Raw genomic sequence first — 47,961 nt, forward strand, 5'->3', positions numbered from 1 at the left:
TACATAATTCAATCTGATAACGCTCTGAGCTTTTGATAGAAGCATAAAAAAGATAAAACATCACGAAAGCCTATACAAAACAAAGAGGGCGCCTCAATTCGAATTTGAGACGCCCTCTTCTCCTGAGTTTTCAAAACCTGACTTCTCTGACACCCGTCAAACTTTCACAGAGAAACTGCGAAACGTCTACAAATTTTTTGCCTTCATTTGTTTCACAGCATAATCCACCGAACGGGCAGAAAATGCCATATAAGTTAAGGACGGGTTTTGCGTAGACGTAGAGGTCATGGAAGCACCATCCGTTACGAATACGTTTTTGGCCGCATGCATCTGGTTCCATTTATTCAGGATTGATGTTTTAGGATCTTTACCCATACGCACACCACCCATTTCATGAATGTCATTACCGGGATTTCTATGTCCGTCATGTGACCGAACGTTTTTGAAACCCGCGTTGGTAAACATTTCACTCACTTGCTCGATATAATCCTTCACCATTTTCTCATCATTATCATCGTATCCGACCGATATTTTGAGCAATGGCATGCCATAAGCGTCTTTCAGCTCTTTGTCCAAAGCCACATAATTGCTTTCCTTAGGAATCGTTTCTCCCATCATGTGAGACCCAACACTCCAGTTGCCATATTTTGTATCCAGCAAGCTTGATTTTAATGATTCACCAATATCACTACGATCTGAATATGTCATACGGTTGGCGCCAAAACCGGCTGCATACCCTCTTAAGAAATCTGTTTCTTGTTTGTAAACATTTCTGAAACGGGGGATATAACCGCTGTTCGGGCGTTTCCCGTCTGTTGTTGAATCAAGGAAACCTTCATATTCTCCTGATACAGAGGCACGGTAATTGTGGAAAGCTATATATTTTCCAAGTACGCCGCTATCATTTCCCAATCCATTCTGGAAGCGCGAGGAGACAGAATTCATCAGGATCAGGTTTGTGTTTAACGCGGCAGCATTGACGAAAATAATTTTGGCATAAAACTCCATCATTTCCTTCGTGTTGGCATCGATCACGCGTACACCGGTTACTTTTTGCTTTTTGTCATCGTAAATCACGGAATGAACCACCGAATGAGGACGAAGTGTCATATTTCCGGTTTTCATTGCCCAGGGTAACGTGGAAGCATTGCTGCTGAAATATCCGCCAAAAGGGCATCCCCGCTCACAAATTACCCGATGCTGGCATTGTGCACGTCCCTGATCCAAATGGATTTGCTTTGGATCCGTTAAATGCGCAGCACGCCCTATGATGATATGGCGGTCTTTATATTGTTTGGCAACCTGCTCTTTAAAATATTTTTCAACACAGTTCAAATCATGCGGTTTCAAAAATTCGCCGTCCGGCAAAGTATCGATGCCGTCCTTATTTCCTGTAATGCCCGCAAACTTTTCAACATGGCTGTACCAGGGTGCTATGTCGTTATAACCGATCGGCCACTCCACGGCAAATTTATCTCTGGCTGGCCCTTCAAAATCAAACTGACTCCAGCGCTGTGTTTGTCTCGCCCAAAGCAGCGACTTTCCACCCACCTGATATCCGCGAAGCCAGTCAAATGGCTTATCCTGAACGTAAGGGTGCTCGTTATCCTTGACAAAAAAATGCTGGGACGATTCCTTGAAATTGTAACATCTGCTGGCAATCGGGTTGGCATCGGTTACTGCCTTTGGCAGTTTTTCCCGGTGATCAAACTCCCAGGGCTGCATGTTCGTCGTTGGATAATCTTTAATATGCTGAACGTCACGTCCGCGTTCCAAAACAAGAGTTTTCAAACCCCTCTCAGTCAGTTCCTTTGCTGACCATCCGCCGCTGATTCCCGAACCAATAACGATGGCATCATAGGTACGGGCTTTTTCACTGTCTATATTAAAATTCGCCATTTTGGGTATTTTCTATTTCAATTTTTCTTACTCACCCGGTCCAGGGAGTTAATATTTACCGGTTTTCATCCCTTTTTAATAGGAACACAGCCGTGATATCTTGCTGGTATAAACTCGAAATGTGTCAGGTTCGTCATCACGTATTCCGACGACATATACCCCTGGATTGTCAGATTTTTCACCATGCCAAAAAACGCCTTTTGATCTGCATCTGTACTTTTTTCGACTTCCTTCAAAAGTTGCAGCTGTTGTGCCTTCGTCGCATCCGCAAATGATTTTCCAAAACTTTTTGTGCTTTGTGCTTCCACGGCGTCAATACCTTTTGAAAAATTATCCTGTGCTTTTTTGTCATAACAATCGGTAACCATTCTTTGCACAAAAGTCGCCACGCCTAATTCTCCCGCACCCGGTGTATCGGTTTTAGGAATAATAGCTTCTACAATTGCTTTTAACACTTCTGCCTGGCCGGCCATCGTGTACTTTACCTCTCCGAGCGACGAATTACTCCATCCGGAAGCCCATACAGGCAAACTTACCACCGCCCCCATAGCTGCTGCCATGTTTTTAAGCGCTACCCGTCTTTCCATTTTATTATTTTTCAACGATTAATATACATCTTCCAATTTTCCGTTCTCGCCTTCTATTCTTCCAGAAAATCCAGGTCCCTGCCATGGGTTTCAGGAATTGTCATGATCGAATAAAAACCAATGATAAAACAAATAAGCCCAACCAGCGCGCCTGAATCAATGACTGAAAATGACCCTTTAAAGCCCGCAAACAAAGTTGTCATCGCCACCACCGTTCCGCGTACCATATTCGGCACCGTGGTGGCAGCCGTTGCCCGTAGATTGGTCCCAAACTGCTCGGCTCCGATGGTCACAAACATCGCCCAATAACCAATCCCGAAACCCAGTAATGTTGCTACGGTGTATAAACTGCTCGCCGTCTTAATGCCCGTGTACAAATAAACACCGGTACATATCAACGTAAAAGTCATCATAAGAAATACCGCTTTTTTTCTCGATTCCAGCCAATGGCTGAGGAAGCCGCTCAAAAAATCACCCATCGACAATCCGACATAGCACCACATGATGGAAAGCCCCGGCTTAATCGGTTCATCTATGCCAAGCGCCTCTCCAAATTCATTACTAAAAGTCGCCAAAATCCCGATCACAAACCAGGTTGGCAGCCCTATTCCAATACATTTTAAATATCTGAAAAACCTGTCCTTGTTTGTAAACAAGGCGAAAAAGTTACCCTTTACCACATGTTTCTGTTCTTTAAGACCTTCAAAAATGCCAGATTCAAAAACTCCGATACGAAGCACAAGCAAGGAAATTCCTAGTCCTCCCCCGATGAAATAAGCATTACGCCAGTCGAAAAACTCAACCGTAAAATAACCCACAATAGCCCCTAAAAGTCCAATCCCTGCCACCAGTGAAGTCCCGATTGCGCGCAAATGTTTTGGCAAAATTTCTGACACTAAAGTAATCCCGGCTCCCAGTTCGCCTGCCAGTCCTACACCGGCTATGAAGCGTAGCACTTTGTAGGTATCTGCATCCTGGACAAAACCGCAGGCGATATTAGCCAAAGAATAGGTGATAATGGATCCAAAAAGTACGGATAACCTTCCTTTTTTATCTCCCAAAACGCCCCATAAAATTCCTCCCAGCAATAACCCTGTCATTTGCCAGTTCAGGATACTGGCACCGATTAAGGATATTTCGGCTTCTGAAAGTCCCAGCGAAGCGAGGCTTGGCAGCCTCACGATGCCAAAAAGCAATAAATCATATATATCAACAAAATATCCAAGTGCGGCAACAATTACGGGTGCGCTGAAAAGATGTGAAAAAGTTGAACGAGGTGTAACCAGGGTATCCATTCTGTTAATTAAAATTTTTCAGGATTTTATGCAATATTATATAAAATAGCCGGACTATTATCCGGCTATACTGACTAAAATTGGTATAAAAGTAATCTTTGAATCAGGTTTTGATAAATAAGCATCACTTTTTTTTATTCTACCCGGGTTCTCAGCCCGCTTTGAATAAATCTTACAGATCGAGACGTTGTTTGTCTTTCAACAATTGTTCTTTGAGTTTTTCATAATCCACATCCTGTACGCTCACTTTACGGTCAATCGCCTGCACGGCCGCCGAAGCTGCACTTTGCCCCAGGATCATAAAGACCGGTTCCATCCGGATTGAACCATAAGCAATGTGGGAGCTGGACAAGCATACCGGCACAAACAAATTCTGGCAATCCTCCTTTTTGGGAATGATGGAAGCGTAAGAAATACTGTAAGGCGTTTTTGGATGGACACCAATATCACCCTCATTTTGCACGAAACCATCCGCTTTCACATAACGCTGGGCATTGTGCGCATCCAGAGAATAGGATCCCATCCCAACAGACTGCGAAACAGCCTTTTTACCAAGCGTTTCATTTTCAGTCATTACACCCTGCCCGATCATCCGGCGCGCCTCACGCACGTAGATCTGATGCGGCCAGCCACCGTTATCTTTAAATTCGTCTTTTGGCAATCCCCATTTATTCATTTCAGTTCTCACAGCTTCCGGCACATTGCTGTCATTTGAAAGATAGTACATCAACCCTTTCTGATACAGCTCGTGATCTTTAATAATCTGTTTTCTCCTTTCGTAAGTCGCCTCCGGGTAATCATAGTTCATGCCGATAAAATCGGTGCTGAACGGTCCATGGTTATTTGTGTCGGTCTTTTTGTTCGGAATCGGATCATATTTATCAAAAGTTTCTGTCCAGCCTGCTTTGTAAACCCGTGTCAGCAATTCGTATTTGGCAGGATCATAACCCGCCGGTTTCACAAACGGAATGCGGTTATCAGGATTTGCAGAAAGACACATACGGAAGCAATAAGCCTGAATTTTGTTATCACCATCGCCATTCTTTCCAATTTTTTCGTCCGAAACATAAGGCAGCAAACCACTTTTCGGATCACCTTCCACTTTGTACGGACTTACATTTTTCTTAAAATAATGTCCGTGCTGGAAAACTTCTGCCTGAATACCATTCCATTCTTCATTGTACACGCTGTTGGCTTCGCGTCCCACATGATATTTCACGCCAGCCGCAGCCATTAAATCACCTTCGTACGTGGCATCAATAAACATTTTACCCGTAAAAGTCTTTCCCGAAAGAGTTTTGATCGACACGATTCTACCGTCTTTTTTCACAAGCCCTTTTTCACGGTCCAGCCACTCTTCGCGGTAAATTTTTATATTATTTTCCTTTACGAAATCTTCAAAAACTTTTTCCGCCACATTTGGTTCGAAAATCCACATCGTTCTGTCTGCTCCGTCCATGGCAGGTGTCCCCTGGCCTTTGTTGCCATACTCTTCTTTTTTCTGCCACCGCCAGGCTTCCGGTTTGTCGTAATGCATGTACACCCGGTGATAAAACTCACGCGCCAGACCACCGATCACCGACTTATTTCCCGTGTCCGTAAAACCCAGCCCGCCAGACGAAAGTCCGCCCAGGTGCTTATCCGGCGATACAACCAAAACCGTCTTACCGGATTTAACAACCTGAACAGCAGCCGTTATCGCCCCGGAAGTTCCTCCGTAAACAATCACATCTGCGTTATAGGCATTTCTCTTCTGGGCTTCTGCAACCGTTATCCCCAGCACACAAACTGCGAGAAAACTGAACAATAAAGCCCGCTTTGTCAAATATTTAAACGACATATTACTTTATCTAAATTAAGGTAGTGAAATAGTTTTCATTTCGCGATCAAACAAATATAAATCATTGACAATTAGGTATTAATACCCCAGTAGTTTTTTCAGATAACCTGGATAACTGTTCCCTTCCACGCCGCCCCCGCCATTGGTTATACTATCGCCAAAACACACAAGCCGGTTGTAGGAAACGCCGGTGCGGATCAAAGCTTCGTACACGGCAACAGCCATGGTCCGGTATCCCTCCGGCGTCGGGTGAACGCCGTCTGTTTTCTCACTATTTAAAGTGTTCTGAAGCAAACTGCTGCGCTCCTCACTGATATTTCCGACTTTGTCAAACACCCGGTGCATATCCAGAAAATGGAGTTTGTAATCGTCCGCCGCCTTTTTAATCGTTTCATTTACCTTTTCCTTACGTCCTTTATGTCCCGCGTCACCATAAAAACTTCTTTCATGACGCGTGTATAAATGCGGCTCATAAACCGGCAGGATCGTCATCAGCATGATCTGACTTTTCACACCCAGAATCATTTCAACGATTTTTCTGAGATTTTTCTCATACTCCGGCAGCGGAATGTACTTTTTGCTGTTCATATCATTCGTGCCAATCATCAATATCGTAAAGTCCGGCTTGTGGCTCAAACAATCCTTATCAATTCTGGCCAGCAAATCGACCGTATTATTGCCTCCGATCCCTGCATTGATGATAAATGGTTTTTCGTCAACCTGTTTTCCGGAAACAGTCGTTTCCGGAAAAGCAAGTGAAGTTGCGGCTAACGTTGTCTGCAAAAATTGCCTTCTTTGCATCTGTCTGATTATGTTTAAGTCTGAAATATAAAATCAGAATCCGGGGTTTTGCGTAAGGTTTGCATTTGCATCCCGTTCGGTTTGTGGAACGGGGAGTAAATAGTTTTTCTCTCCCACAATGATGGTCGGATTCTGTGCCTTTAAGGCGCTGATAAGTTTTTTAGTTCGTACCAGATCATACCAGCGGTGTCCTTCAAAAGCCAGTTCCAGCCGTCTTTCCAGCAAAATGGCATCCCTGAAATCGGCCTGACTTAATGATGCCGGTAACTCTTCCAAGCCTGCCCGCATTCTGATTCGGTTCACGACCTTGAAAGCCTCGGCATTTCCAGCGCCCTGCTCATTTAAAGCCTCGGCATACATCAGCAACACATCGGCATATCGAATGATTGGGAAATTATTGCTTCCCTCCGCATTGGCCGTAGCCGACAGGTCGAGGTACTTATAAACATAACCGGGGAAATCTATGCTGACGGGTGCAGCAGGCGTACTTGTCGCGGAATAAAGTTTGATGTTAACATTCCTGCGCTTGTCAGTGGCAGCATACGTATCGTACAAATTTTTAGTAACCGGATCATCGCCAAAACCTGCAATGTTATTGACACGGTCAAAATTGGGCCGCATATACCCCTGCATCCAACTTCCCTCTCCAAAGCCTCCGCCCAAAGCCTGCATCTCGAAAACGGCTTCCTTTCCATTTTTATTGGCAATTAAAAATGCCTCTGAATAATTGGCCCATAAATCGTAAACACCTGAGTCAATTACTTCCTTCGCTTTTTGAGAAGCCTTTGCCCAATCCTGTCTCGTTAAATACACCTTAGCCAAAAAAGCGGTGGCGGCTCCTTTTGTCGCGCGTCCTTTGTCCGCTCCCGTATAAGTAGCCGGAAGAACCGCTTCCGCTTCCGAAAAATCCTTGATCACCTGCGCGTAAACCTCATCTGTCGACGCCCTTGAAACCTGCAAATTATTTAACGACGTCGTTTCCGTTAACATAAGCGGTACGCCGCCAAACAACCTGACCAGAGTAAAATAATAAAAACCCCGCATAAACCTGGCTTCGGCCAATAATCTTGCCTGAAGAGTGGCATCCATTGAAATGGCCGGAACCCGTTCCAATACCGCGTTGGCTCTGTTGATAGCTTTAAATGACGTGGACCAGACCGATTGAAAAGTGCTGGTGGCTGGCGTGAATGTATACTTATCCAGATCATTTTTTGCCTGGTTCGCGGTAGAACGGCCTCCACCCCACTCGGAGTCGTCGGTTGCCTGGTCCTGGATGATCCACATCACCTGGCTGTACATGTCAGGCGAATTCATGGCATCATACACGGCGTTCACGGCTGCTTTGGCGTCATCCGTATTTTTATAGAAATTGTCGGGCGTAAAACTGGACTGCGGAACCTGATCCAGCACGTCACAGGAACTTGCCCAGAATAAGACGAAGAAGAAAGGTATTATCTTTTTCATTATCTAAATATTTTATAACGATCTTATTAAAAGCTATTTACTCAAAACAAAATCATATTGATATATTAAAATTAAGGTTATCTGATCAATTGCATGTTTCAAGAAACAGCCTTAGAAACTTACATTTAAACCAAAAATCAGTGTTTTAGCTGCCGGGTAACTTGCATAATCAAAACCCTGGCTGCGGCTATCCTGGCCAAAACGATTCACCTCCGGATCATATCCCGAATATTTTGTCCAGGTAATATAATTCTGTGCGGTCACATAAAACCTGATCCCCTGCACATGCATTGATTTCGTCACGGAGGCAGGCAGGTTATACGCAAGCTGCACATTTTTCAGCCTCAGATAAGATCCGTCTTCGATCTGACGCGTCGAAATTCTGTTGGCAGGACGGGTCGTGGAGGCACGCGGGACATCCGTATTGGTATTGGTCGGCGTCCAGCGATTCAGCATATCGCGGTCCTGGTTTGTCGTTCCATTCAGATATTCCAGCTCAAACCGGTTTGCGTTCAGGATTTTATTGCCATAAACACCTTGAAAGAAAACGGTCAGATCCAGCCCTTTATAAGAAAAAGTGTTGCTGATACCCCCAATAAATTTAGGCTGGGCGCGTCCGATAATCGTCCGGTCGTTATCATCAATTTTCTTATCCCCGTTTAAATCCTTATAGCGGCGATCACCCGGTTTTCTGGCACTGGCATCCACCAAAGCAGCCAGTTCATCCGTCGACTGGTAAAGTCCGTCTGTTACATATCCGTAAAATGAACCCAAAGGCTCGCCAACGCGGATAATTCCCGAGTTTACATTTTGCGCAATGTTGGCAACATCACCGGCAAATATTTGCGGGGCACCACCGATATCCAGCACTTTGTTGCGGTTAATCGCGTAATTAAAATCGGTGTTCCATTTGAACGCCCCATCAAGATTGTGGGACGAAATACTTAATTCAAATCCTTTATTTTCTACCCTGCCCAGATTTTTGATCGCGCTTGAAAAGCCGGACGTGCTTGGAATCGTAACGTTAAGCAAAAGATTTTTTGTGCGTTTCAGATAAGCATCAGCCGTCACAGTGATACGGTTTCCAAATAATCCCAGGTCAACGCCAACATCCGACTGGGTAGTTGTTTCCCAGGATAGATCCGGGTTCGCAATCTGATCGGGACCAATGCCGGTTGAAACGACATTTCCAAAAACGTAATTCTGCGTACCGAGTAATGAATATGCGGGATAATTACCGATTCCATCCTGATTTCCTGTTGAACCGATCGTTGCCCTTAACTTCAGGTCGCTGATTGACTTTACGTTTCTGATAAAATTCTCTTCGGATGCACGCCATGCCAACGCCATAGACGGGAAAAATCCATAACGTTTGTTTGCACCAAAACGTGAAGAACCATCGGCACGGAAGGATGCTGTCAGGAGATACTTTTCGTTAAATCCATAGTTAATGCGTCCCAGATATGATTCAAGTCCCCACGACCCGATCCCTGACCTCGGAAGCAAAGCCACCGAACCCGAACCGAGATTACCCGATCCCAGATTGTCATTTACAAAATTACGGGATGCGGCATAGCTGCTTTCTGAGCGGTTTACCTGCTGGGTATAACCCACCAGCGCCGTCAGATTGTGAACTTTACTGAAGGTTTTGGTATAAGTCAAAAGATTTTCGTTCAGCCAGGTTATTGATTGTCCGTTATTGATACTCCCAAAACCGCCTTGCGACAAACCACTGGAAACACTTCTCGGCAGATAACTGTCCTGTTTCTGAATAATACCGTCAATACCCATCACGACTTTGAAACTAAGGCCGTCCATGATCTGATATTCTCCAAAAACATTACCAAAAACACGGTAAGCCGTATTCTTATTTTTGCTTTCTTTTGCCAATGCAGCCGGATTATCAGCCGTGAAGGTTAACGCCGGATTATTCATCAGATAAGTCCCATCCGGATTATAAACCGGTAAAATCGAAGGAAATTGCAGCGCTGCGATCGTAACCAAACCCGCGCTTCCCAAGCTTCCATCCGTACGCGACTGGTTCGAAAGCGTGCGGTTTACCGTAAGACTATTACCAATTTTGATTTTGTTTGTCAGCTTTCTATCCAGATTGACGCGAAACGAATAACGGTCAAAATCCGAATTGGTGACAATTCCTTTTTGTTTGTAATAACCTCCGGAAATTGCGTACTGCGTTTTCTCATCGCCCCCGCTCATCGACAGCTGATAATTGTACATAGGCGCCGTGCGGAAAATTTCGTCCTGCCAGTCCGTACCCTTTCCGAAAGCTTCTACCTGCTGTGGTGTGTAAACCGGATTTCTGCCTTCATTCGTATTGGCATCATTGACGAAGGCTGCATATTCGCGGGCATTCATCACCGGATATTTACGGCGAACCTGCTGTACGCCATAATATGCATCCAAATTGATCGTAGATTTTCCCGCTTTACCACGTTTTGTCGTAATGATCACGACACCATTTGCACCTCTTGAACCATAAATAGCCGTCGAAGATGCATCTTTTAAAATCGCCATGGATTCGATATCACTTGGATTAAGCGTACTCAAAACATTGAAGCTTGAACCGCTGTTTGACGACTCATTTTTAAAAGGGATTCCGTCAATTACATACAAGGGTTCGTTATCGCCCTGGATCGAATTCCCTCCACGTATACGTATAGTCGTCGCTCCGCCGGGCGCGCCTGAATTTTGAGTAATCTGTACACCCGCCGCACGCCCCTGCAAGGCCTGGTCCATGGAAGTTACAGCCACTTTTTTAATTTCGTCCACCGGAATAGTCGTAACCGAACCTGTTAAATCTGACTTTCTAACCTGGCCATAACCTACGACAACAATCTCCTGCAAAGACTTGTCCTCAGGAACCATATTGACTGTCAAGATATTTTGCTTCCCAACTGGAACTTCCTTGGTTGTGTACCCGACAAAGCTGAATATCAGAACCTGTGCCGCATTCTCAGGCACATCAAGCTTAAAATCACCGCCCGTATCCGTAGTCGTTCCCATCTGCGTGCCTTTTACAACCACGCTCACACCAGGTAGTCCAATACCGGCTTCATCCAAAACCTTTCCCGAAACATTCTTTTTAGGCGCATCACTTTTCCCTGGAATGACCGGTTCTGGTAAATTTTCCAGACGTTTCAGAATAATTATCTTTCCGGATATTTCGTATTGCAAGCCCAAAGGCGTCAAAACATCATCCAAAACTTCGTAGAGCGGTTTATTTTGCGCAGAAACATTAACCTTTCTGCCCGATTGAATCAGTTTGGAGCTGAACACAAAGCGCACGTCCACTTGTTTTTCTAGCTGATTCAAAACCTTTTTCACTTCGCTTCCATTGGCATTAATGGAAATTTTCTGGCTCAGCAGCGACTGCCCATAACTTTCGTGGGCATAACCATAGCCAATAAACATGAGCGCAAAGAGAAGTTGTGTAGCCGTTATTCGCATAGTCCAAAGTAATACCTGCTGGTATTGTACTGGTTTTTTCATAGATTTGATTGTTTTGTTAAGCTGGAAAATTTGGCAAAACGATCCCGGCCTCCGTTTTCGGAGGTTTTCTGGCGACAACCTGAGGGGATACATTCGGGAGTCGGTAATGCGGGAACATTGCCGGCTCTTTTTGTTAAGTAACTCGTTTAAATACTTTCAAATAATATAAAGTTTAGGGTTAATTTGAGTGATAAATGTAGAATGGTTAATTAGTTCTTGCATCCTTTGCCATGCACTACAATCTGGCCGTCCAGAATTTCATAATTTGCTTCGATGGCCTTGCAAATGATCGTCAGTTTTTCATGCAGCGTCTGGTTTTCCAGAATCGCCGTTAAAGGGCAATCTTTCAAGAGTTCTTCGTCATATAAAATATCGATTCCGTAAGCCTTTCCGATCGAGTCAAAAACCTCGCTAACGGGCATATCTTCAAAAATGAATTGAGGCGTTTTTGCTTTTGAAATGATTATTTCAGGCTTTTCAACCAAGGTCTTCACCATGCGGATCTGATCTCTGGCATAAATGATTTTCTGGTTGGGCGACAGAACGACGCCTTCCAGCTCGTGGTTACTTATTTTTTCCTTAGCATCGGGATCCAACTGGGTAAAAACGGAAACCCGCCCGGTTTTTACTTCCACCGTTACTTCCTTTGATGTTTTGTAGGCTTTTATCGTAAAACTTGTACCCAGTACCTTGGTCACCAATTCGTTGGCATACACAAAAAACGGGCGTGAGGGATCTTTATGAATGTCAAAAAAGGCCTCCCCGGTTAAGAAAACCTCCCGTTTACTGCCAACGAATTTACGTGCATAACGAATCCGGCTTTCCGGTGCCAACGTCACCTGACTGCCATCATCCAAACGTACCAGCAAAGGCGCTTTCCCGCTGTTTATTTTTTCAATCAATAGCCCATGATCAGCTGTCAGATTTTCCTTAACCCCGGACAGACCATGTTCAGTCAAACGTGATTTGGCCAACCATGCGAAAAACATAACAATCGTCAGCGATGCTGCAATCTTAAACCAGAATTTTTTATGGAAAGGAACAATTGTATAAACTTCCGGTTCAGATGTTACAGCATTTCCCGGAGTTGTTTTAGCGATGGTTTCTTTAACAATCTTTGAAATTTCAGCCGTTGAAATTTCCGGCTCGGCTACCCGCAAAGACAACACAACTTCCCGGGCTTTGTTTATATTAGCCACCATTTCAGGATTTTCAGCCTGCCACTGCTTCCAGACTATATCCGTTTCGCGTGTGGGTGAGAGCACCCATTGGCGAAAGAATGTGTCCCAGACAAGGTCTTCTATTCCGTATTTTTTATAATGGTTCATATCAGCTTCATGCATCTCTATCATACGATAGACAAAACCGCTAGCCGTATACCAATAAATTTTAAATTATTTCTGAAAAAATTGATAGAAAAATATTTCGGGTAGGATAATATCGCTTAAAATTGATTTTAAGCGAATAAAACAGGCTTCGGTTAAACCATTTTAGCAATGCAGATGTAAAAATTGAAGGTAAGATTTGGCAATTAAGGCTGTAGGTATTCAGGAATTCAGCTATGCCCGAACCTTCCGGACAAAATCAAGCTTAACATCGGCCACAGAGGCTATTTGCTCGTCACTTAACGCCGAGGATTTAATAAGGTTGCTGATGATTTCCGAATCTTTCTAACTCAATATTGAAAGATTCTCCTGGTATTCATGCTTAACACCACTATATAAAAAAGTGCACCATCAATAAAGTAAAAAGCTCTGCTTTCCAGTGCTTTTTCAATTGCTTGATCGCGATCTGAAGGAGATTGGAAACCGTTTGCGGAGAAATACTCATTACTACGGAAATCTGACCGCGATCCATTTCCTGAAAGAATTTCAAATAAACCACCTCTTTTTGCCTTTGTGGAAGCTCATCCAGTAACTTTTTAAGTTTCTGGGTGATAACCAATGTAGATTCATTTTCGATATACTCTTCTTCCACCGAAAATTCAATATCAAAATCCCCATTGATTTCTTCGATCGATGAATCCGACAGTAACGGCTTTGACATTGCGCTTCTATGCATCAACCGTCGCAATGAAGCCATCAAATACGGTTTCACAGCAATATCACGGCTCAAATTCTGGCGACGCTCCCATAGAATAAGGAACAGATCCTGGATATTATCTTTGACAAATTCCTTGTCTTTCGAAAACTTACTTCCATAATGAAACAGCATACGAAAGTGGAGTTTCATCAGATAATCAAATGCTTCCACTTCACCGGCAAGAAACCTTTGCCAAATGATCCGGTCATCGGGAATTTCCTGTAAGTGGGGAACTGAATGCATGAGTTTTTAAAATCTAGACTTCAAATTAACACATTGCACCCTACAAATCACAATAGATTTTATGAATTTATTTCTACTAACTACCGACTACTCAACCAAAAAGCGTAAATATTTGACGATACTATTCCTGGAAAATGAAAGAATGTAGACACCAGAGGTGATTTTATTACGCGGACGTATTTCAATCACACCGTCTTCGCTTGTTTTAAAATCAAAAGCCAACGCGCTTCCGTTTAAATCATAGATTTTCATCAGTTCAGGTTTCGCACCAAAACTATTGACCCGGATTAATTCAGCAGAAACAGGATTGGGACTGAGATAAAATTCCATATTCTCCCCGAACGAAAGCTCCGTCTCCCGCGCGTCTATGACCTGACCAGATTTATCGATCTGCTCGACACGATAATAGTTAACACCAGCACCCGGCACATCGTCCACCAGAGCATACGCTTCTCCTATTCGCCCCTTCGCTTTAACATCGCCGATCACGTTGTATAAATGCTTATCTCCGCGTTTACTAATCATAAAACGATCTGAATCCCGGTCGATGGCCGTTTCCCAGTACAGTCTTACCTTCCCATTACCCTTTTCCGCTTTAAACAAAACAATGTGCAGCGGAAGAACACCTGTTACATCACGTATTCGCAAACTTGTAAAACGGACTTTCCCGACGCCATTGCGAAAGCGAATTTCAAAGTTGGAAAGTTTTGACACCGAGTAAGCCGACGCTCCCGGATAGGCATCGGCATCATTTACCTGTAAGATTTCGTTCACCCAAAGGTCATATTTGCCAGGCATCACTTTGTAATCCGGCTTGGCCGCATTCTCGGGCTTCCGGTATATTTGCCCATCGGGCGAGTTATTAAGTACCCACGTAAGTGTTACGGGCGCATGAAGCGGTAAGGGACTGCTATTTTTCCCCGTTTCAATATCATGCACGACAAAAGATGAGGCAAGAAAATTCAGTGAGAACCGGCTAAATAAAAGTGCATTCGCGGGAATCTTGTTATTGGTCGGGGAGAAATTTTCTCCTAAATAAAAGTACAGGGCATTGGTCGCCGCCGCACCAATTTCCTCGACGCTGAACGTCAACTGTATATAAAGCGTTTCAGGATTTGGAAAAAACGGCACTGCCCGTAAAGCCCTCACAATACCGCCAGTAGTCGAATCCTCCTGCAAACGTATGAGATCCATATACCCGGGTCCAAATTCATATTTTGACAAGGCCGCATTTGTGGTGATCAAATGACTGAATTGTCCTATACCCGGGTTTGGGCTGACAAACGGACCACCGCCCGAAAAGTTTTGCTCCATGTAATTGGTTTGTGCTGAAACAACTTTTGCCATGCAAAGCAACAACACACAACAGATGGCTGGAAAAAGACGATATGTAGTCATAATCAGCTTTTGTTAGAATAAAACTTTTCTGATAGGACGCACAATACATTGTTTGTCACACCATTAGTCAAAAATCGATTAAAATAAAAAATCCCTTCCCGGAACAAAGGCCGAAAAGGAATTAAGTAACACCAGGTATCTCTCACATTTTATTGATGAGCAATTTTAAAAACGCGTACCGCGCCATCTTCCTGTTCAAGATGAATAAAATAGATGCCATGCGCGTAAGATTTCATGTCAAGCTTTATCATGGCAGAAGTGATTTGTCCGTCGTACATTACGTGTCCAAAAGAATCGATCAGGCGGATTTTACGGACTCGCTTGTTGCTGATCACAATTTGCAGCACATCGCTAACCGGGTTCGGAAATAATTTCGCCCAGGCAAATTCAGGAAAATTGACCGACTTGATGCGACTGTACGCAAAAGTGCCATCCAGATCAATTATTTTTAACCTGTAATAATTCGTCCCTGATTCGGGAGTTTCGTCGGTAAAATCGTAGTGCATCTTTGCATTGCTATTGACGGCCGCAGCTACTTCTCCCAGTTTGTTCCACGTTTTTGCATCGGGGCTCCGCGCTATTTCAAACCGGTCGCTATTCATTTCCGCCGACGTCGTCCAGGTAAGCAACGAGGTCAATCCTTCCTTGACGGCATCAAAACCAATCAGTGTAACCGGTAAAGGAGTGCTAAGATCTACGGTGACGCTCGCCGTGTTACTTTCCTGTCCTGTCGCATCTTTTACCGAATAGGTAAAGGTATCAATTCCCGTAAAACCCGGGTTCCCTTTAAACGTGAATTTTCCACGACTCCGAAAGACTGCCCCGTTTACGGGCGCGCGTTTCATTGTGAGGGTGGTTGTATCCCAGGCAGCGCATAACGACTGGTCATTATTCAGCACATCCAGCAGCAACTCCACATCACTTTTCCCGGAAGTAATATCGTCTGCCGCAACCGGCCGGTTAAAGATCAGATGGATTGCTACGGAAGCATCGGAACTGCACCCGTTAACATTTAAGGCATAAGCAGTATAATCCCCTTCCTCAGATATGATCAGGTCACTTCCGGAAACATCCGGAATGACCTGATCATTTTTATGCCATTCATACAGCGTGGCACCGGCAGACGCTGCTTTAAGCCGGATGGAAGTACCCTTGCAGATCGCCACCTCTCTCACCCCGCTCTGCGCAAAGGCAGAGGCGGGTAAAAAGAGGATAGCAGCTATGAAGAGTATGTTTTTCATATTTTGATTCAATGAAAATCCTTCTTGTTTCCTCAAAACATCATGAATGGAAAAATCCCAGATTAGTTAAGCGTAATACTTGGTAAAACAGGAAGCGGCAGATCGTTTCTAATCTGTTTAGCCGTACTATTGATGGCATTAAGCAACTTGGAAGCCGTATGAGTCGGCCCAACTGCTGGCAGAATGTAGCTAACCAAAGCTTTGTAAGTACCAGTCGAAGTAATCGCCAGGGTACTGCCTGTTTGTGTCTCCAGACCTGTACCACTATTATCCTTCGTCCAGGCAAAAGGAGAAAGCGATACATTAACGTCAGCCAGTCCTGTTACAGCGGTCACGTTCGCGGTTAATGTTGTACTCACCGGAATACCCAAACAGTAATTATCTTTCCCATCCGCGGTTGTCAACGTAATTGTTATTTTGGGCAGTACAATAATCGTATGCTCAATCACATCGGATAAACAGCCTCCAAGGGTCTCCAAAACGCCGAGGGTCAATTTATTGCTTACCACACCCAGCTCTGAACCTGTCCCGAATGTCTTTGTATAAACGCCGCCCGAAGTCGCATCCAGAAGCGTTTCAATCTGTCCGGCTCCCGGATTCAGCAGCCATTTATATTGGTACAAACTGGTCAAAGAAGGCGTAAGCGAGAATGACTCCCCACTGATTACATAATAGGTCCCACCAGGAATCACAGCTGCTTTTGAAGAGAAAGCAATAACGAAAAGCATAAAGCCAAGGCACAATGAGGTAAGGGTCTTTTTCATAACAATTACGTTGATTAAAAATGTTTTGATGTTTAATTTTCTAATTATCCCCCGGTGGCTAACCGTTGATCAGGCACTTCAAAGGATAACCTGGTTAAATACGATCATTGCTTTGCATAGAAATGCCTCCGGGAAGCCGGGAAAATTGATCAAACAATCCGGGCATAAACGAATCACTGCTACTTTTTATAAAAATAACGTTGAGTAAATGGTGTAATACCGACTTTTCAGCGTAACAAATATTCGTTCGGGAGATCGTTCGCCCTTAGAATTCAAATATCTATCTGTGCACGATTAACTATAAACGTATGGGCAATATAATTCTGTTTCAGCCATGAAAATAATCCGGCATCCAAAGTACAGACATACCATTCCTATATCTCTTTTACTAAAATCACGTTCATTTTAGCACAAGACACAAGTAGTCCCGATCAATTGACCGAATCTTTAAATTCAGATTGTCAACCCGAGTATTGGATTAATGAAAATATCGGGGATACTGTCGCACGTTTCAATGCTGAGAAACGGCTAAAAAAAACCGAGAGGTACATCTTTTTCATGAAGATTAATTTAAACTGATGAGAAATATTTAGTAAATATTTAAAAGGGTTTTATTTTTTATTATCTTAAAATCAAGGCGTTAAAGCAATTCCTGGCAAAACAGGCGGGTTCACAATACTTACCTCCACCTTTTTCCTGCCGGATGGCGTGACGCATCCTGATTTCTGAATATCTACATAATAGTTTTTTACCTGACTAGGTGTTGTCAAACCGCTTAGCGAATAGGTTTTACCGGTATTCAGCAGAGACCCGTCCCGAAGGGCATCGTACCATTTATAAACAAATGTTCCTATCCCACTCAGGCTTTCCTGAACGGTAAGTGCCGACAAAGCCGCAGTACCGATATTGGAGCAAACAGTCAGATTCGGTGAAGCGGGCGCATCAGGAACTCTTCGTACATCAAAGATACTGAGCCCATTACTCCCCAACGCCACACCCAGCAAGCCCAGGTCAAGGTCCACAGTAACTCTGTCAAAAACAACCGAATTATTTGACGCATCTTTGGGTGCAAAATAGGCTGTCACTTTGTTATTATCCGTACTTAAAAGGTTCAGCAAATCGACATCCAGCAATGCGCTGAACAGCTGGGAGGTACCCACGGCGGTCGTACCGTTATAACCCTGAACCTTAATGCTTCCCGCCAGTGAAACCGCCGTAAATGCACCATTTTTTGCCAGAACAATCCTTACTGCGTCAGCGGAATTTGAGGTTCCGTTAAAAAAGAAAGTCTGAACAATGTGCCCTGACAACAGCGAGAGGCCGGTGGCGTAAAATGAAGAGGCTGTTGTTCCGGCATCACCATCAATGGCATTTCCCGGACTACTGACCCCATACGATCCTACCGTTATACCCGAACTTCCAAAGGTACTGACATTGGGCAAACCGCAATCCGCTACATTGAACGGAAATGGGTTGGAATCATTACCTGCCGTTGGGCCATAAAAGGCATAAAAAACATCGAAAGTATTGGTTCCCAGTGCCACTGGCGATGATAATGTAATACGGATCGATTGAAAACTTCCCGTCGGCGTAACAGCCATATACACATTCCCATCGCCTGTATAATAGGTTTTAGGCGCTGTATAAGCCTGCGTCACGGAGGTACCCGTACCCGTTGCCGTAGTGTAGGCTATTATTGTAACGCCTCCCCCCAGCAATGCTGTCGCAGTAGCCGTGGTTTTGATATATACCGTTGAATTGGCCGGTACAGATGCCGGAAACGCCAGCTGCTGCCAGACAGAAGTCACCCCAAGGGTACTTAAAGCCTTCAAGTGTGTAAAGTTACCATTCGGCTTCACATTGGTAGCCGAATTGATTGCATTCAAAGGATTATTCACATCAAAATCGCCAAGTCCTCCAACCGAACCACCACTAGTTTGTGAATTTGCATAGACAGCATTCGCAGGCTGACATATCGCAACCTCCTTTAAACCAAGTATTAGACTAATAAAAAAAATCAGGTAAACCGCTCTTTTCATAGGCAGAATCTACTATGCGTAGAATTATTACTAACACAGTACAATATCATAGAATCTTTTCTACATAGCAAATTATTTTACAATAATTATAAAAAATATTTTCAATCCAGGATATTTTGTCTTCAAACCTTGTGATCTGACTAAAAAAAGCGTTAAAAATCTGAACCTATAATTTGTAATTACCGGCTTCCACCCTGTTCTTTAATCTTCGCTAATTCTTCTGCCATCTGTTTAACCTTATTCGGATTCTGATCGGCCAGGTTATTTTTTTCTCCGATGTCTTTACTTAAATCATACAGCTGATGCTTCGGATCGTTACCAAGCTCGGTTCCGGTGAGTTTGTTGTATGCCTGATTCGTATTGGGCTCAATGTATTTCCAATTTCCCTTTGTTAAAGACAACGCGCCGCCCTGCTTCACAAGGCTCTCCCGGCCTATTTTAGTTTTCCCGATCAGGGCATCCATCATGGCAAAACTATCCGTCGCTTCGGTATCTGCTATCTTTTGCTGAAAAAACTGGGCAAAGGAAGACAACAAATCAACCTGACATATCAATGCATTGGAAACCGTACCCGGTTTGATAGAACCCGTCCAGCGAACCAGCCAGGGCACACGGCTACCACCTTCAAAAGCACTGTATTTTCCACCCCTTAGTGCGCCCGCAGGTTTATGTCCTGCTGCCATTTCCACGGCTTTGTCCGCATAACCGTCGTCCAGAACCGGACCGTTATCACTGGAAAAAATGACGATTGTATTTTCGTCCAAATGTAAAGCTTCCAGTTTTTTTAGGATTTCGCCGACAGTCCAGTCCATTTGCAAAATCACATCACCGCGAAGTCCCATTTTACTCTTTCCTTTGAACTCCGTACTCGGCATGCGCGGCACGTGGATATCATTCAAAGAAAAATAAAGGAAAAACGGATTTTTCTGGTTGTTTTCGATAAACTGTTCTGCCTTACTTAAAAAGACATGCGCAATTTCTTCGTCCGTCCAGCGGGCCTGCTTTCCACCACTCATATAACCAATCCGGCCGATACCATTCACGATGGTATTGTTATGCCCATGGTCCGGCGAAGCCTGTAATTTCAATAACTCCGGGTTATCTTTTCCCGTAGGCTCTTTCCCTACCTTTTCCACGTAGTTCACTTCAATCGGATCTTCCTTTTCATATCCGACGATGTCATGGTTTTCAATAAAAACAGTCGGTACGCGGTCGGAGGTAGCCGGAAAGAAATAGGCATAATCAAATCCGACCTCGTTTGGCCCCACCTTGATCGGCTTATTCCAGTTGATATCCTTCCCCGGCGTGCCCAGCCCCAAATGCCATTTTCCAACCGCTCCCGTTTTATAACCGGCATTTTGAAAAACAAGCGGCAAAGTAATCTTGTCCGTCGGAATAATTAACGAAGCATTTCCCGGCAAAACACCGGTACCTTTTTTCCGCCAGGGATAATTACCGGTCATTAGAGCATATCTGGAAGGCGTACAAGTTCCCGAAGTCGTGTGTGCATTGGTCAACTTCAAACCTTCATTGGCCAGCCTGTCAATGTTTGGCGTACTTATTTTAGTAGCACCGTAAGCGCTCAAATCTCCGTAACCAAGATCATCCGCATAGATAAAAATGACGTTTGGCTTTTGGGGTTTTCTTTGAGCGATACTTTCCGAAATGGATAAAAATGATGTTAGAACCATAAGAAAATAGGCTCCAAAATTGTGAATTTTCATAAAATATTAAATCTGAAAGTGGGTTAGGGATTTTCCAGTTATATAATTCAAAGTTCAGCACCCGGATAAATTACCTGTTTAATATCGGGCCAAGCTGCAAAAGAACATCTTTCATTTTTAATTATAATAAAATAATCATAATTTGTACCAATAGATTTAGACCAAAAATGTTGCCTGCCAATAGGATGGCCTAATTAAAATTGATATTATACAACAAGCAAAACCAATCCAGATTCTGGTAAACCGGTTTTGTTTAAATTTGAGAAAAAGAAAGTATGCAAGTTCTTGTGAACATTCCTGATAACGATATTTCATTTTTCAGGGAACTTCTAAAAAAATTCAAGTACCAGGAAATTGAATCTGGTCACAAGCTTACTTTAAGCCCGGAGCAAGACGAATTTGTTCAGGATTTGAAAGGTGGCATGACCGAGATTGCATTACATCAATCCGGAAAAAAGAAGTTAAAAACGGCAAAAGAACTCTGGAATGAGTTATGAAGTTGTCGTTGTTGAATCTTTCGAGAAACAAATAAAAAGGCTCGCTAAAAAATATAAATCCCTAAAAAAAGATACTAAGCCACTCATAGAATCGCTGGAAACCGATCCGTCGCAGGGAGATTATTTGGAAATGATTGTTACAAAATTCGACTGGGTATTTCTTCGAAGGGGAAAGGAAAGAGAGGCGGAGCCCGAATAATCACCTGTGTTAAAGTTGTAAACAAAAGTGTTTATTTGCTTTCCATCTATGATAAATCTGAAAGAGAGAATCTTGATGACCTGGAACTATATCGGCTATTAAAGCTTGCCGAGATTATATAATTTAAATTTAGAAAAGTCCATTTGAATGATCTCAAATGGACTTTTCAGGTTATCAGCTTAGCGTGACGCCGTCAGTTTCTTAATTAAATCAACCTCAGCCTGTTTGTACGGTGTTCCGTCCTTTCTGAAAATATCGTGAAACCAAAGCGGAGGTTCGCTGGTGTACGTTTTTTTCCAGCTGTCCCAGGGATAAATGGTTTGGGATTTTCCGTCAACCAATCCCCAGTTAATCGCGCCGACGTTGTATTTTTTCGCAATCGGGAGAGAACCTTCGAAGAAACTGCCATTGCCGCGCGACATGTATTCCGTACAGATCATCGGGCGGTCATACTGCTGCAATTGCTTGATGCGTTTTTCAAATTCCTGCGCGCTGTCGTAGTTATGGAAAGTGATCACATCGGACTCGTCGATACTCGCTTTCTCAATCGGCTTCAAGGTTTCATATGAAGTCCAGTCTCCGGCCCAGACACCGGCCGTTAATGGCTGTACCGGATTCACAGATCTCGCCCAGGCAAAAGATTTTGTCATCAATGGCAATACATAATCCACTTTGTTAGGAAGCTCAATTTTGCCATAAGAACTGTTGTTGGTGTTATCCGGCTCGTTCCAGATATCCCAGGCCAGTACGCGTTCGTCGTCAGCAAATTTGCCTACCACACCTTTTACATACTGCTCCAAACGTGGATATTGCGTACTGTCTTTCAACGCATTGAACCCCGGACTTTGTACCCAGCCAGAATTGTGTACACCCGGTTTAGGCGCGCGCTGCGCTCCCAACGCCGGAAAAGGATCCCAGCAGGAATCGAAAAGAACCAAAACAGGCTTGATCTTATGTTTCGCTGCAATGTTCAAAAATACATCCAGTCGCTTTAAAAAACCCGTTGAATCCTGCTGATAAAGCAAATCATGGAGATATACCCGCATCGTATTCATACCAATTCCCTGCGCCCAGCCTAGTTCTTTGTCGATGGTAGCCGTATCAAAAGATGCTTCCTGGAACATTTCAAGCTGGTTGATAGCCGTACTCGGTAAAAAGTCTGCACCAACAATCCATTCCTGCTTGGCATACCAGTCTTTTGCCTGCTCTTTCGTCCAGATTTCCCGGCCGGATGTTTTTGTTTCAGCTATATTTTCTTCCTTTTTCTCTTCTGCTTTTTTTGCGCAGTTTTGGAAAGAAAGGCAAACCAGTAATGCCCAGACTGTCGTTTTTAAAAATTTCATTTGTAAAGATTTAGAGTTTTAAGTTTTTCACACAAGGCCGGAAAGACAAATGCAACGTGTACTTTAGTCTTCTTCCGGAAAGCGTACTTTATTTAAAAAAAGGCGCGTTTTGTTCATCCATACTTGGTTCAGCATTCAGAATTTCCGGCCAGCCATTTTTCCAGTGCACCGGATCAAGCATTAAAAACCTGCGGTTCGCACCAGTCGATACATGCGGATTCTTAACGTCGATGGCATGATACAACATCCAGTCCTGCCCTTTGGAATCGGTTATTAAACTGGAATTGTGTCCCGGACCAGCGATGTTTTTCGTGCGTTTAATTAAAACGGTACCGGCGCCTCTTTCCCGCAGATCTTTTCCATCCTGATCAGTATAAGGCCCGAACAAGGTTTTAGACCTGCCAACACGCACATGGTATTTGCTTGCCGCACCTTCACAGCAGCTTTCCTTCGAACCGAAAAAGTAGTAATATCCGCCCCGCTTATGAATCATAATTGCTTCAAAATCCCCGGCAGCTATTTTTATTTTCTTCGTCAGATCCGGAATTGATTTCCCATCGGCGGCCATTTCCACGCCATAGGTTCCCTGGGTCGGCGCATCGCTGAAACTTCCCCAGAAAAGATATTTTTTGCCCTTATCCTCCATAAAAAAGGGATCTATGGAATTCGGCACCTTAACCTCGGCACTCAGCAGCAATTTACCCTGGTCGGTAAAGGGTCCCGCAGGTGCATCGGCAATAGCCAACCCAATACCCGGATTAGGATCTCCCCAGGTTGAATACGCATAATAAAGGTGATACTTCCCATTTACCTTTGCCACATCGGGTGCCCAAATACCACCCTTTTCTTTCCAGACAGGTTTTGTCAAAAAAGCATCCTTGACAAAAGTCCAGTCCTTGAGGTTTTTTGAACGTACAACGGCAACCAGGTGCGCGGGGTTTCCATCGCCCCAGTCATCCTGCGTTCCATAGGCATAAAACCATCCGTCATCCGCTTTGATCACCGACGGATCGGCCAGGATCGGTTCAAAAACCGGGTTTTTATATTTGGGAATCGTTGTTTTAACTGCATTCTGGCCGAAAACACTGCCTGAAAATGCGGTTAGTAAAGACAATACTATCTGTACTTTTTTCATATAACGCGTTGTTTGATAAATCATTTATTCCAGCCAGATCATCTGTGTAAATCCACCGTTCGCCGCAACATCCCACACTTCAATTCTCACCCATTTTCTGTTTTTAAGGTTGGGAGAAAAATGAAATGTCTTTTTACCAAAAGCCTGGGTATCATGCAGGTTAATCACCTCGCGATAAATTTCTTTACCATCGCCTGAAATAATTTCAGCTTTGTTCAACGGAAATGTCCAGCTGGTTTCCAAAACGATATCTGCGGTGCCTTTGGCATCGAGTTTCACCGTTTCCCCGGACTGCTTGTTGTTTACTGTAAAGGTGGGTAATAAAATCTCACCGGTTGTCGAGAAAAACTCTCCTTTTTCCATCGCGTCCAGAACCGGCTGCCAGCCATCTCTAAATTCAGGCATTTCGTCCAGCTGGAGATAATTCACGTTCAAATGACCGTATAGCTCATACTGGGGTTCTATCCTGAACAGATCTGCTTCCGCGATGATGTGTTTTTTCAATCCCCAATTGGCCATATCATCCATCAGGTCCAGCGCACGTTTTCCTAGCTTATCCTGCGACAAGTCAGCCGGGAGTGCTTTCCAGGCTGCCCCCAGAAAACGGTCGGATTTAAAAAATGCTTCGTCTTTATACTTATCGGGAAAACCGGTAGAACCTTTGGTTCTGGCGTGCGCCGTCCAGGCGAGCCCCTTTTCAACTTCCAGCAATTTCAGCATATCTTCCTTGTTGCCGATCCGGTACAGTTTTCCGTACTCCGGATGATCTTCCACGAACGGCTCGTTTTTATCCCTTGCCATCACCCAATAAACAGGCTTTGGAAAAATATTCATCCAGTGGCCGCCGAAGAAATTGTTGGGCTCTTCGCCCGGCAGCAGCAGGAAATTCCCGCCGGACAACCGGGTACATTCTTCAAATAGAGTTTTTTGTTCCAGCCATCTTTTCACTTCCGGGCCCCGGGGACTTCCCGGGCCGTGAAATTCTCCGAGGTGTACGATGTTGACGCCCGTATTTCTGAAAGCTTTTACAAATCCCGGGACTTCGGGAAGCGGTTTATGGGTCAAAACATCATCGACGTGTTCCTGATGAAAATGACTCGCCATCGTGTAATATCCTTCCTGCGGCTGATACGTATCATTGTGTGTAAAAGCTTTCACTTTTTCCAAAACTTTGCCATCTTTCTCCGCACTGATCAGACAGAAAAAATTAAGACGCTGCTCCGTTCCCGGAGGCGCATTGAACCAGGGAACCCAGCGCCGGTCGCCAAGCATATCGTTTCGGATTCCCAATCCAAAACCGGGAATCAGCTTTCTGTAATTATTCCCAAACCAGGTATGGTTTAAGTTGTAACAGTTGTCCAACGGATAAAAATACTGGTGCGGCGACGGAAAAACCGCCAGACTGCCTTCCTTACTTTGCCCGATGATGGTCCTGTATTTAACTTCCAACGCTTGGCCGGCTTCCTTTCCATCCAGCTTTTTGTGCTGCACATACTGCTCCGTGTCCGACCAGAATATTTTCTCCCATGGCGAGCGTTGGCTTACCAGTCCCGCGTCATAAATAATAGCCACAGAATCACGTTGGGTGGTTAATGCAGCAGCAATATTCAACAGTGGAGAGCCATTATACAAAGTAATATCGATCGAGCCGGAAAACGGTCCCGCGTTGGCCCCATCTACTTTGATCTGCGTGTGTGATCCTGACGAAATGACTTTAACGCCGGTTTTTGCCAGTTTTACCGTATAAGCTTCATAAGGCAGGTAGGCGGTTTTGTCGAAAAAAATATTCCAGCCATTTTGTGATACCAAATCCCTTTTTCCAACATTGATAATAAACGCCGGGTCCAGATCTCTGGCCACGGTATGCGAACCACTGCTTCCGGCAAGCTGGATGCTACTGACCAATGGCTTTTCAGTGCTCAGGTCAATAGCAAGTTTTCCAGTCTCCGATTCTCCCGTCGGCCAGCCGATATGCAGGATCGTTCCGCTGACCTCAACCTGGACTTTACTTTTTTTATCAAAACCTTTAAGATCAACCGGTACCTGAGCCAATGCACCGGTACCGATCGTGAGCAAAAAAAACAGGATCGTATTTTTCATGGTTATAGATTTTGAAATAACACAGGTAAAACTCTAAGCCGCTCGACCCAATTCATAAGACTATTTCACGCCAAACATGCGCTTGTAGAAATCCAGTCCTTCCGAAGCCAGCTCGTCGGCACTATTGGCAAGCGGGCGCCAGATACAGGCTGCTCTTGCCAGTTCCTTGGATGGTTGCCCGAACGTTTCGATTACCACAGCGCCTTCGTAGCCGATTTCAATTAATGCTTCACGAATACCCTGCCATTCCAGATGCCCCGTTCCCGGTGTCCCGCGATCACTTTCATTACCCTGAACGTGACATAATAAATCTTTACCAATTTTTCTGATGGACGCCGGAATATCTTTCTCTTCAATGTTGGAATGAAACGTATCCAGTACGATTTTGAGGTTCGGGCTTGCCACTTCATGTACAATGGATAATGCCTGATCCACGGTGTTGACCATATCCGTTTCAAAGCGGTTCAAGGGTTCCAGCCCAACGACCACGCCATGGTCGCCGGCGATTTTTCCAATTTCCTGCAATGTTTCCACGCACCAGGCTCTTTCCTGTTTTTTCTGTTCGTCAGAAACCAAGCGGGTTTTGCCAACCGCCGAATAAACCGGTCCGCCAAAAATCGGACTGCCTATATTTTCCGCGATTTTGATACAGTCTATAATATATTGTTTCCCCAATTTCCGAAACTCAGGTTCGTTGCTGGAAATATCCCGCTCCATTCCAAATGCTCCGCTGATGGTAATTTTTAAATCCAGGTCGCGTGCTATATCCTTGATTAAATTCCAGTCGATAATACTGGTATCTTCTACGGCTATTTCAAGAATATCATAACCCATATTTTTTACCTTGGTAAGTAAATCGATGTTCTCCGTAGAAAAGGGAGAGACCCAGATAAATGTACTAGCTCCGAATAACATGGTTTTGGTTTTAGGGGTGAAAAGGACGACAGCTACGTTCAGAAGGTTTTCGCAAGCACATCTGAATACGCGAATAACCATGGGCAATGCCCATGGTTAAGGTATGAGAGCCCTTAGGCTCATGGTTTAAAAAACATTAATCGAAGGTTGGCACGTTGACACGGATACCACCGTTCATGGCAGATTCGTGTGCACAAATGCCTGCACAGGTATAGTTTGCAGCCAATGCCGCATCTACTGCCGAGTCTCTTCCTTCAATAATAGCCGCCACAAATTCCTGCACCAGGTGCGGGTGTGAGCCACCGTGACCAGCGCCCTGCAAGAAAGAAACGTGGTTTGGGTCGTCAATTTTTTCGCGTTTCGTAAAATGTTTGATCGGTTCGATCAATAATTCATCCGTATCCGGCACATCAATACGCACTGCATTTTCACCACCGTCAAAAATCACGTGGCTTTCATCCTGCAATTGCTCCCATTCGAATGACATTTTTGTGCCATAGACGTCATAGCTTTCGCGGTACTGACGAACCACATCAAACAATGAACGTGTAGCCTCAGCCACAACATCCGAATTTTTCAAGGTAAAAGTTGCCGTTTCTACTGCAAAAGGAGAACCGTAACGGCTGGCAAGATCTTCTGAAAGACGGCCGGATCCGTGGCATACCACTGTTTCGGCTTTGGTATTATTAATTTTCAAAAGCGGTGAAATTGCGTGGGTTCCGTTTAGCATCGGCGGATAACCTTTCCAGTATTCTCCCCATCCTTCCATGCTCATGTCCTGAATATGAGAACCACGAACAAATTGGATTCTTCCTAATTCTCCGTTTTGAGCAAGTTTCAGTCCGTAAAGGAATTCACGTGTGTACAACGCCGTTTCCATCATCATATACACTTTATTCACCCTGCGTTTTGCTTCAACAATAGCGGTGCAATCCTCCACAGTCATGGCCATTGGGATCGTACAAGCCGTATGTTTGCCCGCGTTAAGGGACGCAAGGGTCATTTTGGCATGCTCAGGAACCGGCGTCACGATATGGATCGCATCTACATCCGCTCTTTTTGGAATGTCTTCGAAATGTTCAAAAACTAAATCTTTGTCCAGATTAAATTTAGCCGTTAGCTCATCACGGGTTTCTTTGCTGCGTGTACAAATACCGACAGCTTTAATATTCGGGTGACTTTGATAAATCGGGATAAATTCTTTTCCAAAACCCATGCCCACGATAACGACTGTGATTTGTTTCTGACTCATAATGCTATGCTTTTTTTGGTTTGATAATCCGCGGGCGATGCCCGCTGCTGAGATATGGCGCCCTTTCAGGGCTTTGTGTTAAGAGAATTTTACTTGCCTGCTGCCCACTTTACGGCGTTGCGCAGCATGGTTTTATATGGTTCGATGGTATGTGACTCGGCGTCATGGCCTAAGGCAATGCCTACGATTTTTCCCTTTGGGTATTTTACGATGAAAATGCTTGGGAATACCTTGTCTGAGTCCGCTGCTTTGGCTGTTGCCAATACTTCAATCGGGGTTGCCGATGGTGCTGCGATATAATAGTATAGCTCATCTTTCAGGCCGAATGTTGCCGGAACGCCTTTGGTTACCGGATGTTTCGTATTGGTCAGCGTCACGTCAAACGGGCCATACTTATTGTGTCCCTTTGAGCCACCGCCTACGAGTTTTTGGTTATACTCAGGCCAGTCGTTCCAGTTGTACCAAAGCGCGGGATGGGCAAGAACCAATCCTTTCCCCGAATCGACAAATGCGAAAATTGCTTTGCGGGTTGCATCATCACTGATGGGCTGGTTATTGGCTAGATAAAGCACATCAATGCCGGCAAGTTTCGAGAAAATAGTTGTCGGATCGCTGGTATATTCTACCGATGCGAAACCATCTTTCTGAAGCGTAGCCACGTCTTCCTGCTTGTACCAGCGATCGAAATCATGTGAAGAACCACCGCCTACCAGCAGCACACGGATCGCTTTCTTTTTTTCCGGGTTGGCGGCATTGCTTTTTGCATATCCGATGCCCAATACCATCAGGAGCAAAAAAGTCAGGCCGGTTTTAAAAAGTGAATTGGTCATTTTTGATCTATTGAATTGAAAATTAGGTAGCAATAATTATTTGGTCACACGCATAATCCCATTCATACCGCGCCAGTGGCCAGGGAATGTACACACATACGGATAGTCGCCCGGCTCGTTGGGCACTGTAAATTCAAGCGTCACGGTATCGCCTGAATTCACCAGTTTTGTCGCGAATAAAACTTCAGGAATTCCTGGCACATATTGTTTTTCCGCAGCCTTAGGATTCGACAACATGTCATCCGCCGCTTTACCCACTTTCTGTAAAGTACCCGGTTTTAGAATTAACATGTTATGCTGCATGCCATCCGGGTTTTCAAGGTTAATAATTACCTTTTGCCCCGCTTTTACCTGAATCAGTTTTTTGTCATACTGCATAATTTCCTTTTCCACTTTCAGGTCAATCACCAGCGCATTCCCGGATTTTGAGGCTGAAACCGCCGTTCTGGTTTTAACTTCGTCCGTCCGGTTATTATCCGGTCTGTTCAATTCCAGAGACGCTTTTTGGAAATTCCCTTCGAAACCGAACCGGCCATTGTATGACCCCAGCTTATCGTCGCCATCCACATCTTCTCCGGTACGAACCGTATTGGTCAGTGGAGCCGCAAACAACATATGCGCTTTACCTTCCGCAGCCAGTTTGCCGTCAATTTCAATACTGATTTTTCCTCCCTGCGTTAAACTTGCAACGACATCAAACTTTTCAGGAAGCGGTTCCGTTGTCGCAGCCTGGCTGATCATACCATGCTGTTTAACGGCCATAATCAGTTTTCCATCCTGAATATACAAAGCATAACCACCTTCTTTTCCTCCCTGTCCGGCGATGAAACCTTTCAATTCTCTGTCCTTCGATTTGGTTACACTGGCTTTGATCGTGATCTCCTTCCCGGTCACATCAGGCGGGAATTGTAAGGTATTTCTTCTTCCCAACGGGTAAACTTCTTTACTTAATGCCGAGACAATCTGATCAGAAAACTTAGATCCGCCTTTTTTCTTCTCAGCAGCGGCCAGAAAACCTTTTTCATGCGTAACGGCAGCCGCCAGCAATGCCTTCGATAACCAGCTGTCTTTCGCATTTTGGTCATCCAAAGACGCTTCGTAAACGGCCACACCAATTTTATCCGAAGCAGGATATTCAACCAATGCGGCAAATGTTGCAAGACGGGTATTCAGATTCGGGTCTTTCATTAACTTCTGGATCGACTCGAAACTTTGCTCATTTCTTGGCAAAACACTCACGGCGGCTTTTCTTACGCCAGCAGCCGGATGCGCAAGTGCGTTGTTTACTGCTTGCAATGCTTCTGCATTCGAACCATTCAGGAGGCCCAATCCGTGTAAAGTCCAAAGTGCGTGTACCGCCGGACTGTTCAGCCCTACTTCATCTACTTTCGGATTGCTTATAATTTTATACAAACCCGGCGCTACCGAAACATTTTTAGATTCTACCAATAAGCGCTGGGCGGTCATACGCCAGAACATATTGTCATTTTCCAAAGCCGCAACCAGGCCTGGCAAATCATTTTTAGAAAGTTTCAATGCGGGTGCTTTTTTACCATTTTTATACACAACCCGGTAAACACGGCCATGATTTAAATCACGCATAGGACTGCTGAATGCATTTCCAGATCCGTGAGGCTGCTCTTTAAACGGCAGAATAAACTCCGCAGGCGACTGTGCCGGAACGAAAACATTGTGCTGGATGATGAAGTTATACCAGTCGGCAATCCATACCGCACCATCAGGACCTACTTCCGCCTGCACCGGACCAAACCATTCGTCGGAGCTCGCCATAAAATTCCATCCGTCCTTTTCTTTAAAACCAGCACCATCCGGTTCGATAATGGCGTTGTGTACCAAACGAATGGTTGGCTCGGTTACAAAGGCAACCCGGTTCCAGTATTCCTTTGGATAATTTCTTGCCGTGTAAAAGTGGTGTCCGGCAGCGGATGTAAACCCGCCAACCACGTCTACCTGTCTTAAATTCGGCGTCATTGCGTGTGCGTCATAGTGTCCGTCAATTTTCTGAACCGCCTGGATCGTCGATTCTTCTCCGCCCAGCGAACGCTGAAGATATTTGGCCGGCATCGAATAGAAAGCGCTGTGGGTATTGTTCGCCGTAGAAAGGAAAACGTTCGCATCCTCGGAAAAACCTAATCCCCAGGTATTGTTGCTGCTTGTTCCCAGATACGCGAAGTCTTTTCCATCCGGTTTGAAATGATAAACACCCTGCGAAAAACTGAGTTTTTCGCCATTGATCGTTCCCTTGAAACCCGAGTAACCGTTAACCCCCCAGATCTTGTTGTCAAAACCATATTGTAAATTGGAAGGTCCGGCGTGGGTATCGTTTTTCCCCCAACCCGTCATGATCACTTCCCGAACATCTGCCACGTCGTCACCATTGGTGTCTTTCATGAAAACAAAATCAGGTGCCATCGAGACGATAATTCCCCCATTGGAGAAAACCATGCTCGTTGGAATGTTCAGCTTATCGGCAAAAACAGTGAACTTATCCGCCTTGCCATCGCCGTTGGTGTCTTCACAAATTTTGATGCGGTCATTTGCCGCGCCATCCGTTTCTTTGAACGTGTTCGGATAATCCACCGATTCCACAACCCATAAGCGGCCACGCTCATCCCAGGCCATCGCGATCGGGTTGGTAATATCGGGCTCCTGCGCGAAAAGCTGTATTTCAAAATCAGCAGGAACCTGTGTCAGTTTGTTGGATTCGGCAGGCGATAAAGCATCCTGCATTTTAGGCACCACATGACGTTTTGTGTACTTCGAAATCGTATCGGCATTGTAAATATCAGGATTCGGTATATTCAGCGCGGCAATGTCCTTATTCACCGCGTCGCCGATTGACCATAACACACCGTTTCTTACAAGATCGAGAAAGCCAGCGTTAGTCCAGGTTGCGTCGTCATGACCATATGCGGTATAAAAAACCCGGCCTTTACCCTGATTTCTTACCCAGGTATACGGTTCGTGGTGATCACCTTCCACGCGCTCTCCCAACACCGTTTTATCGGGATTAAGATTTTTATGAACGTATGTTTCGTCAAAGGTTTCAAAATCGGTTATACCCTTCATTACCGGATGATCAGGTTTCAGCATGATATTTTTAAAAGTGCCGGTTTTATGAGAGGCAAATTGTCCGCCAACTGTTTTAATGTACCACGGTGAGTTTTTGAAACAACCGGTTGCGGAGTGCAGCGGGATCAATCCTTTGCCGCCTTCCACGAAAGCCTTCATGGCACTTTCCTGAGCGGGAGATAATGAGTCGTGGTTTGCGTAAATGATCAAACCGTCGTATTTACTTAAATTTTCAGGATTCAGATCCTTGAGATCAACGGTATAAGTCAGGTTAATACCACTGCGAAAAAGCTTGATGGCAAGCCAGGGCGCATATTTACCCGAATCATGGTGCTTGCTGTTGTGTCCGAGAAAAAGCACCTCGCCCCTTCTTCCTTTGCTTTTCAGACTTCCGGTTTGCGCTCCGGATGAACCCATTTTGTTATGGGCACACCCTAACGCAAACAATCCAATAAATAATACGCTGATGTACTTCCTCATTACTCCATTCATTTAATACAACTTTTGACAAAAAATTTGGTTACCTCTCTATTCTTACCCTTCCTTTTTAGACTGATACGTCAGGACATCTGGTATGAAATCCTTTTTTACTGGTGCAGAAAAAATTTCTTCTGCACCAGTAAAATCTATAACCGGACCTTTTCTACCTGTGAAAAGATCATATCTTCAACCCCGGCAATTTTAATGCCGATGCGCGCAAACACATAATCTTGCGTTGGCGCAATGGCAGGGACATTTACGGTCATCGACACGGCCGCCGGGTCAGTAACTTGTTCAGCCGTCAACTGGCTGCTGGCAATGTTATAATCCCCCGTCGAAACGAACTCTGTTTTGTTAATATACAGATTGACCCTTTCAATGTTTTTCGCATCAGCATCCTTGATAATCTTCTCAATACTGAATGTTCCTGTAACCTTATTGGCAGCGGCAGAGAATTTGGCAGCGCGTATCATGAAATACGGCATCACTTCAATATCCAGGTCCTGATTTCCGTTCATCGTAACGGATAAAGAATCCTGTCCGCCACTGGCTGCCTTTTTCCAGAGAAAAGGACCCTGATTCGCAGGAATCGTTAATTTATAGTTCCCGTCAAACAATAACGCCGAAAACCTTCCGTCCTGATCGACCGTGCTTGAGATGGCCCCTACCTTTCCAAAACCAAACTGAAAAAGCTGGAACGGAACCTGATTATACTCGACATTAACCTGCTCGCCTTTGTAAAGCAATCTGCCCGTCAGCAATGACTGAGGCGGATCGTAGTTGTCTTTTTTACATGACATGAATGATGCAGCACACATTACTGCCATCACGAGATATGCTAAGCTATTTTTCATAATTTCTGATAAATAATGATTAGTCCTGATTCGGCTGTCTGACAATTTTCGGGTTACGGCTCCTGATATCATCATTAATGAAACTGTAATAATTACCCAGTCTGAATCTGTTAGCACCCGTGACCAGATTTGATAAAGCGACCTTGTAAATCCACTGATTATGATTAGGCTGCCCCGGATTATAAATCTTGTAGGGAAGTAAAGAATAAGGCTGTGTGCTTTTCTTATTTGCCTTTCCAATATTGCTTAGCAATTCCGATTCGGCAAGGCGTTCACCATCCCAGATCTGATGCGCCAGACGCCAACGTTTCATGTCGTACAAAAGATGTCCTTCAAAAGCCAGTTCTACCCGACGTTCATGCACAATCCGGTCAAATGTAATATCACCGGCTGTAAGCGGGATGATTAAACCAGCCCTGGTACGCACCCGATTCATGTACTCCGCCGCATCCGCTGTCTTCCCTAATTCAAATGAAGCTTCTGCTGCATTTAATAACACTTCTGCATAGCGGTAACGAATGAAAGGAATCTCGCTTTGCGTTCCGCGGGAACCTGATCCGATGGCAGGGTCCAAATATTTTCTGATGTAAAAACCTGTTTGTGCCGTATGTTCCTTGCCAACAATCGGGCCGTCGAATCCTACAACCTGGGCTGTCGAACCATCTGGTAAAGGGCGCTGTGATCCTCTATCATCTCCCGATAAAATGCTTCCGTTTGGCAACTGATATCCTGCCCAGATATCAACCGGCCGCAACTTAAAAGCTGTTCCGGGTAAAATCACCGTACCTCCCAGGCGTGCATCACGTCCTGCAAAAGCATCCGCCTGTTTAGCATAATAAATAGGATTACCCGAACCGTCTTTTACCGGAATTGGCGCAAAAGTGTTGTCCAGCTTTTCGAATGCCTGCACAAGATTAAGTGACGGGTTGATCCGCCCTCCTTCTTCTTCCTCTGCACCGAAACGAGGCTGATTGGAAACGCTAAAACCATGTACTTTGACCGTTTTCAGCTGAAAATCCTCGATCCAGATACTCTCCGGATTATTGCCTTTATCATAAAAGATGCTGGCGAAATTATCCTGAAGATCGTTTGGCTTCTTGTTATACAGCGCATAAGCACCGGCAGTTCCACTGATAATTTCCTTTGCAGCAGCCAATGCTTTGGTATAATAACCGGAAGCCATCGTTGCGGGTATGCCCACTTCCCCGCCCGGTAAATTTACCAGCGGCGTGTTCGATCCATACTTCGCAATGGAGGCTGCATACAATGCCGCCCGGGCTTCCATCGCCAGCGCAGCCGCCTTGGTTGCTCTGCCCTTTTGGTTCGCATCCGTTGGCAACAGATTTTTGATTGCCTCCGCTTCGCTTATCACAAAATCATACACCTCGTGTTCTTTTGCTCTTGGAAATTGCAGCGCCTCTGTATTACCACTGTTATCATACACGAGTGCTTTGGTAATAATCGGAACACCTCCCATGCGTTTTACGAGCTCGAAATAATAGTTGGCCCGTAAAAACCGGGCTTCGGCTAAAAATCTCTTTTTATCCGCTTCGGAAAGGACGGTGGCACTTTCTGCCCTTTCAAGAAAAAGGTTGATATCCCGGATGTAAGCATAGTCCCAGTTATTCCAGGCATCATAATTCCATGAATTCCTGCGTAAAACAGCTACCTGATCGCCTCCATTATCTGATATAAAACTCTCGCTAAAATCGGCCATCGACATCCAGCTTTTCACCGAAGAAAAATCCGGTTGCCGGTTGTACAGGTTAGCCAGGATAGAAAATACCTGTGGACTGCTTGAAAATACCTCTTCCGTGGTAAGGTCACTGAGAGGCTCTGTATTTAAAAATTTATCGTCATTACAACCCGATGCACCTGCGAGGAACATGAAAAGGGTTATCTGAAATATTTTCTTCATTCCTGTGAAAATTAAAGGCTATACATTAAAATGAAAGATTTGCACCAATGTTAAAAACTCTGCTTTGTGGATACTGGCGACCGCGTCCATCCGAAATTTCCGGATCGATGTTGTAATCTTTCATGTTGTCAATTGAAAACAGGTTATATGCATTGATATATAAACGCGCCTTCTGTAATTTCACTTTGCCGATCAGTTCCTTGGGAAGAGAATAACCCAGCTCAATGGTACGTGCCCTGAAATAAGTTACGTCATGCGCCCAGAAAGTGGACGGACGGCTGGTGTTGCTATGGTTACCGTCGTTGAACCGGAGCGCAGGGAACTTGCCCGGGATCCACGCGCTGTTTTTATCAAAAATATCAGCCCGGTGCCAGCGGTCTTCAAATATTTTATTCAAATTACCATCATAGGCAAAAGGAACACGGTTGGGTTCTGTTAGAAAAACAGTATAGCCGGTCGCGCCTGAGAAGTCAGCATTGAAGTCGAAACTTTTGTAGTGCGCGCCAAATGTGAAACCCATATTGACATTGGGTAATGCGTTGGCATATCCTATTGGCCGGCGATCGTAGTCCGTGATTTTCCCATCGCTGTCCAAATCTTTAAAAATCAAATCTCCCGGAAGCAATGTACGATTGCCCTGTCCGTCGATATTCACCGGATAATTGTTGATTTGCTCCTGACTCTGGAACTGTCCGATATTTTCAAAACCCCAGACATATCCCTGGTAGCGGTTTACTCCCGAACTGAAATACTGGTCGACAGAATTAAAAAACTGTGGATTGTATTGCTGAAGGTTTTTACCCCGGGAAAGAGACAGGTTCCCGGAAACATTAAATTTCACGTCCCTTATCTGTCCGGTATAACCCAAAGCGAAATCATAGCCAAAACGCAAATCGCTGTTCAAATTTTCCAAAGGTAAGGAATAGCCAATTTCCTGCGGTAAAAGTACGTTGGTTCTTGCGGCCGGCAAGCCCGTACGTTTCCGTCTGAAGTATTCCAGCGATCCGCTCAACTGACCATTGAAAAGACTGAAATCAGCACCAATGTTGGTCATGTGACTTCTGATCCAGCTCAATTCCGTAACGGGAACACCTTTATTTCTCGATCCAAGAACAGGTTTTCCATCAAGAATAACAGTTCCTTCACGATATTTATACCCTTCCAGGTATGCAAATTCATCCACAATGGGCAGATTGGCATCATTTGGATTTCTATCGTCTCCAAGTACGCCATACGATCCTCTGAATTTCAAGTCTGTAAGTATGGAATTCTCAGGCAACAATTTTTTCATAAACTCTTCCTGCGTAATCCTCCATCCGACAGACCCGCCAGGGAAATATCCAACCCTTTTGTTTGGAGCGAAAAGATAGGAGGCATCCCGTCGTCCGGATAATTCCAGAAAGTATTTATTGCCATAACTGTAATTCAAACGGGCAAAATATCCTGCACGGGCACGGTTTACTTCTGAGTCATCATAGCGGTCAGATGTTTCGAAATACATCAGTTTTTGCACATTCGAGCTTGGTACCGAGTGTATCCAGTTTCTAAGACTGTTTTCTGTAAGACGCTCCGTACCCAATATGACGGCTACGGTATTCTGGCCAAAATTCTTTTCGTAGTTAATTCTCGCCTGAGCAGTCGTTTTTACTTCCTTCGCCTGCTCTCTTTCACGCCATGGATTGATACTCCCGCCCGTTCTGCTATACGATTTTTTCTCCGTATCAAAAGTATAGGTATCGTAAGTATATTCATGATTATTAAGCAGTTTATCGGCAAAATAGTATGAGTAAATACCATAAACGGACAGCCCCGGAACACCGGAAACCTGATATTCACCATCAAAATTGATCTGAATTTGTCTCCAGTCGCTTCTGAACTTCCCTGCCTTGTTCTTATTCAAATATCCCCAGTTTGTTTCATTATGCTTGATATCGTTCAAAAAAGCAGGATTATCATTTGCATAAGGCCTTTCCAATGGCGTATTACGAATGGTTGAAAACAAAGCCACTTCATAATCATCACCTCCGGGTACACCCGGGTTTGACGTTGTTTCAATGCGGCCATTGATACTACTCCCGATTTTAAGACCGTTCGCGATCCGCGCCGTGATATTTGACTGTATGTTGGTTCTTTGAAACTGATACTCCCTTCCCAAAACAGAGTTCTGGAACAAGTGCGTACCGGAAACGTAATAGGTTATTTTATCAGATCCTCCCGTAAAATTCAAATTGTAGGTATTGATCGGAGCGTTCTTTTTAATGACAAAATCTCTCCAGTTAAAGCTGCGGTAATTGTATTCCGTACCGGCTTTATAACGTTCAAGCTCAGCCGGCGTAATCGCAGTCGAGCCGTTTCTGTTAATTTCAGCTTCCGCACGATATTGCATATACGCATGTGAATCATCAACCCCCTCAAAGTAACGCGTCCAGCTTTGAAAACCGAAGTTAACATCTGCATTGATCGTATTTCTTGCATTCAGTTTACCCTTTTTGGTTGTAACCACCACGACACCATTTGCCGCACGGACACCATAAATGGCCGCAGCTGCATCTTTAAGTACGGTGATGCTCTCGATGTCATTGGAAGCAAGCTGGTTAAATTGTCCCTGATCCTGTTGTACCCCGTCAATAACGAACAAAGGCCTTCCAAGATTTCGGATATTGACATTTGCTGATGCACCCGGCCTCGCATTATCCATACGAAACGAAACACCCGGAATTTTCCCAGCCAAGGCAGAACTTACGGTTGAACCCGCTTTTACCCTGCCTAATTCTTCATTTGTAATGGCCGATACCGAGCCGGTTATACTGGCTTTTTTCTGTGTACCGTACCCCACCACAACGACATCATTCAACTGTGACGCCTCTTCTTTCATCGAGATATCCAGGACGGTTCGTGATCCAACGGGAACTTCCTGTGAAACATATCCGATATAGGAAAAGACAATAATTTCGTCATTTGTCTCAATATCAATACTATACTTCCCATTCACATCGGTCGATGTACCCTTTGTCGTTCCTTTCAATACAACATTCACACCTGGCAAACCTGCGCCTGTTGTATCTTTCACAACTCCGGTTATTGTTCTCAACTGGGAAACGGAGCTCGTCTTCAATTCAACATTCTGGTTAACTGAATCTGACGCTTTCAAAGGCCGGATGACAACAAGATCATCGGTCACGGTATAGGTCAGCTGCAAAGGTTTAAGCAGCTGGTCGAGCACGGAAGACAAGGCTGTTTCCTGCACTTTGATGTTAACTTTTCTGTCTGACTGAATCACTTTGGAGCTAAATACAAATTTGACATTTGTACGTTTTTCCAATTGCAGCAAAACATTTTTAATATCCTGATTTTGAACATTCAGGGTTATTTTTTGATTTAATTCAGACTGCACATTCCCGCGGTAGGCCCATGACGGACTTATCGATAGAAATGCCAGAAAACAGAGAATACACGCGAAACCTGTGAACGTATCCGACATGTTATTCATTCTTAGAGTTTTTTTCATACTTTTGACAAGATTTGTTGTTTAGCATATTCAACAATCGCCCCATTTATCCGTTGAAAAACAGATAAGTAGTAATACCACTCACTTTGGGGATTTCGGGTTCAGTCATGCTGGAACATGGCTGGCCCTTTTTTATTTTCAATCAGTAATTCTTCAGGTCATATATTTTGGGTTTAACGGTTGAAACAAGATATTGAGCATTGTATTGACTAACAGATCGTTAATACTATTTTTTTGCTATTGATCTGACATTAAGACAATCGTAATCCGATTGCCCGATATTTCAAATGCTGCGTCAAGTGCGCTGCAAATTACCTCCAGCTTTCCCTTGAACGGTTGTCCTGTCAAAGTTGCATTTAAAGGAAAATCCCCCAGCCTATCCCGATCATACATTATTTTTACACTGTAGGCTTTTTCCAGTGTTTCAAATACCTTCGAAACCGGTGTTTCATCAAACACAAATGCCTGCTTCGATATATCTCCTTCACTTTCCGTAACCGTTACTTTTTCAAGTGATTTTTTAAATGTTCCGCTCTCCGGGGAAAAAGCTATCTTTTCGGAAGGATTCACGATAAATCCTTTTAGCTCCTTCGAATTTACCTGATCATGTGCGTTATCGTTACCCTCAAGGGCAAATACTGATACCTTGCCGGTGGTCACTGCTACATTTATTTCCTTCCCTTCCTTCGGCGCATCAATCAGAAAGCTCGTCCCCAAAACTTTTGTTGCCAGTCCAAAAGTATAAACCAGAAATGGCTTGCTTTCGTCTTTGACAATTTCAAAAAATGCCTTGCCCTGTAAACGTACTTCCCTCGTTTTGGCATTACCATGATGCTCATAACTCAAAATCCCGCCAGGTTGCAAGACTACCGAACTTCCATCAGGCAATAAAACCATCATCGGCCTTGCTGTCGCATTATTTTTTTCAACCCGATTTTCCCACGAACGTTCAATCACCGTTAAACCGAACCTATTTGCCTGTCCCGCATGATTGACATAATACCAGTAACTGAACGAAGCCATCCCTGCAAAAAGCACCGTGGAGGCTGCAATACGTGCCCATCGCCATCCCGATAAGATTTTTCTGGGCTCAGGTTCCGTTTCCTCTTCGACGATTTCATCGTCTTTAACCTCTTCTTCTCCACGTAAATGACGCTCCACCGCTTTCCACATCTTGTCACTTTGTTCAGACGTTGGCTGCGATTTCCCCGTGTCTTCTCCCATAAAAATGATGTAGCGGCGTGCCGATTCAACGGTTTGCTTTTTCCGCGGGTTGTTTTGCAGAAACTGCCGCCAACGCATTTCATTCCTTTCATCGGGTTTTCTGACCCAGGCAACAAAATCATCGTTTCGGATCAATTCCGTCAGCGAGTACGGGTCATGCTTCATAGTGAATAGAATTCGGTCAATGGCTCTTTCAATAATAAAGAGTGACAAATCCTGAAAATGACCTCTTCAAAATGTAATTATTTTCGAAAAAAATTTCAAAAAATAATTAACAGGCACAAAATCAGTACAGAAACAAGGAAATGTTGGGGAGTTTGGCGAAAAGATGTTATCGCTTTGTAGATGAGATTTCTGACCGATTTTTCATTGATGCCCATAATACCGGCAATTTCTTCAATGCTGAAATCGTCAAAATATCTTAGCGTGATGACTTCGATCTGTCTTTCGGGGAGTTGCGAAAGCACTTCCTGGATCCTTCTCGAAATCATAGAATTCGACTCATGCTGGATCAGCATCGTTTCCGAGTTCGCATAAGTATAAGGCATTTCCTGGTCAGGCAGCATCGTCAGCTCCTCTGTAACCGGAAATTTGTCGGAGGCTACGTGAATTCTTCTTCTCAGGGCACGATAGAGGTAAAACTTTACGGAGGTTACATTTTCCGTCAGCTTTGCCCTCAAACGCCAGACATCGATAAATACTTCCTGCACGGCATCCTCCACAATCGCGGAGTTACCGGACAACTTGCTCCCGTAATTATACAACGTACGGTGGTATCGTTCGAAAATGAGCGTATAAGCCTGCTCATCTCCGTTTCGTATACCCGTCCAGAGCTGCTGGTCCGTAGGTTCCAAAATGAAGGTATCAGAAGTGATCAATACTTTAGTATTTCCTTAGAAAGCATAAAGCTAATTATTTATTCTCAAAATGACATTTCATTGTTGAAAATTAAAAAATAACCCGTTGATTCCTCTGCAATTAAGCATCGAAAAATAAAAATCCGGAAGCTTTCAACGTGAAAACTTCCCGGATCCTATCATTTTCAACAACTACAAAACAAGGTCCCAGCCGTCGCGGTATTCTCTTTTTACAAACTGGTTGGCCAGATCATAATTTGTTACCTTCATATTGACCGCATCCCATTCCAGTTTTTTCCGGCCGTTGTATTTGTCCGCCGTTTTTAAAGCCGTTGGGTTATCGCGAAGCATCCAGCTTCTCAGCGCCAGGTTCCCGATCAAGATACTCTCCGTAAACGGTGCCGCATATTCAAACGGTGAACTTGTTTCCCCTTTTCCGTATCCGGCAATGCAGGCATCGACCCAGTTCAGATAATGATCTTCGTTAGGAACCCGTTTTATCGTTTCCTTCACTTTCAGTGTTTCATTTTTCTTCAACGGAAGCAACCTCGGATTGGCTCCGTAACAGTCGGCCATCAACTTTCCTTTTTTTCCGATAAAAAGAACGCCGCCGTCAGAATTCCCAAACAATTCGCCGGGCTGAAGTTCCGGTGGGAGCTCGGGAAGAATCCCGCCGTCATACCAGCTTACTTTAATATTTCCTTTTCCGTCATTCCTTGGATAATCCAAATGAATCGAAGTGGAGAAAGGTGTCCAGTCCGGGTTGTGATCCTTTTCTCTTAATGTAAAAGTCCAGGTGTTGGCGACGCTGCATTCTACTGAAACCGGATATAAAATCGGGAGGATCCTGTAAACCGGATCCATGATATGGCAAGCCATGTCACCCAGTGCACCGGTACCATAAGGCCACCAGCCGCGCCAGTTCCAGGGAAGATAGGCTTTGTTATACCCTACTTTTGGTGACGGGCCGAGCCATAGATCAAAGTCCAGTTCATTGGGAACCGGGTCTATATTGTCGGTTGGCACGGCTTGCGGCCAGACAGGTCTGTTGGTCCAGCAGATCACTTTGTCTACCTTTCCGATCACGCCGGAATCATATATTTCTTTCATCCGGCGCACCCCATTTCCTGATCCGCCCTGATTACCCATCTGGGTAATTACTTTATATTTTTTAGCCGCCTGACCTAAAATCCTGGCTTCATAAATATCGTGGGTCAATGGTTTTTGTGTGTACACGTGTTTCCCCAGCTGCATAGCCGCCAAAGTAGCTACGGCATGGGTATTGTCCGGTGTGGAAATGGAAACGGCGTCAATGCTTTTGTCTTCCTTTTTCAACATTTCCCGAAAATCCCGGTAGTATTTTGCGTTTGGAAATTTCTCTCTGGAAACAACCGCCTGCCGGTCGTCAACGTCACAAAGCGCGACAATATTGACATTCGGGCTTTTAGCGAAACTAGCCAGGTCACTTTTCCCTTTCCCGCCAACGCCAATACCGGCGATATTCAGTTTGTCACTTGGAGCCACAAAACCTTTTCCCAGTACATGTCTTGGAACAATAAAAAAGGCAGAAGCTGCCAGTGAAGATGTCTTAATAAATTCCCGTCTTGAGGAATCCTCATGCTTTTTTTGCTGGTCTTTCATCGTATAAAAAGTAACGTTTGGTTAAGGACAAAATGCTATGACCTTATTTATACGCCAAATTACACCAATAGGACTATTTCATTGCGGTTTATGACAAAATAAAAAAGCACAAAACCATTTCTGGCTTTGTGCTTTTGCTATTGACCGGTATTTTCTATACAGTTTCCAACACGTGAAGCAGGGCTTGAACCTGTTCCAGAGACGTTGCCGGGAAATTGGCAATACGCAGCTGAGATGCTTTATACTTGCCATAACCACTTCCGATAACCATCCCTTTTTCCTTCACCGCTTTGATGATATCCGTAGACGGCGCCTCTGTATTGGCCACGACCACCGTTTGTGAACGGTATTTCTTTTCGTTCACGAACGGGGCAAAACCACTCGTATTTTCTATAAATTTATAGATCAGTTCTGCCTTTTGTTCCGTTTCCTTACGGATGGTCTTTACGCCGATTTTATTCAAATCTTCGGCAACTTTACCTAACAAATAAATCCCCATCACATTGGGTGTCGCAGGAGTTTCGTTGTTTTGGGCATTTTTCCAAAGCGTAGGCAGATCATTGTGCGCACCGATCGAATATTGGTTTCGGATATATTCTGCTTTTTTAAGGCATTTTTCATTCACGATCCAGACACCCAAACCTGCCGGCAAACCGAACGCTTTCTGAACCGAGAAAAACGCAGTATCGATCAGGCTGAAATCCAGCTCAGGGTAAGGCGCAGATGAAACGATGTCCACGGCAATAAACTTATCCGGATATTTTTGTTTCAGTTTATGAATTTCAGAAACGGGCATTTGTACACCCGAGCTCGTCTCGTTATGTGTCGCACAAATCAATTCGGCGTATTCGGGAACGATCACTTCGGAGGCACTGAAACCTTCGCCCATCGGTTTTTCCTGGATATGCGCGTACTTGCACAATCCCTGAGAATAGTCATGAAATTTTTTGGAAAAAGAACCATTCACCAGATGGAAACTTTCCAATTCCACACAGCTAAACAAAATACGTTCCCAGGCTTCCGAGGCCGATCCAAGAAAAAGAATGGCATGAGAATCCGGAACATTTAAAAGTGTACGCACCTGATCAACCGTAAACTTATGCAAATCACGATATTGCTGGCTACGGTGTGAAATGGAACCTAGCTGCCCGCTTACGAAAGTTTGTAAATGCTTTTCAAATGTCGGATAAAGCTGTGCGGGACCTGGGGTAAAAAAAGTTAGTGACATTTTTATGATGCTAGAAAGTGGGAGTCATTGGGTTGTCTGGGGTTGTCAAGATTTGTCAAGATTTGTCAGTTGTAGTCAATTATTGTCATTTGCCGCCACCCCTGACTACACTTGACTATGAATGACTACAAATGAGAACTTCTGACACCCCTTGACAATCCCCGACTATACTTATTAGTACAACATTCTAAAACGAATCGTACCTTCTACTTCTTTCAGTTCCTGAATAAATTCTTCAGTATAATTTTTAGCAATATCCACGATCACATAACCGATTTTCTCGTTTGTTTTAAGATACTGGCCGGTGATGTTAATATTATTTTTCGCAAAAATATTGTTCAGCTTCGCAAGAACCCCCGGAACGTTTGCGTGAATGTGCAGCAGCCGGTGAGAATCTTTAAGCTTTGGCAGCTGTACCTCAGGGAAATTAACACTTCCGTAAGAACTACCATTGTTCATGAATTCCAGCAATTTGGAAGGAACAAAGTATCCGATATTTTCCTGAGCCTCTTCTGTACTTCCCCCGATATGCGGTGTCAGGATCACATTTGGCAAGCCACGTAATGCACTTTCAAAAACCTCGGCGTTTGTCTTCGGCTCTTTCGGAAATACGTCCACACTTGCTCCGGCCACTTTTCCGCTTTTCACAGCTTCTGCCAGCGCATCAATGTCCACAACGTGACCACGGGAAAGGTTCATGAAAATAACGCCGTCTTTCATCAACGCGAATTCACGCTTTCCAATCAGATTGGTATTTTCCTTACGGCCATCCACGTGCATACTGATCACGTCGGAAATACTAAGCAATTCATCAAGCGAATTGACTTTCCGTGCATTTCCCAAAGAAAGTTTTTCGATACCATCATAGAAATACACTTCCATACCCAAAGCCTCCGCCACGACAGAAAGCTGTGTACCGATACTTCCATAACCCACCATACCCAGCTTTTTGCCGCGCACTTCAAAGCTTCCGTTGGCCGATTTGTCCCAAACGCCAGCGTGCATCTGATTGGTTTTCGTAACAATATTACGGATCAACACGATCATTTCACCGATCGCAAGTTCTACAACAGAGCGTGTATTACTGTATGGCGCGTTGAAAACCGCGACACCACGTTCAGCCGCTTCTTCCAGATCAATCTGGTTTGTTCCGATACAGAATGCACCAATCGCCATCAAACGATTGGCATTTTCAAGAACACGTTTGGTAATATTGGTTTTAGAACGGATACCGATGATCGATACGTCCTTGATACGCTCACAAAGCTCATCTTCATCCAGCGCACCTTTCACAAACTCCACGTTGAAGCCCTGCTCCTCAAAAGCACGCAAAGCAACCGGGTGAACGTTTTCCAGCAAAAGCACTTTAATTCTGCTTTTTGGATATGACTGGCTTCTGCTTAATTTATTGTCAAATAAAAAGTCATCAAAAGAAGTGGCGATATGATCCGCCACGGCTACCACTTTCGGGCGTTCAACATTTTCTGTAAACGCATAAAAACGGTTAGCTAAACCAGCTTCCTTGATTTGATAATCCGTATACCCATCGCCAATTGCATACACATCGCCTTCAAGTTTCAGGGATGCCAGCAATTTGATTTTCCCTCCGTCGGTCGACAAAACATTATCCTCGTCAATACCGATGATATTGCCTTCCTCATCAAAACGGAATTCGTTGGCATAAACATGATCGGCTCTCAGGCCCAATTCCGTTACAACCGGCACAATAAATTCTTTAAAACCGCTGGAAACGATGAAGATATAGTCCGCATTTTCGGTCAAAAATTGCTTGTTACGCAGGAAGGAGTCAGAAACCTTTGTCCGTAAAAAAGAAATTAATTCCTCAATGTTGGCACGGTTAGCTTTCAAAAGATCAATGCGCTGACGGAGTCCTTCGGCAAAAGACATCTCGCCATTCATTCCCTTGTTCGTCAGGTCAACAATTTCCTGAACAATTTGTTCACGTTGCGGATGTCCTGTCAAGGCAATAGCAGCCAACTCGTCCAGACCTTCTACTTTAGTAAAGGTGCTGTCAAAATCAATGATGATGTGCGGGGGATTGAGTGTTAATGTCGGCATGAAGCGGGAGATAACTGAAAAAGTATCAAATTAAAATGTAAACGTTCGAACGGTATATTTTGGTTGAATTCCCAATTTTTCCACAAAATTACGAATCTGTTTTCTATGACCCTAAAAAAAAGTGCATATGACGCTTTTTAATATTTTTTATGATCTATAAAAAAGGACAAAATCAGCTTTTCAGGCAAATCAAAAAAGAAATTTGATTCAAAAGGATTGGGAAAAATAATCCGGCAAATTTCACTCCTTATATTATTAGAGAACTGCACAACCATTTCTGTAACAACTATTTCTGCCTAAGAAATTCCAAAGCACGTGATTCTGACCAATAAATTCCCCCGGAAGACGCCGATGGCCGAAAACCACAATGCCCGCCGGAATTGGTAATTTCCAGAAAAACATGGTCCAAACCGGCAATAATACCTTCCGGCAGACTGCGTGACGGCACAATCGGATCATTGCCTGCGTTTACGATCAGTGTAGGAATGGCAATATTTTTCACAAAATGCATCGAACTGCATGATTCATAATAATGGTCCGCGCTATTGAATCCATGAAGCGGCGCCGTGAAAATATGGTCAAAATCATATAAGGTATTGACAAACTTGAAATCAGCGGGGTTGATATCATCCGGAAAATGTTCCGCTTTTTTATCAACCTTGGGTTTAAGGGTTTTCAAAAACCTGGCCTGATAAACCCGGTTTTCTAATTTAATAATGGCGAGACTGCAAGCTTTTAAATCCATAGGAACACTAAAAACAACGGATTTTTCAATGTTTGGCTGGATGTTTTTGCCTTGTTCGCCCAGATATTTGAGCGTCAGGTTACCACCCAGGCTGAACCCAAAAAGCTGAATTTTACCATATCCTTTTTGAATTGCATGCTGGATCACGGCCGACAGGTCTTCTGTTGCTCCGCTATGATAAAACCGGGAAGTCTTGTTCATTTCACCACTGCAGCTACGGAAATTCCAGGCCAGACAGTCATAACCTGCTGCATTAAGCATCCGAACCATCCCTAAAATGTATTGCCGCGAACTATCCCCTTCCAGTCCGTGCGATAATATGACAAGATCGTTTTTGTTCCCCGAACCATTTATGCTATTCCCGGCCAGGGACCAGTCCAGGTCCAGAAAATCGTTGTCCGGTGTCGAAATCCGCTCCCTTTGATAACTTACCTCTTTAATAATCCTGAACAGCGCAGGATAGATGGTTTGCAGATGGCCATTGGGAAGCCAAAAGGGAGGAATATGGGTAACATCTTTATTTACAGGCATGCATTGGCTGGGATAACTTAACAAGAGAACAAATTAACGACGTAAATATTTATCCATTGTAAAAAAAATCTTACCCGCATTGAATTTCAAAAATCCTTCCTGAGCGAATCTGAGAGCCTTTTACAGTACTCTACAAATCCTATGGGCAATAATTAATTTTTACTTTTTCTAAATAAAAAATTTTTTTTTCTTGTATATCCAAAAGACGTTCGTATATTTGGTCTTCAAAATATATAAGAACAATACTAATGGCAGAAGGTACAGTAAAATTTTTCAATGATTCCAAAGGATTTGGTTTCATTTCTCCATCTAATGGAGACCAAGACATTTTCGTTCACGTTTCAGGTCTTCAGGACGATATCCGTGAAAATGACAAAGTGTCTTACGAAGTAGAAAATGGCAAAAAAGGTCTAAACGCAGTTAACGTTAAAGTTATCTAAGTTTAATCATAATATCATTTGGGAAGCCTGTTACCGAGTAACGGGCTTTTTTTGTGCCTTACTATTTCATTTTTCAAAGTTTTTTGGGATCAAGCTGAAAAGTTGGGGGGAATGAAATAAATTATTTGCTTTGTAGCCCGAACCAATCCCGTTTGTGTTGAACGAATCCTATCAAGCCTTAGTCCGTATCCTTTTGCCAGAAGGC

General features: G+C 44.1%; 35 protein-coding genes. 5 read left to right on the plus strand and 30 right to left on the minus strand.

Annotated features, from left to right (window positions below; all coding sequences use genetic code 11):
• Positions 1 to 186: 186 nt before the first annotated feature.
• The 12 genes from RB622_RS26900 to RB622_RS26955 form a co-directional block, all read right to left on the minus strand.
• Positions 187 to 1,899, minus strand: coding sequence for a GMC family oxidoreductase (locus RB622_RS26900; protein WP_308049895.1), 1,713 nt, complete (start codon positions 1,897 to 1,899; stop codon positions 187 to 189).
• Between the two features lie 65 nt (positions 1,900 to 1,964).
• On the minus strand, positions 1,965 to 2,486 hold the full coding sequence (locus tag RB622_RS26905; RefSeq protein WP_308049896.1) for a gluconate 2-dehydrogenase subunit 3 family protein: 522 nt from the start codon (positions 2,484 to 2,486) through the stop codon (positions 1,965 to 1,967).
• Positions 2,487 to 2,539: 53 nt separating this feature from the next.
• A complete protein-coding gene (locus RB622_RS26910) occupies positions 2,540 to 3,781 on the minus strand; it encodes an MFS transporter (protein WP_308049897.1) in 1,242 nt (413 codons plus the stop codon).
• 172 nt (positions 3,782 to 3,953) lie between these two features.
• Positions 3,954 to 5,621 (minus strand): FAD-dependent oxidoreductase, encoded by a 1,668-nt coding sequence (locus RB622_RS26915; RefSeq protein WP_308049898.1) that lies wholly within the window; start codon positions 5,619 to 5,621, stop codon positions 3,954 to 3,956.
• Positions 5,622 to 5,699: 78 nt separating this feature from the next.
• Positions 5,700 to 6,422 carry a GDSL-type esterase/lipase family protein gene (locus RB622_RS26920; protein WP_308049899.1) on the minus strand — a complete coding sequence of 241 codons (723 nt, stop codon included), beginning with the start codon at positions 6,420 to 6,422 and terminating at the stop codon, positions 5,700 to 5,702.
• Between the two features lie 33 nt (positions 6,423 to 6,455).
• Complete coding sequence (locus RB622_RS26925; RefSeq protein WP_308049900.1) at positions 6,456 to 7,886, minus strand: RagB/SusD family nutrient uptake outer membrane protein; 1,431 nt, start codon at positions 7,884 to 7,886, stop codon at positions 6,456 to 6,458.
• 111 nt (positions 7,887 to 7,997) lie between these two features.
• Positions 7,998 to 11,396 carry a TonB-dependent receptor gene (locus RB622_RS26930; RefSeq protein ID WP_308049901.1) on the minus strand — a complete coding sequence of 1,133 codons (3,399 nt, stop codon included), beginning with the start codon at positions 11,394 to 11,396 and terminating at the stop codon, positions 7,998 to 8,000.
• Between the two features lie 209 nt (positions 11,397 to 11,605).
• The gene (locus RB622_RS26935) at positions 11,606 to 12,739 is read right to left on the minus strand and encodes a FecR family protein (RefSeq protein WP_308049902.1); all 1,134 of its coding nucleotides are present in this window, start codon (positions 12,737 to 12,739) and stop codon (positions 11,606 to 11,608) included.
• A 373-nt stretch (positions 12,740 to 13,112) separates the two neighbouring features.
• Positions 13,113 to 13,721: a sigma-70 family RNA polymerase sigma factor gene (locus tag RB622_RS26940; protein WP_308049903.1), complete on the minus strand. Its 609-nt coding sequence runs from the start codon at positions 13,719 to 13,721 to the stop codon at positions 13,113 to 13,115.
• Between the two features lie 87 nt (positions 13,722 to 13,808).
• Positions 13,809 to 15,119 carry a T9SS type A sorting domain-containing protein gene (locus tag RB622_RS26945; RefSeq protein ID WP_308049904.1) on the minus strand — a complete coding sequence of 437 codons (1,311 nt, stop codon included), beginning with the start codon at positions 15,117 to 15,119 and terminating at the stop codon, positions 13,809 to 13,811.
• A gap of 149 nt (positions 15,120 to 15,268) precedes the next feature.
• The gene (locus RB622_RS26950; protein ID WP_308049905.1) at positions 15,269 to 16,360 is read right to left on the minus strand and encodes an Ig-like domain-containing protein; all 1,092 of its coding nucleotides are present in this window, start codon (positions 16,358 to 16,360) and stop codon (positions 15,269 to 15,271) included.
• Positions 16,361 to 16,422: 62 nt separating this feature from the next.
• Positions 16,423 to 17,124 (minus strand): hypothetical protein, encoded by a 702-nt coding sequence (locus tag RB622_RS26955; protein ID WP_308049906.1) that lies wholly within the window; start codon positions 17,122 to 17,124, stop codon positions 16,423 to 16,425.
• 28 nt (positions 17,125 to 17,152) lie between these two features.
• Between RB622_RS26955 and RB622_RS26960 the strand changes: the two genes are divergently transcribed.
• Positions 17,153 to 17,332, plus strand: a complete 180-nt coding sequence (locus RB622_RS26960; RefSeq protein ID WP_308049907.1) for a hypothetical protein — start codon at positions 17,153 to 17,155, stop codon at positions 17,330 to 17,332.
• Between the two features lie 424 nt (positions 17,333 to 17,756).
• On the opposite strand, the gene RB622_RS26965 is transcribed toward RB622_RS26960, so the two are convergent.
• Positions 17,757 to 19,163 (minus strand): hypothetical protein, encoded by a 1,407-nt coding sequence (locus RB622_RS26965; protein WP_308049908.1) that lies wholly within the window; start codon positions 19,161 to 19,163, stop codon positions 17,757 to 17,759.
• A 179-nt stretch (positions 19,164 to 19,342) separates the two neighbouring features.
• Entirely contained in the window at positions 19,343 to 20,887 is a 1,545-nt protein-coding gene (locus tag RB622_RS26970) for an arylsulfatase (protein ID WP_308049909.1), read from the minus strand.
• A 275-nt stretch (positions 20,888 to 21,162) separates the two neighbouring features.
• On the opposite strand from RB622_RS26970, the gene RB622_RS26975 reads away from it, so the two are divergent.
• The 3 genes from RB622_RS26975 to RB622_RS26985 are packed head-to-tail and all read left to right on the plus strand — an operon-like array spanning position 21,163 to position 21,705.
• Positions 21,163 to 21,384 (plus strand): hypothetical protein, encoded by a 222-nt coding sequence (locus RB622_RS26975; RefSeq protein ID WP_308049910.1) that lies wholly within the window; start codon positions 21,163 to 21,165, stop codon positions 21,382 to 21,384.
• On the plus strand, positions 21,374 to 21,583 hold the full coding sequence (locus tag RB622_RS26980) for a hypothetical protein (protein WP_308049912.1): 210 nt from the start codon (positions 21,374 to 21,376) through the stop codon (positions 21,581 to 21,583). The genes RB622_RS26975 and RB622_RS26980 overlap by 11 nt, the downstream gene beginning before the upstream one ends.
• Positions 21,541 to 21,705 (plus strand): type II toxin-antitoxin system RelE/ParE family toxin, encoded by a 165-nt coding sequence (locus tag RB622_RS26985; RefSeq protein WP_308049931.1) that lies wholly within the window; start codon positions 21,541 to 21,543, stop codon positions 21,703 to 21,705. Before RB622_RS26980 ends, RB622_RS26985 begins: the two co-directional genes overlap by 43 nt.
• 57 nt (positions 21,706 to 21,762) lie before the next feature.
• Here RB622_RS26985 and RB622_RS26990 read toward each other — a convergent pair whose 3' ends face one another.
• The 16 genes from RB622_RS26990 to RB622_RS27065 all read right to left on the minus strand — a co-directional run bounded on the left by RB622_RS26990 (position 21,763) and on the right by RB622_RS27065 (position 47,316).
• The gene (locus RB622_RS26990; protein WP_308049914.1) at positions 21,763 to 22,926 is read right to left on the minus strand and encodes a cellulase family glycosylhydrolase; all 1,164 of its coding nucleotides are present in this window, start codon (positions 22,924 to 22,926) and stop codon (positions 21,763 to 21,765) included.
• An 88-nt stretch (positions 22,927 to 23,014) separates the two neighbouring features.
• The gene (locus RB622_RS26995; RefSeq protein WP_308049915.1) at positions 23,015 to 24,061 is read right to left on the minus strand and encodes a family 43 glycosylhydrolase; all 1,047 of its coding nucleotides are present in this window, start codon (positions 24,059 to 24,061) and stop codon (positions 23,015 to 23,017) included.
• A gap of 24 nt (positions 24,062 to 24,085) precedes the next feature.
• Entirely contained in the window at positions 24,086 to 26,161 is a 2,076-nt protein-coding gene (locus RB622_RS27000; protein WP_308049916.1) for a hypothetical protein, read from the minus strand.
• A gap of 60 nt (positions 26,162 to 26,221) precedes the next feature.
• Positions 26,222 to 27,076, minus strand: coding sequence for a sugar phosphate isomerase/epimerase family protein (locus RB622_RS27005; protein WP_308049917.1), 855 nt, complete (start codon positions 27,074 to 27,076; stop codon positions 26,222 to 26,224).
• 136 nt (positions 27,077 to 27,212) lie between these two features.
• A complete protein-coding gene (locus tag RB622_RS27010; RefSeq protein ID WP_308049918.1) occupies positions 27,213 to 28,328 on the minus strand; it encodes a Gfo/Idh/MocA family oxidoreductase in 1,116 nt (371 codons plus the stop codon).
• An 89-nt stretch (positions 28,329 to 28,417) separates the two neighbouring features.
• Positions 28,418 to 29,158: a ThuA domain-containing protein gene (locus RB622_RS27015; protein ID WP_308049919.1), complete on the minus strand. Its 741-nt coding sequence runs from the start codon at positions 29,156 to 29,158 to the stop codon at positions 28,418 to 28,420.
• Between the two features lie 36 nt (positions 29,159 to 29,194).
• Positions 29,195 to 32,731: a PVC-type heme-binding CxxCH protein gene (locus RB622_RS27020; protein ID WP_308049920.1), complete on the minus strand. Its 3,537-nt coding sequence runs from the start codon at positions 32,729 to 32,731 to the stop codon at positions 29,195 to 29,197.
• Positions 32,732 to 32,877: 146 nt separating this feature from the next.
• Positions 32,878 to 33,585: a DUF3823 domain-containing protein gene (locus tag RB622_RS27025; RefSeq protein WP_308049921.1), complete on the minus strand. Its 708-nt coding sequence runs from the start codon at positions 33,583 to 33,585 to the stop codon at positions 32,878 to 32,880.
• 19 nt (positions 33,586 to 33,604) lie between these two features.
• Positions 33,605 to 35,503, minus strand: a complete 1,899-nt coding sequence (locus RB622_RS27030) for a RagB/SusD family nutrient uptake outer membrane protein (RefSeq protein ID WP_308049922.1) — start codon at positions 35,501 to 35,503, stop codon at positions 33,605 to 33,607.
• A 25-nt stretch (positions 35,504 to 35,528) separates the two neighbouring features.
• Positions 35,529 to 39,011 (minus strand): TonB-dependent receptor, encoded by a 3,483-nt coding sequence (locus RB622_RS27035; RefSeq protein ID WP_308049923.1) that lies wholly within the window; start codon positions 39,009 to 39,011, stop codon positions 35,529 to 35,531.
• Between the two features lie 237 nt (positions 39,012 to 39,248).
• Positions 39,249 to 40,400, minus strand: a complete 1,152-nt coding sequence (locus tag RB622_RS27040) for a FecR family protein (RefSeq protein ID WP_308049924.1) — start codon at positions 40,398 to 40,400, stop codon at positions 39,249 to 39,251.
• Between the two features lie 95 nt (positions 40,401 to 40,495).
• Positions 40,496 to 41,113: an RNA polymerase sigma factor gene (locus RB622_RS27045; RefSeq protein ID WP_308049925.1), complete on the minus strand. Its 618-nt coding sequence runs from the start codon at positions 41,111 to 41,113 to the stop codon at positions 40,496 to 40,498.
• 171 nt (positions 41,114 to 41,284) lie between these two features.
• On the minus strand, positions 41,285 to 42,733 hold the full coding sequence (locus tag RB622_RS27050) for a Gfo/Idh/MocA family oxidoreductase (protein WP_308049926.1): 1,449 nt from the start codon (positions 42,731 to 42,733) through the stop codon (positions 41,285 to 41,287).
• Positions 42,734 to 42,887: 154 nt separating this feature from the next.
• Positions 42,888 to 43,961, minus strand: coding sequence for an aminotransferase class V-fold PLP-dependent enzyme (locus RB622_RS27055; protein ID WP_308049927.1), 1,074 nt, complete (start codon positions 43,959 to 43,961; stop codon positions 42,888 to 42,890).
• Between the two features lie 174 nt (positions 43,962 to 44,135).
• Positions 44,136 to 46,040 (minus strand): phosphoglycerate dehydrogenase, encoded by a 1,905-nt coding sequence (serA, locus tag RB622_RS27060; RefSeq protein ID WP_308049929.1) that lies wholly within the window; start codon positions 46,038 to 46,040, stop codon positions 44,136 to 44,138.
• Positions 46,041 to 46,326: 286 nt separating this feature from the next.
• Entirely contained in the window at positions 46,327 to 47,316 is a 990-nt protein-coding gene (locus RB622_RS27065) for an alpha/beta fold hydrolase (protein ID WP_308049930.1), read from the minus strand.
• Positions 47,317 to 47,564: 248 nt separating this feature from the next.
• Between RB622_RS27065 and RB622_RS27070 the strand changes: the two genes are divergently transcribed.
• The gene (locus tag RB622_RS27070; RefSeq protein WP_090339609.1) at positions 47,565 to 47,756 is read left to right on the plus strand and encodes a cold-shock protein; all 192 of its coding nucleotides are present in this window, start codon (positions 47,565 to 47,567) and stop codon (positions 47,754 to 47,756) included.
• Positions 47,757 to 47,961: the final 205 nt, after the last annotated feature.

It is taken from the genome of Dyadobacter sp. LHD-138 (genome assembly GCF_030929615.1).
Taxonomy (GTDB): Bacteria; Bacteroidota; Bacteroidia; order Cytophagales; family Spirosomataceae; genus Dyadobacter.

Coding starts and splice junctions, on each gene's coding strand:
- RB622_RS26900 (WP_308049895.1), bottom strand. CDS start 1,899: ATGGCGAATTTTAATATAGACAGTGAAAAAGCCCGTACCTATGATGCC.
- RB622_RS26905 (WP_308049896.1), bottom strand. CDS start 2,486: ATGGAAAGACGGGTAGCGCTTAAAAACATGGCAGCAGCTATGGGGGCG.
- RB622_RS26910 (WP_308049897.1), bottom strand. CDS start 3,781: ATGGATACCCTGGTTACACCTCGTTCAACTTTTTCACATCTTTTCAGC.
- RB622_RS26915 (WP_308049898.1), bottom strand. CDS start 5,621: ATGTCGTTTAAATATTTGACAAAGCGGGCTTTATTGTTCAGTTTTCTC.
- RB622_RS26920 (WP_308049899.1), bottom strand. CDS start 6,422: ATGCAAAGAAGGCAATTTTTGCAGACAACGTTAGCCGCAACTTCACTT.
- RB622_RS26925 (WP_308049900.1), bottom strand. CDS start 7,886: ATGAAAAAGATAATACCTTTCTTCTTCGTCTTATTCTGGGCAAGTTCC.
- RB622_RS26930 (WP_308049901.1), bottom strand. CDS start 11,396: ATGAAAAAACCAGTACAATACCAGCAGGTATTACTTTGGACTATGCGA.
- RB622_RS26935 (WP_308049902.1), bottom strand. CDS start 12,739: ATGCATGAAGCTGATATGAACCATTATAAAAAATACGGAATAGAAGAC.
- RB622_RS26940 (WP_308049903.1), bottom strand. CDS start 13,721: ATGCATTCAGTTCCCCACTTACAGGAAATTCCCGATGACCGGATCATT.
- RB622_RS26945 (WP_308049904.1), bottom strand. CDS start 15,119: ATGACTACATATCGTCTTTTTCCAGCCATCTGTTGTGTGTTGTTGCTT.
- RB622_RS26950 (WP_308049905.1), bottom strand. CDS start 16,360: ATGAAAAACATACTCTTCATAGCTGCTATCCTCTTTTTACCCGCCTCT.
- RB622_RS26955 (WP_308049906.1), bottom strand. CDS start 17,124: ATGAAAAAGACCCTTACCTCATTGTGCCTTGGCTTTATGCTTTTCGTT.
- RB622_RS26960 (WP_308049907.1), top strand. CDS start 17,153: ATGTTTAATTTTCTAATTATCCCCCGGTGGCTAACCGTTGATCAGGCA.
- RB622_RS26965 (WP_308049908.1), bottom strand. CDS start 19,163: ATGAAAAGAGCGGTTTACCTGATTTTTTTTATTAGTCTAATACTTGGT.
- RB622_RS26970 (WP_308049909.1), bottom strand. CDS start 20,887: ATGAAAATTCACAATTTTGGAGCCTATTTTCTTATGGTTCTAACATCA.
- RB622_RS26975 (WP_308049910.1), top strand. CDS start 21,163: ATGCAAGTTCTTGTGAACATTCCTGATAACGATATTTCATTTTTCAGG.
- RB622_RS26980 (WP_308049912.1), top strand. CDS start 21,374: ATGAGTTATGAAGTTGTCGTTGTTGAATCTTTCGAGAAACAAATAAAA.
- RB622_RS26990 (WP_308049914.1), bottom strand. CDS start 22,926: ATGAAATTTTTAAAAACGACAGTCTGGGCATTACTGGTTTGCCTTTCT.
- RB622_RS26995 (WP_308049915.1), bottom strand. CDS start 24,061: ATGAAAAAAGTACAGATAGTATTGTCTTTACTAACCGCATTTTCAGGC.
- RB622_RS27000 (WP_308049916.1), bottom strand. CDS start 26,161: ATGAAAAATACGATCCTGTTTTTTTTGCTCACGATCGGTACCGGTGCA.
- RB622_RS27005 (WP_308049917.1), bottom strand. CDS start 27,076: ATGTTATTCGGAGCTAGTACATTTATCTGGGTCTCTCCCTTTTCTACG.
- RB622_RS27010 (WP_308049918.1), bottom strand. CDS start 28,328: ATGAGTCAGAAACAAATCACAGTCGTTATCGTGGGCATGGGTTTTGGA.
- RB622_RS27015 (WP_308049919.1), bottom strand. CDS start 29,158: ATGACCAATTCACTTTTTAAAACCGGCCTGACTTTTTTGCTCCTGATG.
- RB622_RS27020 (WP_308049920.1), bottom strand. CDS start 32,731: ATGAGGAAGTACATCAGCGTATTATTTATTGGATTGTTTGCGTTAGGG.
- RB622_RS27025 (WP_308049921.1), bottom strand. CDS start 33,585: ATGAAAAATAGCTTAGCATATCTCGTGATGGCAGTAATGTGTGCTGCA.
- RB622_RS27030 (WP_308049922.1), bottom strand. CDS start 35,503: ATGAAGAAAATATTTCAGATAACCCTTTTCATGTTCCTCGCAGGTGCA.
- RB622_RS27035 (WP_308049923.1), bottom strand. CDS start 39,011: ATGAAAAAAACTCTAAGAATGAATAACATGTCGGATACGTTCACAGGT.
- RB622_RS27040 (WP_308049924.1), bottom strand. CDS start 40,400: ATGAAGCATGACCCGTACTCGCTGACGGAATTGATCCGAAACGATGAT.
- RB622_RS27050 (WP_308049926.1), bottom strand. CDS start 42,733: ATGAAAGACCAGCAAAAAAAGCATGAGGATTCCTCAAGACGGGAATTT.
- RB622_RS27055 (WP_308049927.1), bottom strand. CDS start 43,961: ATGTCACTAACTTTTTTTACCCCAGGTCCCGCACAGCTTTATCCGACA.
- serA (WP_308049929.1), bottom strand. CDS start 46,040: ATGCCGACATTAACACTCAATCCCCCGCACATCATCATTGATTTTGAC.
- RB622_RS27065 (WP_308049930.1), bottom strand. CDS start 47,316: ATGCCTGTAAATAAAGATGTTACCCATATTCCTCCCTTTTGGCTTCCC.
- RB622_RS27070 (WP_090339609.1), top strand. CDS start 47,565: ATGGCAGAAGGTACAGTAAAATTTTTCAATGATTCCAAAGGATTTGGT.